The 57,671-nt window shown below is 69.7% G+C and carries 46 protein-coding genes, 1 tRNA gene and 2 pseudogenes (1 of these 49 only partly in view); 28 read left to right on the top strand and 21 right to left on the bottom strand.

Translation table 11 applies throughout. The features are described 5' to 3' along the window. Nucleotides 1-159 precede the first annotated feature (159 nt). From OG741_RS14840 to OG741_RS14830, 3 genes are all read right to left on the bottom strand, one after another. A complete protein-coding gene (locus OG741_RS14840) occupies nt 160-1,977 on the bottom strand; it encodes a glycoside hydrolase family 3 protein (RefSeq protein WP_405597893.1) in 1,818 nt (605 codons plus the stop codon). A 482-nt stretch (nt 1,978-2,459) separates the two neighbouring features. Then, nucleotides 2,460-3,248, bottom strand: a complete 789-nt coding sequence (locus tag OG741_RS14835; RefSeq protein ID WP_405597891.1) for a sugar phosphate isomerase/epimerase family protein — start codon at nt 3,246-3,248, stop codon at nt 2,460-2,462. Beyond that, complete coding sequence (locus tag OG741_RS14830) at nt 3,245-4,180, bottom strand: GNAT family N-acetyltransferase (RefSeq protein ID WP_405597889.1); 936 nt, start codon at nt 4,178-4,180, stop codon at nt 3,245-3,247. Before OG741_RS14830 ends, OG741_RS14835 begins: the two co-directional genes overlap by 4 nt. 259 nt (nt 4,181-4,439) lie before the next feature. Between OG741_RS14830 and OG741_RS14825 the strand changes: the two genes are divergently transcribed. Then, complete coding sequence (locus OG741_RS14825) at nt 4,440-6,482, top strand: TerD family protein (RefSeq protein ID WP_405605566.1); 2,043 nt, start codon at nt 4,440-4,442, stop codon at nt 6,480-6,482. A gap of 50 nt (nt 6,483-6,532) precedes the next feature. On the opposite strand, the gene OG741_RS14820 is transcribed toward OG741_RS14825, so the two are convergent. Further along, a complete protein-coding gene (locus OG741_RS14820; RefSeq protein ID WP_405597888.1) occupies nt 6,533-7,291 on the bottom strand; it encodes a GntR family transcriptional regulator in 759 nt (252 codons plus the stop codon). Between the two features lie 87 nt (nt 7,292-7,378). Here OG741_RS14820 and OG741_RS14815 point away from each other — a divergent pair, with 87 nt between their 5' ends. Further along, on the top strand, nt 7,379-7,786 hold the full coding sequence (locus OG741_RS14815) for an ATP-binding protein (RefSeq protein WP_405597886.1): 408 nt from the start codon (nt 7,379-7,381) through the stop codon (nt 7,784-7,786). A 43-nt stretch (nt 7,787-7,829) separates the two neighbouring features. Here the strand turns inward: OG741_RS14815 and OG741_RS14810 are convergent, their stop codons facing one another. Further along, nucleotides 7,830-8,894: a LacI family DNA-binding transcriptional regulator gene (locus OG741_RS14810; protein WP_405597884.1), complete on the bottom strand. Its 1,065-nt coding sequence runs from the start codon at nt 8,892-8,894 to the stop codon at nt 7,830-7,832. A 138-nt stretch (nt 8,895-9,032) separates the two neighbouring features. Here OG741_RS14810 and OG741_RS14805 point away from each other — a divergent pair, with 138 nt between their 5' ends. The 5 genes from OG741_RS14805 (at nt 9,033) to OG741_RS14785 (ending at nt 16,781) form a co-directional block, all read left to right on the top strand. Continuing rightward, entirely contained in the window at nt 9,033-10,184 is a 1,152-nt protein-coding gene (locus OG741_RS14805; RefSeq protein WP_405597882.1) for a Gfo/Idh/MocA family protein, read from the top strand. Beyond that, nucleotides 10,181-11,320: a dihydrodipicolinate synthase family protein gene (locus OG741_RS14800; protein WP_405597880.1), complete on the top strand. Its 1,140-nt coding sequence runs from the start codon at nt 10,181-10,183 to the stop codon at nt 11,318-11,320. The genes OG741_RS14805 and OG741_RS14800 overlap by 4 nt, the downstream gene beginning before the upstream one ends. A 32-nt stretch (nt 11,321-11,352) precedes the next feature. Next, entirely contained in the window at nt 11,353-12,150 is a 798-nt protein-coding gene (locus tag OG741_RS14795) for a sugar phosphate isomerase/epimerase family protein (RefSeq protein WP_405605564.1), read from the top strand. 904 nt (nt 12,151-13,054) lie between these two features. Continuing rightward, the gene (locus tag OG741_RS14790; protein ID WP_405597878.1) at nt 13,055-15,262 is read left to right on the top strand and encodes an ATP-dependent RecD-like DNA helicase; all 2,208 of its coding nucleotides are present in this window, start codon (nt 13,055-13,057) and stop codon (nt 15,260-15,262) included. Nucleotides 15,263-15,491: 229 nt separating this feature from the next. After that, a complete protein-coding gene (locus OG741_RS14785) occupies nt 15,492-16,781 on the top strand; it encodes a citrate synthase (protein WP_324978645.1) in 1,290 nt (429 codons plus the stop codon). 427 nt (nt 16,782-17,208) lie between these two features. Here OG741_RS14785 and OG741_RS14780 read toward each other — a convergent pair. The 3 genes and pseudogenes from OG741_RS14780 to OG741_RS14770 all read right to left on the bottom strand — a co-directional run. Further along, nucleotides 17,209-17,565 (bottom strand): annotated as a pseudogene (locus OG741_RS14780) (heavy metal translocating P-type ATPase); the annotation flags it as partial. Between the two features lie 18 nt (nt 17,566-17,583). Then, nucleotides 17,584-17,895, bottom strand: coding sequence for a heavy-metal-associated domain-containing protein (locus OG741_RS14775; RefSeq protein ID WP_405597875.1), 312 nt, complete (start codon nt 17,893-17,895; stop codon nt 17,584-17,586). Between the two features lie 109 nt (nt 17,896-18,004). After that, nucleotides 18,005-18,706, bottom strand: a complete 702-nt coding sequence (locus tag OG741_RS14770; protein WP_405605562.1) for a TetR family transcriptional regulator — start codon at nt 18,704-18,706, stop codon at nt 18,005-18,007. A 343-nt stretch (nt 18,707-19,049) separates the two neighbouring features. Between OG741_RS14770 and OG741_RS14765 the strand changes: the two genes are divergently transcribed. Next, a complete protein-coding gene (locus OG741_RS14765; protein ID WP_405597873.1) occupies nt 19,050-21,344 on the top strand; it encodes an MMPL family transporter in 2,295 nt (764 codons plus the stop codon). Nucleotides 21,345-21,438: 94 nt separating this feature from the next. Here the strand turns inward: OG741_RS14765 and OG741_RS14760 are convergent, their stop codons facing one another. Together OG741_RS14760 and OG741_RS14755 are read right to left on the bottom strand one after the other, a co-directional pair. Beyond that, nucleotides 21,439-21,636: an AlpA family transcriptional regulator gene (locus OG741_RS14760; protein ID WP_266476241.1), complete on the bottom strand. Its 198-nt coding sequence runs from the start codon at nt 21,634-21,636 to the stop codon at nt 21,439-21,441. Nucleotides 21,637-21,850: 214 nt separating this feature from the next. Next, a complete protein-coding gene (locus OG741_RS14755) occupies nt 21,851-22,762 on the bottom strand; it encodes a sugar phosphate isomerase/epimerase family protein (RefSeq protein WP_405597871.1) in 912 nt (303 codons plus the stop codon). A gap of 129 nt (nt 22,763-22,891) precedes the next feature. On the opposite strand from OG741_RS14755, the gene iolC reads away from it, so the two are divergent. Genes iolC through OG741_RS14725 form a run of 6 tightly spaced genes read left to right on the top strand, consistent with a single transcriptional unit; the run spans nt 22,892 to nt 29,804 of the window. Continuing rightward, nucleotides 22,892-23,947 carry a 5-dehydro-2-deoxygluconokinase gene (gene iolC, locus OG741_RS14750; protein WP_405597869.1) on the top strand — a complete coding sequence of 352 codons (1,056 nt, stop codon included), beginning with the start codon at nt 22,892-22,894 and terminating at the stop codon, nt 23,945-23,947. Then, nucleotides 23,944-24,828: a deoxyribose-phosphate aldolase gene (locus OG741_RS14745; protein WP_405597867.1), complete on the top strand. Its 885-nt coding sequence runs from the start codon at nt 23,944-23,946 to the stop codon at nt 24,826-24,828. Before iolC ends, OG741_RS14745 begins: the two co-directional genes overlap by 4 nt. Before the next feature lie 16 nt (nt 24,829-24,844). After that, nucleotides 24,845-25,735 carry a 5-deoxy-glucuronate isomerase gene (iolB, locus tag OG741_RS14740; RefSeq protein WP_405597865.1) on the top strand — a complete coding sequence of 297 codons (891 nt, stop codon included), beginning with the start codon at nt 24,845-24,847 and terminating at the stop codon, nt 25,733-25,735. After that, nucleotides 25,732-27,612, top strand: a complete 1,881-nt coding sequence (gene iolD / locus OG741_RS14735) for a 3D-(3,5/4)-trihydroxycyclohexane-1,2-dione acylhydrolase (decyclizing) (protein ID WP_405597863.1) — start codon at nt 25,732-25,734, stop codon at nt 27,610-27,612. Before iolB ends, iolD begins: the two co-directional genes overlap by 4 nt. Before the next feature lie 26 nt (nt 27,613-27,638). Further along, entirely contained in the window at nt 27,639-29,138 is a 1,500-nt protein-coding gene (locus OG741_RS14730; protein WP_405597861.1) for a CoA-acylating methylmalonate-semialdehyde dehydrogenase, read from the top strand. Between the two features lie 54 nt (nt 29,139-29,192). Further along, nucleotides 29,193-29,804, top strand: coding sequence for a DUF4291 domain-containing protein (locus OG741_RS14725; RefSeq protein WP_405597858.1), 612 nt, complete (start codon nt 29,193-29,195; stop codon nt 29,802-29,804). Here the strand turns inward: OG741_RS14725 and OG741_RS14720 are convergent. Next, on the bottom strand, nt 29,801-30,988 hold the full coding sequence (locus tag OG741_RS14720; protein WP_405597856.1) for a S8 family peptidase: 1,188 nt from the start codon (nt 30,986-30,988) through the stop codon (nt 29,801-29,803). The two genes, OG741_RS14725 and OG741_RS14720, sit on opposite strands and share 4 nt — an antisense overlap. Before the next feature lie 186 nt (nt 30,989-31,174). Next, on the bottom strand, nt 31,175-31,591 hold the full coding sequence (locus OG741_RS14715) for a GNAT family N-acetyltransferase (RefSeq protein WP_405597854.1): 417 nt from the start codon (nt 31,589-31,591) through the stop codon (nt 31,175-31,177). 133 nt (nt 31,592-31,724) lie between these two features. Between OG741_RS14715 and OG741_RS14710 the strand changes: the two genes are divergently transcribed. Together OG741_RS14710 and OG741_RS14705 are read left to right on the top strand one after the other, a co-directional pair. After that, the gene (locus OG741_RS14710; protein WP_405597851.1) at nt 31,725-34,490 is read left to right on the top strand and encodes an alpha/beta fold hydrolase; all 2,766 of its coding nucleotides are present in this window, start codon (nt 31,725-31,727) and stop codon (nt 34,488-34,490) included. Then, nucleotides 34,487-35,344, top strand: a complete 858-nt coding sequence (locus tag OG741_RS14705; protein WP_405597849.1) for an ABC transporter permease — start codon at nt 34,487-34,489, stop codon at nt 35,342-35,344. Before OG741_RS14710 ends, OG741_RS14705 begins: the two co-directional genes overlap by 4 nt. Before the next feature lie 23 nt (nt 35,345-35,367). Here OG741_RS14705 and OG741_RS14700 read toward each other — a convergent pair whose 3' ends face one another. Beyond that, nucleotides 35,368-35,967: a DNA-binding response regulator gene (locus OG741_RS14700; protein WP_405597846.1), complete on the bottom strand. Its 600-nt coding sequence runs from the start codon at nt 35,965-35,967 to the stop codon at nt 35,368-35,370. 433 nt (nt 35,968-36,400) lie between these two features. Here OG741_RS14700 and OG741_RS14695 point away from each other — a divergent pair, with 433 nt between their 5' ends. The 3 genes from OG741_RS14695 to OG741_RS14685 all read left to right on the top strand — a co-directional run bounded on the left by OG741_RS14695 (nt 36,401) and on the right by OG741_RS14685 (nt 40,042). Continuing rightward, nucleotides 36,401-37,987: a von Willebrand factor type A domain-containing protein gene (locus tag OG741_RS14695; RefSeq protein WP_405597844.1), complete on the top strand. Its 1,587-nt coding sequence runs from the start codon at nt 36,401-36,403 to the stop codon at nt 37,985-37,987. A 433-nt stretch (nt 37,988-38,420) separates the two neighbouring features. Beyond that, nucleotides 38,421-38,891 carry a DUF1772 domain-containing protein gene (locus OG741_RS14690; RefSeq protein ID WP_405597842.1) on the top strand — a complete coding sequence of 157 codons (471 nt, stop codon included), beginning with the start codon at nt 38,421-38,423 and terminating at the stop codon, nt 38,889-38,891. 173 nt (nt 38,892-39,064) lie between these two features. Continuing rightward, nucleotides 39,065-40,042 (top strand): YbhN family protein, encoded by a 978-nt coding sequence (locus tag OG741_RS14685; protein WP_405597839.1) that lies wholly within the window; start codon nt 39,065-39,067, stop codon nt 40,040-40,042. A gap of 95 nt (nt 40,043-40,137) precedes the next feature. On the opposite strand, the gene OG741_RS14680 is transcribed toward OG741_RS14685, so the two are convergent. From OG741_RS14680 to OG741_RS14665, 4 genes are all read right to left on the bottom strand, one after another. Beyond that, on the bottom strand, nt 40,138-40,458 hold the full coding sequence (locus tag OG741_RS14680; protein ID WP_405597836.1) for a GYD domain-containing protein: 321 nt from the start codon (nt 40,456-40,458) through the stop codon (nt 40,138-40,140). Nucleotides 40,459-40,590: 132 nt separating this feature from the next. Beyond that, complete coding sequence (locus OG741_RS14675) at nt 40,591-40,887, bottom strand: hypothetical protein (RefSeq protein ID WP_405597834.1); 297 nt, start codon at nt 40,885-40,887, stop codon at nt 40,591-40,593. A 97-nt stretch (nt 40,888-40,984) separates the two neighbouring features. Beyond that, nucleotides 40,985-43,018: an APC family permease gene (locus OG741_RS14670; RefSeq protein WP_405597831.1), complete on the bottom strand. Its 2,034-nt coding sequence runs from the start codon at nt 43,016-43,018 to the stop codon at nt 40,985-40,987. 521 nt (nt 43,019-43,539) lie between these two features. Then, a tRNA-Arg gene (locus OG741_RS14665) sits at nt 43,540-43,612 on the bottom strand. Nucleotides 43,613-43,919: 307 nt separating this feature from the next. Here OG741_RS14665 and OG741_RS14660 point away from each other — a divergent pair. From OG741_RS14660 to OG741_RS14645, 4 genes are all read left to right on the top strand, one after another. Then, nucleotides 43,920-45,536, top strand: a complete 1,617-nt coding sequence (locus OG741_RS14660) for a dynamin family protein (RefSeq protein WP_405597829.1) — start codon at nt 43,920-43,922, stop codon at nt 45,534-45,536. Between the two features lie 5 nt (nt 45,537-45,541). Then, entirely contained in the window at nt 45,542-47,353 is a 1,812-nt protein-coding gene (locus tag OG741_RS14655; protein ID WP_405597827.1) for a GTP-binding protein, read from the top strand. 123 nt (nt 47,354-47,476) lie between these two features. Beyond that, on the top strand, nt 47,477-47,920 hold the full coding sequence (locus OG741_RS14650) for a single-stranded DNA-binding protein (RefSeq protein ID WP_405597826.1): 444 nt from the start codon (nt 47,477-47,479) through the stop codon (nt 47,918-47,920). A 224-nt stretch (nt 47,921-48,144) separates the two neighbouring features. Beyond that, the gene (locus OG741_RS14645) at nt 48,145-49,560 is read left to right on the top strand and encodes a Cys-Gln thioester bond-forming surface protein (protein WP_405597824.1); all 1,416 of its coding nucleotides are present in this window, start codon (nt 48,145-48,147) and stop codon (nt 49,558-49,560) included. A gap of 287 nt (nt 49,561-49,847) precedes the next feature. Here OG741_RS14645 and OG741_RS14640 read toward each other — a convergent pair whose 3' ends face one another. From OG741_RS14640 to OG741_RS14630, 3 genes and pseudogenes are all read right to left on the bottom strand, one after another. Next, nucleotides 49,848-50,642 carry a hypothetical protein gene (locus OG741_RS14640; protein ID WP_405597822.1) on the bottom strand — a complete coding sequence of 265 codons (795 nt, stop codon included), beginning with the start codon at nt 50,640-50,642 and terminating at the stop codon, nt 49,848-49,850. Nucleotides 50,643-50,770: 128 nt separating this feature from the next. Continuing rightward, a pseudogene (locus OG741_RS14635) lies at nt 50,771-51,025 on the bottom strand (hypothetical protein); the annotation flags it as partial. Nucleotides 51,026-51,447: 422 nt separating this feature from the next. Beyond that, nucleotides 51,448-52,680, bottom strand: coding sequence for an ice-binding family protein (locus OG741_RS14630; protein WP_405597820.1), 1,233 nt, complete (start codon nt 52,678-52,680; stop codon nt 51,448-51,450). Nucleotides 52,681-53,472: 792 nt separating this feature from the next. Here OG741_RS14630 and OG741_RS14625 point away from each other — a divergent pair. The 4 genes from OG741_RS14625 to OG741_RS14610 all read left to right on the top strand — a co-directional run bounded on the left by OG741_RS14625 (nt 53,473) and on the right by OG741_RS14610 (nt 57,035). Next, complete coding sequence (locus OG741_RS14625) at nt 53,473-54,006, top strand: hypothetical protein (protein WP_405597818.1); 534 nt, start codon at nt 53,473-53,475, stop codon at nt 54,004-54,006. 243 nt (nt 54,007-54,249) lie between these two features. Beyond that, nucleotides 54,250-55,914 (top strand): energy-dependent translational throttle protein EttA, encoded by a 1,665-nt coding sequence (gene ettA, locus OG741_RS14620; RefSeq protein ID WP_266476271.1) that lies wholly within the window; start codon nt 54,250-54,252, stop codon nt 55,912-55,914. 9 nt (nt 55,915-55,923) lie between these two features. Next, nucleotides 55,924-56,364 carry an acyl-CoA thioesterase gene (locus OG741_RS14615; protein ID WP_405597816.1) on the top strand — a complete coding sequence of 147 codons (441 nt, stop codon included), beginning with the start codon at nt 55,924-55,926 and terminating at the stop codon, nt 56,362-56,364. Then, nucleotides 56,361-57,035, top strand: coding sequence for a hypothetical protein (locus tag OG741_RS14610; RefSeq protein WP_405597814.1), 675 nt, complete (start codon nt 56,361-56,363; stop codon nt 57,033-57,035). Before OG741_RS14615 ends, OG741_RS14610 begins: the two co-directional genes overlap by 4 nt. Nucleotides 57,036-57,054: 19 nt before the next feature. Here the strand turns inward: OG741_RS14610 and OG741_RS14605 are convergent, their stop codons facing one another. After that, on the bottom strand, nt 57,055-57,459 hold the full coding sequence (locus tag OG741_RS14605; RefSeq protein WP_405597812.1) for a globin: 405 nt from the start codon (nt 57,457-57,459) through the stop codon (nt 57,055-57,057). A 100-nt stretch (nt 57,460-57,559) separates the two neighbouring features. On the opposite strand from OG741_RS14605, the gene OG741_RS14600 reads away from it, so the two are divergent. Beyond that, nucleotides 57,560-57,671 carry the start of a methyltransferase domain-containing protein gene (locus tag OG741_RS14600; RefSeq protein WP_405597810.1) on the top strand. 908 nt of this gene lie beyond the right edge of the window, so 112 of the gene's 1,020 nt are visible here — the first part of the coding sequence; it begins with the start codon at nt 57,560-57,562; its stop codon lies off the right edge, out of view.

The following is a 57,671-nucleotide window of genomic DNA, read 5'->3' as shown; positions in this document are numbered from 1 at the left end:
CGTCCAGCGTGACCCGCCGGGGCGGGCCACGCCAGACGTGCGGGGCGATTGATGACATTTTGCGGGAGTGCGCCGGGGGTGCGTGGCACGTTTGCGTATGTCGGTCTTTCGCCCTCGGGTCCGTCTCGGGTCTTTCGCTCTCCGGTCCCTCGGTCTCCGTCAGTGGTACGACAGGCCGTGGCCGATGGGATACAGCTCTTGAAGCGGATCGTCCGCCCGCTGCACCGGCACCGGAAGGCGCCCCTCCGGGTCGGCCCGGCCCGCGATCACCCGTGCCGCCGCGCGCAGTTCGACATCGGTCCAGCAGTAAGCGGCGAGCGCCGCCCGTACGCCGGTGAGCCGGGCGATGTCGTACGGATTGCGGATCGCGACCGCGACGACGGGCACGCCGGTCGCGGCGAGCCGGGCCACCAGGGTCCGTTGCGGGCTGGTCGCCGTGACGTTGTAGGTGCCGACGATCACCGCGTCCTTGCCGCCCGCCGCCGCGACCGCCTCGTCGATCTTCGCGGTCGTTGGCGTGATCCCGGTGGACAGCGCGGTCGCGGCGAAGCCCAGTTCGGTCAGTGCCTTGGCCAGTACGGAGGTCGGCGGTCCGGTCGTCCCGGTGGGCGAGGCCGGATCGGCGCCGACCACCAGGAGATTGCGCCCACTGCGCCTGTTCAGCGGAAGCAGCCCGTCCTCGTTGACCAGCAGCGTCGTGGTCCCCTCGGCGATCCGGTCGGCCGCGGCGAGATGCGCGTGGGCGCCGACGGTGCGCTCCACTTCGCGCCGGGAGACGAACGGGTCGCGGAACAGGCCCAGTTTCTCCTTCAGGAGCAGGATGCGCAGGATCGATTCCTCGAGGCGGGCGACGGTGAGCTCGCCGCTCCTGACCGCGCTGAGGACGCCGTTCCAGGCGACGGCCAGGTCCGGCGGGTTGAGCAGCTGGTCCACACCCGCCTTCAGCGCGAGCACCGGCACCCGGCTGTCGCCGTACTTGTCGCGCACGCCCTGCATGTTGAGCGCGTCGGTGACCACCACACCGTCGTAACCCAGCTCCTCGCGCAGGATGCCGGTGAGGATGGGGCGCGAGAGCGTGGCCGGGTCGTTGCTCGGGTCCAGAGCCGGGAACTGGATGTGAGCCGTCATGATCGAGTCGATACCGGCGGCGATCGCGGCCCGGAACGGCGGGGCGTCGATCTCCTCCCACTGCTCGCGGGTGTGGGTGATGACCGGGATGCCCGTGTGACTGTCGACGGTGGTGTCGCCGTGCCCCGGGAAGTGCTTCGACGTCGCGGCGATGCCCGCGCTCTGATAGCCCTTCACCTGCGCGGCGACCAGACCCGCCACCGTGTCGGGATCGGCGCCGAAGGAGCGGACTCCGATGACGGGATTGGCGGGATTGACGTTGACGTCGGCGACCGGGGCGTAGTTCTGGCAGATGCCCATCGCGGCCAGCTCGGCCCCGGCGATCCGCGCCGCCGTACGGGCGTCGGAGCGGGACCCGCCCGCGCCCAGCGCCATCGCGCCAGGCATCAGGGTGGCGGGCCTGCCCACGCGGGCCACGATGCCGTGCTCCTGGTCGGTGGAGATCAGCAGCGGTACGGGAGTGGACTGGGCGAGTCCGGCCCGCTGGATGCCGTTGGACAGATCCGCGATCTGGTACGGATCACGGGTGTTGTGCGCCCAGGAGAAGTAGATGATGCCGCCGACGTGATACGCCGCGACCAGCTCGGCGGCGGTGCGGACGCCCATCTCCTTGAGGTTCAGCTCGATGTCGGCCTGGTCGGGGGAGGTGGCGGAGTGCCCGTACACCCGCATCACGAAGAGCTGGCCGACCTTCTCCTCCAGGCTCATCCGGGAGATGAGCCGTTTGAGGCGGTCGCGGTGGGAGGGGAGGGCGAGTGCGGGGGAGGCGCCGGCAACGGCGCCCGCCGCCACGGCGGTGGCGGCAGTCGCGGTGAGGAGGGTGCGTCTGGTGAGGCTCCGGTCGTGCATGGGGCTCCTTCCGGCCTTGCTCGACAAGGGAGTTGAAGGAAACTTCCAAGGACACACGGATAGCCCGAAAATTACTGCCAGGTCAAGGGTGTGGCAAGACAAAGAGGGCGCGGCGCGCGGAAGGTCACCGGGACGGGGGCCGCCACCGGTGCTGTCGGAGGGGGCCGCACCGGTGGCGGTGTGCTGCCGGCCGCAGGCGGCTGGAGAGGGGGTGGTCAGCGATCGCAGCCAGCAGCGAGGGCCGACACCGCACAGCGGAGACTCACCCAGCAGTACGGCCCGTTAGACGGCCTGCCTGGGCGGGGGGTTCCCGCCGCGCCGGGGTCATATTCAGCCCGTCCGGCGTTTGAGGACACGCGCGAAGCGCGTACGGGTCTGGGGCCCAGTTCGGGAAGGGGCAGGGCGCACCGCACCCCGGACCCCCGCGTCGGTGAGCCCGCTGCGCTGGGGCGCGGCGGCGCTGCTGCTCTGCGGCGTCGCGCTCACCTCACCGCCGCGAGCAGGCGTTCCAGGTGGAGCCGTCCCGACACCAGCAGTCCCGGCAGATCGGCTGCCTCCGGATGCCAGCGCTTCTCGTACTCCCAGCACAGCCACGTCTCCTCGGTGAGCGTGGCCAGACATTCCGCCAGCGGCAGTACGCCCGCGCCGAGCGGCAGTGGCGCGAGGTCGTCGGCCGATGCGACGTCCTTGACCTGGACGTAGCCGAGGAACGGGGCGAGCACGGCATGCGCCGCGACCGGGGTCTCGCCGTCGAGCCAGGGGTGCACCACGTCCCAGATCGCGCCGACGTGCTTGTGGCCGACCGTGCCCAGGATGCGCGAGACACCGGCGCCGGTGCGGTGCGAGTCGTGGGTCTCCAGCAGGATCCGTACGCCGAGTTCGGCCGCGGTCTCGGCGGCGGTCCCGAGCCGGCGTGCGGCGGTGGCCTCGGCCTCGTCCGGGTCCTGGTCGCCGGCGCCGGCAAAGACGCGTACATAGGGGGCGCCCAAGTCCTTTGCCAGCCACATCAGTTCGTCGAGCTCCTTGTACACCGGAGCGTCGTCACCGGCGGCGGCGACGCCGGTGTACCCGCACACGGTGAGAATCTCCACGCCCGCCCGCTCGAACTCCGCGACCACGGCCGCCCGCTCCCGCATGCCGGTGCCCGGATGTACCGGCTCCTCGGGATGGGCACGCAGCTCGACCCCCTGGTAGCCGGTGTCGACGGCGAGCGCGACCACGTCGGGGACCGGCATGCCCGGCACACCGAGGGTGGAGAAGGCGAACTTCACGTGACGCTTCCTTCCAGCAGGGGCAGCCGCCAGTCCTGGCCGACCAGATCGGCTCCGTACGAACGGTGCGGCTTCTCGGCGACGAGGGTGAACCCGGCCCGCTGATAGATCCGGCGGGCGCCGTCCAGTACGTCATTGGTCCACAGCACCAGTTCTCGATACCCCACTTCGCGGGCGAAATCCACGACGGTACGCACCAGCAGGTCGCCGAGTCCGTGCCCGCGCGCATCCGGCTCGACCAGCAGCAGCCGCAGCCGCGCGGTCGCCGGGGCGTCGTCCCGTACGCACATGACCGACCCCACCGGCCGCCCGTCCAGCTCGGCGATCCACACCCGCTCCAGATGGGGATCGTGGTCCTGGGCGAAGTCCGCGACGATCCGGGCGACGAGCCCCTCGAAGTCGGCGTTCCAGCCGTACTCGGCGGCGTACAGCGCACCATGGCGCTGCACGACCCACCCCAGATCCCCGGGGCCGGGCTCGCGCAGCACGGGCCCTTCCCGGTGGGCGGGCCGCCCCCGGCCGAGGATCTCGCGCACGGTCCGCATCGCCTCGACGAGCCGCGGCCGCTCGTCGGCGGGCACCTTGGCGAGCAGCGCCCCCACGGCCTCCCGCGACCGCTCGTCGAGCAGCGCGGCGGCCTCGCGCCCCCGCTCGGTGAGCGTGATCCGCTGCCGCCGCGAATCCACCTCGGACGGCGCCCGCCCGACCAGTCCGTCCCGCTCGAACTTGGCGAGGAGCCTGCTCAAGTACCCCGCGTCGAGGGAGAGCTCGGCCCGCAGATCGGCGGCGTCGGTACGGGGACTGTGGGCGAGCTCGTACAGGACGCGGGACTCGGTGAGGGTGTACGGGGTGTAGAGGTGCTTGCTGTAGTCGAGCGCGCCGATGAGGTTGGTGTAGAAGCGGTTGAAGGCGCGGATTTCCTGGATGGGCATGGGCTGCTCCGGGCTCTATCCTTGACTGAGTCAACGGTACGACGCGGTCGTAGCCCCGGCAAGAGGGCGACCCGCGCCGACGGGTAGAGCTCCATGTCCGGGAGCAGGAAGATGGTTGATTCTTCACATCACCTGCTCGCGCACCGACGGTGAGCGATACGGTACTTTTCGTAGCGCCGTGTGCGAGCTACGTCACAGATCAACATGTTGCGGCCAGCTCAGGCCTGCCCTGAGGCGGCTGTACGTCTGGGGGGACTGCATGCGCGAAATGGCCAAGGGTTCCAACGTCGGCCTCGCAGCCCTGAGCGATGACACCGGATCGGTGGTCGTCAGTCTGCGTTGGAGCAGCGCTGCGGGGGACGGCGACGCCGATGTCTCCGTATTGCTGTTGGACGGCAACGGCAAGGTGCGCAGCGATGCCGACTTCTTCTTCTACAACAACCCCGCCGCGGCCGACGGCAGCGTGCAGCTGCTGGGCAAGACACCGACCGACAGCGGCAGCGAGGACCGCATCAGTCTCGATCTGACCGCCGTGCCGGACGACGTTCACCGCATTGTGGTGGCAGCCAGCCAGTACGGCGGTTCCTGCTTCGGTGAACTCGAAGACCTGCGGGTAACGCTCGCCGATGGCAGCGGTGAGGCTCTGCTGGGCTTCTCCATCACCGACGCCGGAGTCGAGAGCGCATTTATCTTTGGTGAGCTCTACCGGCGGGGCGAGGAGTGGAAGTTCCGGGCCATCGGCCAGGGCTACGAGACCGGTCTGGCGGGTCTGGCGACGGACTTCGGTATCGATATCGATGACGAGAGCGAAGACGACGCCGTAGCGGCGGCTGCGGTGGAACAGGTACCGAAAGCCGATGAGCGGCGGCCTCCGGCAGCCCTGCCCTCGGCGGCGATCCCTGCACAGGCCGTAGATGAGGCGCGGCCGGTCGGCGTGGAGCCCACGACACAGCGCGCGCGTGGCCCTCGTACGGCGAAGAAGAAGGTCACGCTCCCCAAGGTGGCCAAGAAATCCCTCGCCGAGAACGACTCGTGGAAGCCTGCCCGGCTCTTCCCCGCACCGTCGCTCAAGAGCGACAAGGAGCGAGAGCTGCGGGCCACTTCAGTACTGCTCTCGGTGATGGCCGAAGTGCCGGAGTTGGGGCGTCGGCTCACCGCCGCGTTCGGCGCACCGGCCGGACGGATGCAGACCTTCACCGAAGTCACGCTTCCGCACGGAGACACCCCCAAGCGCCCGGACGGTGTCATCCGTGTGGAGCGCGCGGGCAAACTGTGGACCGCTCTGGTCGAGACGAAGACCAATGGGAATCCGCTCAAGCAGGATCAGGTCCAGAACTACATGGACATCGCCGCCCGTCGCGGCTACGAGGCCGTGATCACCCTCTCCAACGACGTTGCCCTGGAGGGCAGTCCGCTCGTGGACGTCAGGACCGACGGACGGCGCAAGCACAAGGTCGCTCTGTGGCACTTGTCCTGGGCCGAAGTGGCCCACCAGGCACAGATGCTGATCCGCCATGAGGGCGTCGGCAACGCCGCGCATGCGTGGCTTCTGCAGGAATTGCTCAACTATCTCCAGCACGAGAACTCCGGCTGCCACGGCTTTCAGAACATGGGTCCGGCCTGGGTGCCCGTACGAAACGGTATCGACACGGAAACCCTTTGCCAGGGCGACCTCCGGGCTGTCGAGGTCGTCGAAAGCTGGGAACGGCTCATCCGCCAGGTCTGCCTGCGCCTGGGCGGCGAACTCGGCCAGAAGGCCCTGCCGGTCCAGCGCGCCAAGCGTGGCAGTGACCCGCAGTCCCGGCGCGCCGTATTGGCAGACCGGTTGTGCGACGAAGGCCGCTTGACGGCTGAGCTGCGCATCGACGGAACGCCAGGTGTTCTCGGGATCACCGCCGATCTGAGGACGGCCAGACTTCGCACATCCATCGAGATCCCGGCTCCGGAGGGGAGTTATCCCCTCACCTCGGCCAAGCGCCTCATCCGACTGCTGGCGGATGCCCCGGCGGATCTCCACGTCGAGACCATCGTCGACAGCGGGCATGGCCCGCGAGGCACCCTGGAACGGCTGCGTCCGGAACCGGCCGACATGCTGCCCAAGGACGGCGCCCGGATGACCGGTTTCCGGCTGTCGTTGTTCAAGGGCATGGGCGCCACTCGCGGCGGTGCCGAATCCGGATTCATCCGCAGCGTCGACGAGTCCGTGGACCGGTTTTACGCAGGCGTCGTCGCTCAGTTGACCTCCCTTGAACGACGTCAGGCAAGCCGATCACGGCCTGAGGAGCCGACTGCCGTCGGCTGATCGTTCAATGGCCGGCCGAGAGCCTTCCGGTGGGCATCGTCCGGCACGCCTCAGGCGTCGAAGTCGTATTCCAGGACGTAGGCGGACGCATCCAGGACCATGTCGTTCACTTCGACGGCGCGCCCGTCCGCGGCGAGGGCCGTACGACATATCAGGACGACCGGTGTGCCCGCTGCCAGGCCGAGCCGGTCGGTTTCTTCCGCGGTGGGCATGCGGGAGCGGACTTCCTCGCGGAAGCGAACCGGCCTGGAGCCGATCTCGTCGAGCCGGGCGTAGATGCCGCCCGGTCCGGTGTCCGTACGCGTGATCGCTGTATCTGCTACAAGCTCGGCGTCGAGGTAGGAGGTGGCCAGCAGGATTGGCCTGCCGTCGAGTACGAACCTTCGTCGGCGTACGCACGCCCGCGCGCCGTCGACGAGGCCGAGGACGCGCGCGATTGCCTCGGGCGCGTCCTCCTCGGTCACCGAGATCGGATCGACGACCAGATCCCGGCCGTCGGCGTCAGCCGCCCAGACGGAGCGACCCTCGCCCCATAGCGCGGGTGAGAGCCGCTGGACGCTACGGCGTCGGACCGGCCTGAACTCCCGTACGAAGACACCGGCGCCCTTGCGTGCCTCGGCCAGCCCCTCCGACTGGAGAACGCCCAGCGCCTGCCTGGCCGTCATGCGGGCGACCTCGTAGGTGGCCATCAGGTCGTTCTCACCGGGCAGCCGATCGCCTGGACCGTACTCACCCGAATCGATGGCGGCCTTCAGCTCGGCGGCGATGCGCTGGTACTTGGGCTGTCGGCCGGCGCCCTGGCTCCCCATGGACGGTCCTCCCTGATCATCTCTAGACATCCTAGGCACCTTCCGCTGCCCATCACTCGCCACCGGTTAGGCACGGGGCGACCAGTCGTGGCTCAGCCGCAACATCGCGATGTCGGCTGGCGACTCCCGAGAAGTCTTCGCAGCGCCGGGCGGGCCCGAGCGCTGCTGCGCAAGCAGCTCTCCGTGTGGGAGGTCGGGGACGAAGCGGCCGACACCGCCGAGCTGTTGCTCTCGGAACTGGTCACCAACTCCATCCGGCACGCCCGCCCGCCGGCCGGACGCGACATCGGTGTGCGGCTCGCGCGTTCCGACGGGATGCTGCGCGTCGAAGTGGCCGATGCCAACAACCGTCGCCCAGAACCTCGTTCGGCCGGTGCCGACGATGAAGGCGGCCGAGGCCTCTTCCTCGTCATCGGCCTCGCGGAACGCTGGAGCTGCTGCCCACGACGCCACGGCATCGGCAAATCCGTCTGGGCGGAACTGAAGACGGGGTGATCCTGGCGCAGCCGGTAGCCGCACCTGCCGGAATGCCCCCGCCTCACCCCTGCCGCGGTGGCGCCGTCGACGACCGTGCCATCAGTTCCGCCGCGATCGTCGCGATGCCGCCTGGCGGTGGGGCCTCCTTGCCCATCGCCAGGCGGCCCGCCCGGGCCCCCGCCTCGTACAGCGGCAGCCGGACCGTCGTCAGCGCGGGTGCCGCGTCGATCGAGAAGGGGAGGTCGTCGAAGCCCGCGACCGAGATGTCCTCGGGGATGCGCAGGCCCTGGTCGCGCAGGGCCGCGCAGGCGCCCAGTGCCACGGTGTCGTTCGCCGCCACGACGGCGGTCAAACCGGGGTCGCGGCGCAGCAGTTCGAGGGTCGCGTCGTAGCCGGAGCGGCGGGCGTACGGGCCGTGGACCGTGAGCCGGTCCTGGTCGCCGTCGATGCCCGCCGCGGCCAGTGCCGCCCGGTGGCCCTCCAGCCGGTGCCGGGTCGTCGTGCGCTCGGTCGGCCCCGCCACGTAGCCGATCCTGCGGTGTCCGAGCGCGACCAGATGTTCGGTGAGCCGCCGCCCGCCGCCCCGGTTGTCGAAGGCGAGCGCGGCGACGATCGCCTCGCTGCCCGGCAGCGGCGGCCGGCCGCAGAGTACGACCCGCGTGCCGGCGTCCGCGAGCTTGGCCAGTTTCAGGCTCATCGCCGCGATGTGGTCCGGGTCCTCCATGGCGCCGCCGGTCAGGACGACGGCCGCGGCGCGCTGGCGCTGGAGGAGGGTGAGATAGGTGAGTTCGCGCTCGGGGGAGCCGCCGGTGTTGCAGACGACGGCCAGTTTCTCGCCGCCCGCGCGCCCCGAACCCTCCTGCCCGCCGATCTCGGTCTGGGCGGCCCCGGCCATGATCCCGAAGAAAGGGTCGGCGATGTCGTTGACGAGGATGCCCACCAGATCCGAGGTGGCCGCCGCCAGCGAGCTCGCGGGCCCATTCAGGACGTAGTCGAGCTCGTCAACCGCTCGCAGCACGCGTTCCCGCGTTGACGCCGCGACCGGGTAGTTGCCGTTGAGGACACGGGAGACGGTGGCCGGGGACACCCGGGCGCGTGCCGCCACATCCGCCAGGGTGACTGTCATCGCTTTCCTCCGCGGGAGACGAGAAGGGGCCCTTGTCCGGGCCGCTGTGGGCAGGCTAGCGTCCTACCGTGTAGAAAGCGCTTGCTACCCGCGTATCAGCGGAAAACGGCCGTAATGAGGGAAAGCGGAGGCGACTTCATGACACGCAGGACAGTGCGGATCGCCATGAACGGCGTCACGGGGCGGATGGGCTACCGCCAGCACTTGGTGCGCTCCCTCCTCGCGATCCGCGAACAGGGCGGCCTCGACCTCGGCGACGGCGACGTCCTGTGGCCAGAGCCCGTCCTCGTCGGCCGCCGCGAGCACGCCCTGCGTCAGATCGCCGAACGCCACGGCCTCGCCCATGTCTCCACCGACCTCGACGCCGTACTCGCCGACGACAGCATCGACATCTACTTCGACGCGCAAGCCACATCCGCCCGCGCCCCTGCGATCAAGCAGGCCGTAGCGGCGGGCAAGCACATCTACACAGAGAAGCCGACCGCCACCGATCTCGCGGGCGCGCTGGAACTGGCCCGTCTCGCCGACGCCGCCGGCATCAAACACGGCGTCGTCCAGGACAAGATCTTCCTGCCGGGCCTGCTGAAACTGAAGCGCCTCGTCGACGGCGGCTTCTTCGGCGAGATCCTGTCCGTACGCGGGGAGTTCGGCTACTGGGTCTTCGAGGGCGACTGGCAGGAGGCGCAGCGCCCGAGCTGGAACTACCGCGCCGAGGACGGCGGCGGCATCGTCGTCGACATGTTCCCGCACTGGGAGTACGTACTGCGCGAGCTGTTCGGCCGCGTCACCAGCGTGACGGCGCAGATCGCCACACACATCCGGCGGCGCTGGGACGAACGCGGCAAGCCGTACGCCGCGACCGCCGACGACTCCGCTTACTGCATCTTCCAGCTGGAGGGCGGTGCCGTCGCCCAGATCAACTCCTCCTGGGCGGTACGGGTGACGCGCGACGAACTCGTCGAGTTCCAGGTCGACGGCACGCACGGCTCGGCCGTCGCGGGCCTGCGCCGCTGCCGCGCCCAGCACCGTTCCGCGACCCCGAAGCCCGTCTGGAACCCGGATCTGCCCGCCGCGGAGACCTTCCGTGACCAGTGGCAGGAGGTGCCGGACAACGGGGAGTTCGAGAACGCGTTCAAGGCGCAGTGGGAGCTGTTCCTGCGCCATGTCGCGCTCGGCGAGCCGTACCACCGGGACCTGCTGGCGGGCGCGCGCGGCGTGCAGCTCGCCGAGCTCGGGCTGAAGTCGTCGGCCGAGGGCCGCCGCTTCGACGTGCCGGAGCTGTCGCTGTGACGATCAGGCTCCTGGACCGGGTGTACCAGCCCCGCACCGAGCCGCCTGTGTTCGCGGGTGGGGCCGCGCTCACCTCCCGTACGGTCTTCGCGGCGGCGCATGTCGTGGCCGACCCGTACGCCGATGTCTCGCCGGACTCGCCCGCCGCCGTCGACTGGGACGCCACGCTCGCCTTCCGGCGCCATCTGTGGTCGCACGGCCTCGGAGTCGCGGAGGCCATGGACACGGCGCAGCGCGGCATGGGTCTCGACTGGGCGGGCGCGGCCGAGCTGATCCGGCGCTCGGCGGCCGAGGCCAAGGCGGTGGGCGGCCGCATCGCCTGCGGGGTCGGCACCGACCAGCTGACCGGCCCGGCTGATCTGCGGGCCGTCCGTACGGCGTACGAGCAGCAGCTCGCACTCGTCGAGGAGACCGGCTCACAGGCGATCCTGATGGCCTCGCGGGCGCTGGCGGGCGCGGCCGGGACCCCGGACGACTATGTGGCCCTCTACACCCACCTGCTGCGCCAGGCCTCCGAGCCGGTGATCCTGCACTGGCTGGGCCCGATGTTCGACCCGGCCCTGGAGGGGTATTGGGGCTCGTCGGACCTGGACGCGGCGACGGGGACGTTTCTGGAGGTCATCGCGGCGCACCCCGACAAGGTCGACGGCATCAAGGTCTCGCTGCTCGACGCGCAGCGCGAGATCGACCTGCGACGGCGGCTGCCGGAGGGTGTCCGGTGCTACACCGGCGACGACTTCAACTACCCCGAGCTGATCGCGGGCGACGAACACGGCTTCAGCCACGCGCTGTTGGGGATCTTCGACCCGCTCGGTCCCCTGGCCGCCCATGCGGTACGGGTCCTCGACACCGGCGATGCCGTCGGCTTCCGCGCACTCCTCGACCCGACCGTCGAGCTGTCCCGGCACGTGTTCGAGCCGCCGACGCGCTTCTACAAGACGGGCGTGGTGCTGCTGGCCTGGCTGGCGGGGCACCAGTTGCACTTCACGATGGTCGGCGGCCTGCAGTCGGCGCGCTCGCTGCCGCACCTGTGCCGGGCGTACGAACTGGCCGACGGCCTTGGACTGTTCCCGGATCCCGGGCTGGCGGAACACCGTATGAAGTCCCTGCTCACGATGTACGGAGCCGACCGGTGACGACGGACTTGACGCGCCTCAGCATCAACCAGATGACGGTCGAGCAGCTGCCCCTGCCCGAACTCACCGAGGCGTGCCGCGCACTGGGCATCGGCGGGGTGGGCCTATGGCGCGCACCGGTCCAGGCGTACGGCGTCGACGCGGCCGCCAAGCTCGTACGGGACGCGGGGCTTGCGGTCACCAGCCTGTGCCGCGGCGGCTTCCTCACCGCGACCGACCCGGCGGAACGGGCCCGCGCCCTGGCCGACAACCGCACGGCGATCGAGGAGGCCGCGGCCCTCGGCACGGACACCCTGATCCTGGTATCGGGCGGCCTCCCACCGGGCAGCCGTGACCTGCCGGGGGCGCGCGAACGCATCGCGGACGCGCTCTCGGTCCTGGCCCCATACGCGGGGGAGCGGGGCGTACGCCTGGCGATCGAGCCGCTGCACCCGATGTTCGCGTCGGACCGCTGCGTGGTCTCCACCCTGACCCAGGCCCTGGACCTGGCGGAACGCTTCTCGTCGGACCAGGTGGGCGTGGCGGTGGACACGTACCACATCTGGTGGGACGACACGGCCCCGTCGGCAGTTGCCCGCGCGGGCGCGTCGGGCCGCATCCACGCCTTCCAACTGGCGGACTGGATCACCCCGTTGCCGTCAGGCGTCCTGCACGGCCGGGGCCAGCTGGGCGACGGCGCGGTGGACCTGCGCGAGTGGAGGGAACGGGTAGACGCGGCGGGGTACGGCGGGTCGATTGAAGTGGAGCTGTTCAACGAGGGGTTGTGGGCGAGGGACGGGGTGGAGGTGCTGCGGGAGACGGTGGGGCGGTACGCGGAGCACGTGGCGTAGGGGGCAGTCCTTGGGAGCTGGCGGCCCCGGGCGCGCCGTCAGGCCCGCGGCGACGGCGATGTGGCCCCGGGCGAGAGGCCGGGGGACCCGATCCCGAGCACGGCTCCGGTCGACTCCGCGGCGCGAAGATGCTGCTCGCGGCGTTCGCAGCCTCCCGCTCAGCGGTACGGAGTCGGGTCTGGGCGGGGCTTCCGGGCCCCCGCCCCCGGGCGCGAAGCTGCCGATCCGCGCGTTCTCCCGGACTCCCGCTCAGCGGTACGGAGTCGCGGCTGGGCGGGCGCTCCCAGCCTTCCGGCCCCCGGCACGAAGCTGCCGGTCGGCGAGCTCTCCCGGGCTGCCGCCCCTGGTGTGGGCTTCCGCCCCCGCGAGCACTGTCCCGGTCTGCCGCCCGGGCCGGGCCCAGCCTCCCGCCCCCGTGGCGCGCGGTGCCGCGCCGCCGAGGGCTCCCGGAACTGCGGCTCACCCCACGGCGCGTAGCTGCCGCTCCGGGGGCTGGGGGCGTCAGCCCCCACGCTCCCCGGGGTCTGGGGGCTGCCCCCAGTTTCGGGAAGGGGCGGGGTGGGGGACCAACACACCCGCACCCCGACCCACGTCCAGGGCGAAACGCAACGATCACCCCATTTAGTCGGCATTCCGAGATTCCGCAAAAATAACTGCCCGCAGTCGTGCAACCCTTTCCCCGTGACGCGAGTCGTACCTGTCATCAAGGCTCCCGGGGGGATCTGGGGGGATTCGGGGAGCCATTGATGGAGGGGGAGTTCGAGGGGCCCGGTCGGTCGACCGGGCCCCCTTGGCCTGGCCGGGCACCACCCGTCGCGGCACCTGCCAGGACGCCGCCCGCCCGCCGGGCCGGAGTTGTCCACAGGCCGCCCGCACTGTCGGACCCCGGCTGTAGCGTCGGATCATGTCCAATCTGGCAGTGCTCGAAGGGGTCCTCGAGCGGATCACGTACGCCAATGAGGAGAACGGCTACACGGTCGCCCGCGTCGACACCGGCCGCGGCGGCGGTGATCTCCTCACGGTGGTCGGCTCGCTGCTCGGCGCGCAGCCGGGCGAGTCCCTGCGTATGGAGGGCCGCTGGGGCTCCCATCCCCAGTACGGCAAGCAGTTCACGGTCGAGAACTACACCACCGTCCTCCCGGCCACCATCCAGGGCATACGCCGCTACCTCGGCTCCGGCCTGATCAAGGGCATCGGCCCGAAAATCGCCGAGCGCATCGTCGATCACTTCGGTGTCGACACCCTCGACATCATCGAGCAGGAGCCGAAGAAGCTCATCGAGGTCCCCGGACTCGGCCCGAAGCGGACGAAGTTGATCGGCGCCGCCTGGGAGGAGCAGAAGGCCATCAAGGAGGTCATGATCTTCCTTCAGGGCGTCGGCGTCTCGACCTCCATCGCGGTGCGTATCTACAAGAAGTACGAGGACGCCTCGATCTCGGTCGTGAAGAACCAGCCGTACCGCCTGGCCGCCGACGTATGGGGCATCGGCTTCCTCACGGCCGACAGGATCGCGCAGGCGGTCGGCATTCCGCACGACAGCCCTGAGCGGGTCAAGGCGGGCCTGCAGTACGCCCTGTCGCAGTCCACCGACCAGGGGCACTGCTTCCTGCCCGAGGAGCAGCTGATCGCGGACGCGGTGAAGCTGCTCCAGGTGGACACCGGCCTTGTCATCGAGTGTCTCGCCGAACTCGCGGGCGACGAGGAGGGGGTCGTCCGGGAGCAGGTCCCGGCCCCCGACGGCGGCGAGGCGCTGACCGCGGTCTATCTCGTCCCCTTCCACCGCGCCGAAATCTCGCTCGCGGCTCAGCTGAAGCGTCTGCTGCGTACCGCCGAGGACCGGATGGCGGCTTTCCATGACGTCGCGTGGGACAAGGCGCTGGCCTGGCTGGCCGAGCGGACGGGCGCCGAGCTGGCGACCGAGCAGGAGCAGGCGGTCCGTCTCGCGCTCACCAGCAAGGTGGCCGTCCTCACCGGAGGCCCGGGCTGCGGCAAGTCGTTCACGGTCCGCTCCATCGTGGAGCTGGCCCGCGCCAAGAAGGCCAAGGTCGTGCTCGCGGCCCCGACAGGGCGCGCGGCCAAGCGTCTGGCCGAGCTCACCGGAGCCGACGCCTCCACCGTGCACCGGCTGCTTGAGCTCAAGCCGGGCGGGGACGCGGCGTACGACCGGGACCGGCCCCTGGACGCGGACCTGGTGGTGGTCGACGAGGCGTCGATGCTCGATCTGCTGCTGGCCAACAAGCTGGTCAAGGCGGTAGCCCCCGGCGCGCATCTGCTGCTGGTGGGGGACGTCGACCAGCTGCCGAGCGTCGGCGCGGGCGAGGTGCTGCGCGATCTGCTCGCGGACGGCGGCCCGGTGCCCAGCGTCCGCCTCACCCGGATCTTCCGCCAGGCCCAGCAGTCAGGTGTCGTCACCAATGCCCATCGCATCAATTCCGGTGTCCAGCCCATCACTTCGGGGCTCTCGGACTTCTTTCTCTTCGTGGAGGAGGAGACGGAGGACGCGGGCAGGGTCACCGTCGATGTGGCCGCCCGCCGGATTCCTGCCAAGTTCGGCCTCGACCCACGGCGCGATGTGCAGGTCCTCGCGCCGATGCACCGCGGCCCGGCCGGCGCCGGCACGCTCAACGGGCTGCTTCAGCAGGCGATTACCCCCGCGCGGCCGGACCTCCCGGAGAAGCGCTTCGGCGGCCGGGTCTTCCGGGTCGGCGACAAGGTCACCCAGATTCGCAACAATTACGAGAAGGGCAAGAACGGCGTCTTCAACGGCACGGTCGGCGTGGTCACCTCGCTCCAACTGGACGATCAGCGGCTGACGGTGCTGACGGACGAGGACGAGGAGGTTCCGTACGACTTCGACGAGCTGGACGAGCTGGCCCACGCCTACGCCGTGACCATTCACCGCTCGCAGGGCAGTGAATACCCCGCGGTGGTGATCCCTGTCACCACAGGAGCGTGGATGATGCTGCAGCGGAACCTCCTGTACACCGCGGTCACCCGGGCGAGGAAACTCGTCGTGCTGGTCGGCTCCCGTAAAGCGATAGGACAGGCAGTGCGCACCGTTTCCGCAGGCAGACGCTTCACCGCGCTCGACCACCGGCTGACCGGCGGTTGACACGCACGGCTCGGCCGGCCGGGGGAAGTCACCCGGCCCCGAGGGGTGGGAAACACCACCCCGGTTTCCGGAACCTGGGCGAACGGGGCAAGATGAGCAGGTTGGCGGCACTGAGTGCCGCCAGTAGGCCCAATGGTCGACCCCGAGTGCACTCTCCTGAGCCAAATGGGGGATGGTAGAGACAGTCAGGGCACCTCGAAGAAGAGGCACTACGTCGGTGAGGGATGACGTGAGCGACAACTCTGTAGTACTGCGGTACGCGGACGGTGAATACACCTACCCGGTGGTCGAGAGCACCGTCGGCGACAAGGGCTTCGACATCGGGAAGCTCCGAGCCAATACCGGTCTGGTCACCCTGGACAGTGGATACGGCAATACCGCCGCCTATAAATCCGCTATCACCTACCTCGACGGCGAGCAGGGCATCCTGCGCTACCGCGGCTACCCGATCGAGCAGCTGGCCGAACGCTCCACCTTCCTCGAGGTGGCGTACCTGCTGATCAACGGCGAGCTTCCGACGGTCGACGAGCTGGCGGCCTTCAAGGGTGAGATCACCCAGCACACGCTGCTGCACGAGGACGTCAAGCGGTTCTTCGGCGGGTTCCCGCGCGACGCACACCCGATGGCGATGCTGTCCTCGGTGGTCAGCGCGCTGTCGACGTTCTACCAGGACAGCCACAACCCGTTCGACGAGAAGCAGCGTCACCTCTCCACGGTCCGGCTGCTCGCCAAGCTGCCGACGATCGCGGCGTACGCGTACAAGAAGTCGATCGGTCACCCCTTCGTCTACCCGCGCAACGACCTCGGGTACGTGGAGAACTTCCTGCGGATGACCTTCTCGGTCCCCGCGCAGGAGTACGACCTGGACCCGGTCGTGGTCTCGGCGCTCGACAAGCTGCTGATCCTGCACGCGGACCACGAGCAGAACTGTTCGACCTCCACCGTGCGTCTGGTCGGCTCCTCGCAGGCGAACATGTTCGCCTCGATCTCCGCCGGTATCAGCGCCCTGTGGGGCCCGCTGCACGGTGGCGCCAACCAGTCGGTGCTGGAGATGCTCGAGGGCATCCAGGCCAACGGCGGCGACGTGGACTCCTTCATCCGCAAGGTGAAGAACAAGGAGGACGGCGTCCGGCTGATGGGCTTCGGCCACCGCGTCTACAAGAGCTTCGACCCGCGCGCGAAGATCATCAAGGCCGCGGCGCACGATGTCCTCTCGGCGCTCGGCAAGTCCGACCAGCTGCTGGACATCGCGCTCAAGCTGGAGGAGCACGCGCTCTCCGACGACTACTTCGTCTCGCGCAACCTCTACCCGAACGTGGACTTCTACACCGGTCTCATCTACCGGGCCATGGGCTTCCCGACCGAGATGTTCACCGTGCTCTTCGCCATCGGCCGGCTCCCGGGCTGGATCGCCCAGTGGCACGAGATGATCAAGGAGCCGGGTTCCCGCATCGGCCGCCCGCGCCAGATCTACACCGGCGAGGTCCTGCGCGACTTCGTCCCGGTCGAGGCCCGCTGACACCGCGTCCGCGGCGGTCGGCGGCGGGCGGTCCTGGCAGTAGATGGAGCCGGTGACCGTACCCCGCTGAACGCGGCCGCACAGAACGCGGAAAGCGCCCCGCTGCCGATCCCCCCACGGGTCGGCGGGCGGGGCGCTTCCCATATCCCCGGAGCGGATTCCCCCCACGGGATCCGGCCGGGCGCCTGCTGGCTGCAGGAGCTCCTCACGCGGTCTGCCGGGGTACGTACGCACGGGAGGGCCGCTCAAAGCTCCCCGGGCACGTGCCCCGGCCAACGCTTGCCTGGGACGTCCCCCAAGACATCCCATGAACGTCCCCCAAGACGTTCTCGGCATCGCCAATCTAGACTCGCGAGGAGCCTTAATGGTTACCCCTCAATATCTGTGATCTAGGTCTCCTTGTGAAGGTCTTGTGACCTATTTGTAGTCACGAGAAGGAGCGCAGGCGGAGGCTGTTGGTGACCACAAATACGGACGAAAGGGCCATGGCGAATCCGGCGATCATGGGGTTGAGCAGGCCTGATGCCGCGAGGGGCAGTGCGGCGACGTTGTAGCCGAAGGCCCAGTAAAGATTCTCTTTGGTCGTTGCCGGCGTCCGGCGTGCGAGACGGATCGCGTCGGCGGCAACCCTCAGATCCCCACGTACGAGTGTCAGGTCACCGGCCTCGATCGCCGCGTCGGTGCCCTTGCCCATCGCCGGCCCCAGGTCGGCCGTGGCGAGCGCGGCCGCGTCGTTGACGCCGTCCCCGACCATCGCGACGCCCCGGCTCTCGGCCTTGCGCCGGGCGGTCGGGGGTCGTGCTCAGGCCTGGCCGACGAGCTCGTACCCGGCCTCGTCGACAGCCCCGCGTACGGCGGTCTCCTCCAGCGGGGCGTCGGAGACGACCGTCACCTGGCCGGTCGCGGCGACCGCCTTTACCGAGGTGACGCCCGGGAGTTCGGAGATCTCTTCGGTGACGGCGCCTTCGCAGTGGCCGCAGGTCATGCCGGTGACCTGGTAGACGGTGGTGACGCCACCGATCTGCACGTCGGCCGCACCGTCGTGACAGGAGCCGGTCGACGAGCAGCAGGAGCCGGTCGCCTGGGCGGTCTCGGTGTTCGTCTCGGCGGTCATGGCGTTCTCCTCTTCGAGCGTGCAACACGTACGAGTTCATGGTGGCGCCGGAGGTCCACGGGAATACCGAGGCTCCCCGACACTCGCCAGACTATACCCCTAGGGGGTATTAGTGCGAATGTGCGCCCGGCTCCGCGTCGCGCTGCTCCTCAGCCCCCTGTCCGGCCGGGCAGAACCCGACGATGGGGGCCAGGTAGCGGAACAAGACCTTCTTGATCTCGTCGATGTAGGCCTGCCGCTCCTCCCCCTCATGGGCTAGGACCAGATCGAGGCCCGCCTTGAAAATGGCGAAGATCATGGTCGCGATGAGGGAGAGCTCGGCGGGTGGGGCGTCGGGGAGGAAGCTCGCGACGATCTCCTCGATCCGCGTGAGCAGCACGGCGTGCAGAGCGTCGAACTCCTGGGTGATCTGGCCCGGTACGTCCGGGCCGTGCACCAGGACGGCGAAGGCCGGGTTCTCGTGATTGAAGGCGAAGAGCGGGTCGAGGACCGCGTCCAGCAACTGGTCGAGCGGCAGGTCCAGATTGGCGGCGGTCAGAGCCGCGCCGTGGGACTCGCGCCACCGCTCAAGGAGCCGGCCGCCAAGCTCGACGGCGATGGCCTCCTTGTTCGGGAAGAACTGGTAGAGCGTGCCGGGGGAGACGCCCGCCTCGCGGGCGATGGCGTTGGTGCTGGCCGCGGTGTAGCCGCTGGTGCAGAAGACGCTGGCCGCGGCGTCGAGGAGCTGGGCGATACGGCGCTCACCGCGGGCCTGCCGGCGGCGCGGCTTGGCGGTGGGCGGGTGCTTGGCGGTGGGCGGGTGCTCGCCGATCGCGGCGGTGGCGGGCTCGGCCGGGGCGCGACGGGCGGGCCGGGTTGCGGGCGGCTCGGCCTTGGCGTGCTTCGTCGGCGCGTGCTTGGTCGGCTCGGGCTCGGAGGTCGCGGCGCGGGTGCGCCGGGTGGTGGCGGGCTCGGCGGTCGCGGCGGGCTCCGGCGTCGTGGGCTCCGGCACGTGAAATCCCCAGCTTCCTCAAGCGGTTGACAAACGCGAGTGGTCGCTCGCATTCTTGATTAATGCGAGCGATAGCTCGTGTTTGCCAGTCTATGGCAATGGTCGACCCATGCTGCCTGCCAGGAAGCCAGCGCATGGGCCACGGTGAAGGGGACACCGCACCATGTCCGAAGTCAACAGCGCGCCTCCCCTCGGGGGATGGACCCGCTTCGTCACCGCGCGCCCCCGGCTCTCGCTGCTCGCCGCCCTCGTCCTCACCGCGCTCGCCGTATTCGCCGGCAGTTCAGTCGCCGAGCGCATGGGCAGCGGTGGCTGGGCGGACCCGTCCGCCGAGTCGACGTATGCCACCAAGGCGCTGGAGCGAGAGTTCCCCGCCTCCCAGCCGAACGTGCTGCTGCTCGTGGACAGTGGGCGGGCAAGCGTGGACGACCCAGTGGTCGCCGCCGAGGGACGGCGGCTGGCGGAGCGGCTGGCCGCCGAGAAGGACGTCACGGGCGTCGGTTCGTACTGGCAGACGGGCTCGCCCGCGCTGCGTGCCCAGGACGGTCGGCAAGCCCTGATCGCAGCCCGCATCCAGGGCGACGAGAAGGCCGCGGCCGAGGTGCTGCAGCGGATAGCGCCCGACTTCCGCGGGGCACACGGCCCGGTGGACGTCTCGATCGGCGGCCCTGTCGCCGTCCAGCACGAGATGACGACGATCATCCAGGACGACCTGCTGCGGGCCGAGATGATCGCCCTGCCGGTGACGCTGGTGCTGCTGGTGATGGTGTTCGGCAGCGCGATCGCCGCGCTGCTCCCGCTGGGAGTCGGCATCGTCGCCATCCTGGGGACCAATGCCGTACTGCGCGGCATCACCGAGTTCGCCGATGTCTCGGTCTTCGCACAGAACCTGACCACGGCCCTCGGTCTCGGACTCGCCATCGACTATGCCCTGTTCATCGTGCGCAGATTCCGCGAGGAGCTGGCCGCGGGGGCAGAGGTGCGGGAGGCGGTGGGCATCACGCTGCGCACGGCGGGGCGCACGGTTCTGTTCTCCGCGCTGACCGTGGCGGTTTCGCTGGCCGCGATGCTGGTCTTCCCGCAGTACTTCCTGCGGTCCTTCGCCTATGCCGGGATAGCGGTCGTGCTGCTGGCGGCGGGCGCCGCGCTGATCCTGCTGCCGGCCGCGCTGATGCTCCTGGGGCATCGGGTCAACGCGCTTGATCTGCGCCGCCTGTTGCGGCGGGGGCGCGGCAAGGGGGCTGCGGGTGCGGACCGGGATTCCGCTGAGACCGGTGCGGGATGGGGGCGCTTCGCGGGCCTGGTGATGCGCCGCGCCCCGCTCTTCGCCTTCGCCACCGTTGCGGGACTGGTGCTGCTCGGACTGCCCTTCCTGGGCGTGAAGTTCGGTACGCCCGACGACCGCCAACTGCCCTCGACCGCCGAATCGCATGTGGTCCAGCAGCAGATACGGGACGGCTTCCCCGGCAGCCCCGCCGGTGGCCTCGAAGTCTTCGCCGAGGACGCCGAGGACACAAAGTCCGGCACGACACCCGCCGAGTACGCCGACTACCGCGCTCGAATCGCCGCCCTGCCGGGTGTGCTGCGGGTCGACGGACCTGTCGCCGCGAACGGTTCGGCCTACTTCACGGTCCAGCCCAAGGGTGAGGCGGTCGGCCGGGAGGCCCAGCGGCTCGTGCACGAACTGCGTGATGTCCCGGCCCCGTTCGAGACCTCGGTGACGGGCAGGGCGGCGGTGCTGGAGGACTCCAAGGCGGCCATAGCGGACCGGCTGCCGCTGGCGCTGGGGATCATCGCCGTGGTCACCCTGCTCCTGGTCTTCCTGCTCACCGGCAGTGTGCTGATCCCGATCCAGGCGGTCGTGCTCAACGCCCTCAGCCTGACAGCGATGTTCGGTGCGGTCGTCTGGGTCTTCCAGGACGGCAACCTCTCCGGAGTGCTCTCGTTCACCTCCACCGGGGACATCGAGACGACGCTGCCCGTGCTGATGTTCTGCATCGCCTTCGGGCTCTCCATGGACTACGGCGTCTTCCTGCTCTCCCGTATCAAGGAGGAGTACGACCACACGGGCGACCATGAGCACGCTGTGAGGTTCGGCCTTCAGCGCACCGGCGGACTGATCACCGCGGCGGCCGTGATCTTGGCGGTCGTGATGGTGGGCATCGGCACCTCACGGGTGACCAACACCAAGATGCTCGGTCTCGGCATCGCGCTGGCCGTGCTGATGGACGCCATGGTGGTGCGCAGTCTGCTGGTCCCGTCGGTGATGAAACTGATGGGCGCCTCGACCTGGTGGGCGCCCGGGCCGCTGCGCCGCTTCCACCAGCGGTTCGGACTGAGTGAGGGCGAGATATCCCGGCCCGTGCCGCAGCCGAAGACGGACCCGGCCACGGAGCCGAAGGCGGACCCGGGACCGGAGACGGACCCCGACGCGGTGCGGGACAAGGTCGAGGCCTGAGGCCGCGAGCACGCCGGAGCCCCGCATCAGGGGGGCGGGGCTCCGGTGGTGCAGGTCCTGTCAGCGGGCCCGTTTCGGCGGGGCCCGCCGGTCCTCACTCCCGACGACCCCTGTTCCCGGGGCGATTGGCGACCCACGCACGGATCGTGTCCGCGTACCAGTAGGGCTTGCCGGTCTCCACATGGTCGGGCGGCGGGAGAAGGCCGTGCTTGCGGTACGAACGGACCGTGTCCGGCTGCACCTTGATATGCGCGGCGATCTCCTTGTACGACCAGAGTCTTCTGTCCGTCATATGTGTGGCACCTCCCTGCGTGCGCGGCAGCGGCAGCCGGGGGGCTGTCGGGGGAGCTGCGGCGCGGACGCTGGCGATCACTGAGCCTGTGCCCGTTGAACGACTGCGGGTGACGGGAGGGGTGGGCCTGTTGATCGGCTGTGACGGAAGACCCGCGTAATGGAGACATGCGTGATGAGCTGGCGACAACCGTGACAGAAGTGGTGCCTGGGCGTCAGGCACCGCACGAGCGCAGGAAACGGCGTGTCCGCCGGGCAATCGGGAAGGGTTTGTCGGGCGGGCAGGGATACATGTCCTGCTCGACGATGGCGAAGAGTTCGACGTCAAGCGCCTGGGCCGCGGCAAGTACGGGCTCCAGCGCGGGCACCCCGGCCGGCGGCTCACACATCACACCGCGGCCGACGGCCGGCCCGAACGGCACCTCGTCCGCGACCACTTCGGCGAGGATCTCCGGATCCACCTGCTTGAGATGGAGGTAACCGATCCGCTCGCCATAGGTCTCGATCAGCTTGACGCTGTCGCCGCCGCAGTAGGCGTAATGCCCGGTGTCCAGGCAGAGCGAGACGAGCGAGGGGTCGGTGGCGTCGAGGAAACGGTTGACGTTCTCCTCGCTGTCGATATGCGTGTCCGCGTGCGGATGGACGACGATCTTCAGCCCGTAGCGCTCGCGCACCTCGCGGCCCAACCGCTCTGTCTGAGTGGTCAGATCGCGCCATTGTGCGGGGGTGAGGGTCTTGTCCTCCAGCACCTGGCCGGTCTTGTCGTCGCGCCAGAAGGAGGGGATGACGACCAGATGCTCCGCGCCCATCGCCTGTGTCAGGGCCGCGATGTCCGCGACATGTGCCCAGGTCCTGTCCCAGACGGCGGGCCCGTGGTGCAGGCCGGTGAAGACAGTTCCGGCCGAGACTTTCAGGCCGCGCCGGGCGGTCTCCTCGCCGAGGCGGGCGGGGTCGCTCGGGAGATAGCCGTACGGGCCGAGCTCGATCCATTCGTAGCCGGCCTGGGCGACCTCGTCGAGGAAGCGCTGCCAGGGGACCTGCTGGGGGTCGTCGGGGAACCACACCCCCCAGGAGTCGGGGGCCGAGCCGACCCGGATGCGGTTCAGGGAGGGGACGGATGAGGTCATGCCGGCCAGCTTTCCGGCCGCCGGAGAAGGGTGTCAAGACTTCGTCCGAATGTAAGGACAAAATGTTGACAGGGCTCAGGATGGAGCACTAGACCTGGGTGCAGCCGGCGTCGAACCGAAGGGACGCGCATGCCTCAGCCGTACGACGTGATCACGATGGGACGTATCGGGGTGGACCTCTATCCGCTGCGGACCGGGGTCCCTTTGGCGCAGGTCGACACGTTCGGAAAGTTCCTCGGCGGCTCGGCCACGAATGTCGCGGTCGGGGCGGCCAGGCTCGGCCGGCGGACGGCGGTGATCACCCGCACCGGTCAGGACGCCTTCGGGGACTATCTCCACCAGGCGCTGGGGGAGTTCGGCGTCGACGACCGCTGGGTGACGCCGGTGGCCGAATACCCGACCCCGGTCACCTTCTGCGAGATCTTCCCGCCGGACGACTTTCCCCTCTACTTCTACCGGCAGCCCAAGGCCCCCGACCTCGAGATCCACGAGCACGAGCTGGACCTGGCGGCCATTCGCGAGGCGCGCGTGTTCTGGATGACCGGGACCGGTCTGTGCGCGGAGCCGAGCCGTACGGCGACGCTGGCCGCGCTCGCCCACCGGGACCGGTCCGGGACCACCGTCTTCGACCTCGACTGGCGGCCGATGTTCTGGAAGCACCCGGACGAGGCGCGGCCGTACTACGCCGAGGCGCTCGCGCACGCCACCGTCGCCGTCGGCAATCTGGAGGAGTGCGAGATCGCCACCGGCGAGAGCGAACCGTATGCCGCGGCCCGCGCGCTGATGGCCGCAGGGGTCGAACTCGCCGTGGTCAAGCAGGGGCCCAAGGGGGTCCTCGCCGTCCACCGGGACGGCACGCAGGCCGAGGTTCCGCCGGTCCCGGTCGAGGTGGTCAACGGGCTCGGCGCGGGAGACGCGTTCGGCGGGGCCCTGTGCCACGGGCTGCTGTCCGGCTGGGAGTTGGAGCGCATCATGCGGTACGCCAATGCCGCAGGAGCGATTGTCGCCGCGCGCCTCGCCTGCTCCACCGCGATGCCCTACGCCGCCGAGGTCGACCGGGTCCTCTCCGGTGACCCGGTCCCGCCGTCCCCGACCCCACCGCCGTCGCGGCCCGTGCCCGGGCCGGTCCCACCGCCCGGCGAGGCGCCCGTGCCCGGGCCGGTCCCGCCCGGAGCCCTGTCGTGAGCCCCGTCGACATCGCCGAGCTCGTCGGGATCCGCACCCGCCACCCCGAGGCCGTCGCCGAAGCCGCATCCCGGCGGCGCAGGCGGCCCCGGCTCATCGGCGAGAGCGGACGCCTGATGATCATCGCCGCCGACCATCCCGCCCGCGGAGCCCTCGCCGTCGGTGAGCGTCCACTCGCCATGGCCAACCGCCTCGACCTGCTCGAACGGCTCTGTCTGGCGCTCTCCCGCCCCGGCGTTGACGGTGTCCTCGCCACCGCCGACATACTCGACGACCTGCTCCTCCTCGGCGCACTCGACGACAAGGTCGTCATGGGCTCGATGAACCGCGGCGGCCTGGCCGGCGCCACCTTCGAGCTCGACGACCGGTTCACCGGGCACCGCCCCCAGGACCTGGACCGCCTCGGATTCGACGCGGGCAAGCTGCTGCTCCGTATCGACTACGAGGACCCGGGTTCGCTCGACACTCTGTACGCCACCGCCCGGGTCGTCGACGAGATGGCGGAGCGTCAGCTTCCCGTCTTCGTCGAGCCGTTCATCTGTCACCGGATCGACGGACAGCTCCGCAACGATCTCAGCGCCGAAGCAGTCACCCGGTCGATAGCGATCGCGTCCGGGCTTGCAGGCACTTCCGCGTACACCTGGCTGAAGGTCCCTGTCACCGACGACCCCGACGACATGGCGTCGGTGATGGAGACCTCCACCCTGCCCGCGGTCCTTCTCGGGGGAGAGATCGGCGACGACCAGCACGGCGCGTACGAGAAATGGCGTGGTGCGCTGCAACTGCCCACCGTCCAAGGACTCGTGGTGGGACGCTCGCTGCTCTATCCGGTCGACGGAGACGTCGCCGGTGCGGTCGATACGGCCGTAGGACTGCTGTAGGGGGTACGGAGAAGTCATGAGCGACCACGACGTCCAGAAGCAGTACCTGCGGGCGGGCAGTACGGCCGACGGGCCCTATGCCCTCCGGATCGATCCGGAACAGGCCGGCTGGGGATACTCCAGCCTGCGCGTACTGGAGCTGAAGCCGGGCGGTTCACACTCCCTCGTTGCCGGGGACAGTGAGTGGATCGTGCTGCCGCTCAGCGGCGGTTGCACGGTGCAGACACAAGGCGAGATCTTTGAACTGCAGGGCAGAGAAAGCGTGTTCGGCGGAGTGAGTGACTTCGCCTATGTCCCGCGAGATGCCCATGCACAGATCGCCTCCGGTGCGGGAGGCCGCTTCGCCCTGGCAGGAGCGAAGTGCGAGCGACGACTCCCCGCTCGCTACGGCCCCGCGCCGGAGGTTCCGGTCGAGCTGCGCGGCGCGGGCAGCTGCTCGCGCCAGGTCAACAACTTCGCCGCGGCCGACACCTTCGACTGCGACAAGCTGATCGCGGTCGAAGTGCTCACACCCGGCGGGAACTGGTCCTCGTACCCGCCGCACAAGCACGACGAGCACCGCCCCGGCGCGGAGTCCGAGCTCGAGGAGATCTACTACTTCGAGATCGACCACGACGGCATCGGCTACCACCGCGTCTCCCCGTCGAGGCCCGGCGGTACGGACGTGCTGGCCGAGGTCCGCACCGGCGACGCGGTTCTCATCCCCGACGGCTGGCACGGCCCGTCCATCGCCGCGCCCGGCCGCGACATGTACTACCTCAATGTCATGGCGGGCCCGGGCACCACCCGGGAGTGGCTGATCTGCGACCACCCGGACCACGGCTGGATCCGTGACACCTGGCCGGCGCAGCCCGTCGACCCCCGCCTTCCCCTGTACGAAGCCGGAACCGAAGAGGGTGCCCGATGAGCAGTACGCGCCGACTCACCGTCGCCCAGGCCCTCGTCGCCTTCCTCGCCCGCCAGTACAGCGAGCGCGACGGCCGTCGCCACCGCCTGATCAACGCCACCTGGGGCATCTTCGGCCACGGCAATGTGGCCGGACTCGGCCAGGCGCTCCTGGAGTTTGGAACAGACATGCCGTACATCCAGGGCCGCAACGAACAGGCGATGGTGCACGCCGCCGTCGGCTACGCCCGCCAGTCACGGCGCCTCTCCGCCCACGCCGTGACCACCTCCATCGGCCCCGGCGCCACCAACCTCGTCACCGGCGCGGCGCTCGCCACCATCAACCGGCTGCCCGTCCTGCTGCTGCCCGGAGACATGTTCGCGACCCGCCCCGCCGACCCGGTCCTCCAGCAGCTCGAACTCCCCTACGCGGGCGATGTGTCGGTCAATGACACCCTGCGACCGGTCTCGCGCTACTTCGACCGGGTCACCCGTCCCGAGATGCTCATTCCGGCTGCCCTGCAGGCGATGCGCGTCCTCGCCGACCCGGCCGACACGGGAGCCGTGACGCTGGCACTGCCGCAGGACGTGCAGGCCGAGGCGTACGACTGGCCGGAGGACTTCTTCGCCGAGCGCGTCTGGAAGGTGAGCCGCCCCAGGCCCGATCTGGACGCCCTCGAAGCGGCCCGCCGCGCGGTGGCATCCGCCCGCCGCCCTCTGATCGTCGCGGGCGGCGGCGTCCACCACAGCGAGGCCGAGGAAGCGCTGCGGTCCTTCGCCGGCGCCACCGGCATCCCGGTCGCCTCCACCCAGGCAGGCAAGGGGTCGCTGCCCCACGACCACCCCTGTGACGTCGGCGGAATCGGCCACACCGGCACCGCCACGGCCGACGAGCTCGCCCGTACCGCTGACCTCGTGATCGGCATCGGCACCCGCTGGTCCGACTTCACCACCGCCTCCGCGACCCTCTTCCAGAACCCCGCCGTCCGCTTCCTCAACATCAACATCACCGCCTTCGACGCCCACAAGATGGCCGGACTCTCCCTGATCTCGGACGCCCGCACCGCCCTGGACGAACTGGCCGCGGCGCTCGGCACCCGCTTCCGCGTCGAGCCCGCCTACGCGACGGAGTACGGCGACGACAAGGAGCGCTGGGAGCACCGCGTCGATGCCGCCTACGAGGCCGAGGACCCGGACACCCGCCCCACCCAGCCCCAGGTGCTCGGCGCACTCGACGCGCTGGTCACCGGCGACGACATCCTGATCAACGCGGCGGGCTCGCTCCCGGGCGACCTGCACAAGCTGTGGCGCGCCCGTTCCGCCGACCAGTACCACGTCGAGTACGGCTACTCCTGCATGGGATACGAGATCCCGGCGGCCATCGGTGTCGGCATGGCCGCGCCGGGACGACCGGTGTGGGCGCTCGTCGGCGACGGTACATATCTGATGAACCCCACCGAGATCGTCACCGCCGTACAGGAGAACGTCCCGATCAAGGTGATCATCCTGCAGAACCACGGATACGCCTCGATCGGCGGCCTGTCCGAGTCGGTCGGCGGCGAGCGTTTCGGCACCGCCTATCGCCACCGCTCCGCCGACGGTACGTACACCGGCGCCCCGCTCCCCGTCGATCTGGCCGCCAACGCCGCCTCCCTCGGGCTGCGCGTGATCCGCGCCAAGACAGTGCGTGACCTGCGCGAAGCGCTCGCCGAGGCGCGTGAGGCGGACGTCCCCACAGGTGTCTACGTCGAGACCGAAACGGCAGACACTGTGTCGGGCGCGCCACCGGCGCAGGCGTGGTGGGATGTTCCGGTGGCCGAGACCGCGACCCGCCCGTCGGCGGTCAAGGCCCGGGAGGAGTACGACCGGCAAGTCTCAGCCCGACGCCGCCATCTGTGACGCCGCCATCTGCGAAGGAGCACGAAATGAAGACCGTCAACCACTGGATCGGTGGCAAGACCGTCGAGGGCGCGTCAGGCAACTGGGGCCCGGTCACCGACCCGGCGACCGGCGCCGTCACCACCCAGGTCGCCCTCGCCTCGGCGGAGGAGGTCGACGCCGCCGTCAGCGCGGCGAAGGAGGCGTACGCCACCTGGGGCACGTCATCGCTCGCCCAGCGCACCTCCATCCTCTTCCGCTACCGCGCCCTGCTCGACGCGCACCGCGACGACATCGCCGCGCTGATCACCGCCGAGCACGGCAAGGTCCACTCCGACGCGCTCGGCGAGGTCGCCCGCGGTCTGGAGATCGTGGAACTCGCCTGCGGCATCACCACCCAGCTCAAGGGCGAACTGTCCACCCAGGTCTCCAACCGGGTCGACGTCTCCGCGATCCGCCAGTCGCTCGGTGTCGTCGCCGGCATCACGCCGTTCAACTTCCCGGCGATGGTCCCGATGTGGATGTTCCCGCTGGCGATCGCCTGCGGAAACACCTTCGTACTGAAGCCCAGCGAGAAGGACCCCTCGCCCGCGAACTTCCTCGCGGAGCTGGCCGCCGAGGCGGGCCTGCCCGACGGCGTGCTCAATGTCGTCCACGGCGACAAGGTCGCGGTCGACGCGCTGCTCACGCACCCGGACGTCGCCGCGGTCTCCTTCGTCGGCTCCACCCCGATCGCCCGCTACATCCACGCCACCGCATCCGCCAACGGCAAGCGCGTCCAGGCGCTCGGCGGCGCGAAGAACCACATGCTGGTCCTGCCCGACGCGGACCTGGACACGGCCGCGGACGCGGCGGTCTCGGCGGCGTACGGTTCCGCGGGCGAGCGCTGCATGGCGATCTCCGCGGTCGTGGCGATCAGCTCCATCGCCGACGAGCTGGTGGACAAGATCCGCGAGCGCGCCGAGAAGATCAAGATCGGCCCCGGCAACGACCCCGTGTCCGAGATGGGCCCCCTGATCACCAAAGCCCACCGCGACAAGGTCGCCACCTATGTCACGGGCGCGGCGGCCCAGGGCGCGGAGGTCGTACTCGACGGCACCGGCTACACGGTCGACGGCTTCGAGGACGGCCACTGGATCGGCCTGTCGCTGCTCGACAAGGTCTCCACGGACTCCGACGCGTACCGCGACGAGATCTTCGGCCCGGTGCTGTGCGTGCTGCGCGCGGACACCTACGAGGAGGGCCTGGCCCTCATCAACGCCTCCCCGTACGGCAACGGCACGGCCATCTTCACCCGCGACGGCGGCGCCGCACGCCGCTTCCAGCTGGAGGTCGAGGCGGGCATGGTCGGCGTGAACGTGCCGATCCCGGTCCCGGTGGGCTACCACTCCTTCGGTGGCTGGAAGGACTCGCTCTTCGGCGACCACCACATCTACGGCAACGACGGCGTGCACTTCTACACCCGCGGCAAGGTCGTCACCACCCGCTGGCCGGACCCGTCGGAGGGCCACATCGGCGTGGACCTGGGCTTCCCCCGTAACCACTGACGGCCGTCCCATAATTCGGTGGTCCGGCCGCCGCGGCCGGACCACCCTGGGTCCATGCAAGAACCGCAGCGCCGTATCCGAGCGCTCCACACCGAATCCACGGTCACCGTCTACCAGGCGTACCCTCCGACCATCGGCCTCCCGGCCGCCCGCGACGGACGCTTTCCCGCAGCCTGGAAGCGGGACCGGATGACCTGGATCAAGCCCTCGTTCCTCTGGATGATGTACCGCTGCGGCTGGGGCGCCAAGGAGGGGCAGGAGACGGTCCTCGCCGTCGAGATCAGCCGCGACGGCTTCGAGTGGGCGCTGCGCAACGCCTGTCTCTCGCACTACGACAAAGATGTGCACCCCGACCAGGCAGCCTGGAAGCGGGAGTTGAAGCGTGCGCCCGCCCGGGTCCAGTGGGACCCCGAGCGCGATCTGCGTCTGAATGCGCTGCCGTACCGCTCGCTCCAGCTCGGTCTGGCGGGCGATGCCTCACGGCTGTACGCCGACGAGTGGACTGTCTCGATCAGGGATGTGACCCCGCTCGCGCACCGGATCCACGCCCTCGTACGAGACGGTGAACTGGACGCCGCGGGCAGGCTTATGCCCGAGGAGCGCCCGTACCCGGCCGGGCAGGAGCTCCTCGGGCAGTTGACCGGTCAGAAGAGCCGGCTCGGCTAGAACAGCGAGTACAGCAGCCTGTTCGGGGAACCGGTCCGTGGGTCCTGGACCTTGCCCGTCGTCGCGCCGTTCACGATCGCGTCCCTGACCTGCGCCGGGGTCGCCGTCGCGTGCGTCGCCAGATACAGCGCCGCGACGCCCGCCGTGTGCGGCGTCGCCATCGACGTGCCCGAGATCGTGTTCGTGGCCGTGTTGCTGTCCTTCCACGACGACGTGATGTTCACGCCCGGTGCGAACAGGTCAAGGCACGTCCCGTAGTTGGAGAACGACGCCCTCCGGTCCGTGTTGTCCGTCGCGCCGACCGTGATCGCCTCGGGGACTCGGGCAGGCGAGTAGTTGCACGCGTTCGCGGGAAGGCCCAGGAAATTGCCGTTGCCCGCCGCGATCGCATAATTGACGCCCGAGGCGATGGACTTCTTCACCGCGTTGTCCAGCGAGGTGTTCACCCCGCCGCCCAGGCTCATGTTGGCCACGGCCGGCTTCTTCGCGTTGGCGGTCACCCAGTCGATGCCCGCGATGACCCCGGCCGTCGTCCCGGAGCCCTGGCAGTCCAGGACGCGTACGGCGACGAGCTTGACGGCCTTGGCCACGCCGTACGTCTTGCCGCCGACCGTGCCTGCCACATGCGTGCCGTGGCCGTTGCAGTCCTGGCCGTTCTGGCCGCCGCCCACGGTGTCCGTGCCGACGCTCGCGCGGCCGCCGAACTCGGTGTGGGAGGTGCGGATCCCGGTGTCGATGATGTACGCGTTCACGTTCGACGCGGTGGTCTTGTAGGTGTACGACTTCGACAGCGGCAAGCCGCGCTGGTCGATACGGTCGATGCCCCAGGTCGGGTTGGCCTGGGTGTCGTTGAGGCGGACCGTGGCGTTCTGCTCGACGTACGCCACGCGCGGATCGGCGGCGAGCTTTGCCGCCTTGTCGCCGGACATGGTCGCGGAGAAGCCCTGGAGGACGCTGCGGTAGGTGAGTTTCGGTGTGACGCCCAGATCGGCGGCGCGGGTCGAGCCGTCCTTCAGGGCGACAATCCAGCTGTTCTGTATGGCAGTTGCAGTGGGAGCGAGACGAAGATCGCCGAGGGGCGCGCTCTGCGCGGTGGGGGAGGCGGCGAACTGGAGACCGGCGGCAAGGGCGAATACGGGTATCAGCGCCCCGAAGCGTCGGGCAGTGGCTCTCATCTCGTGCACCTACCTTTCGTTGACCGATGACGGACAAGTACGGGCGTGCATGGTGCCAGGAGCTGCATATGCGCTGACCAGGGTCTCGTGACGTGACCTGCGACACAAGACAGCTTCGCCACTTGACGCATGACGGATCCACACATTGTGAACACCCATAGGGTCACAAATCGCCGCTCGGGCCACCGGCGTTCACTACCGGGACGGGAATTCCCAGGTGAGCATCGCGAACACCCCGTCGTCTTTCGCGCCCGCCGAGCGGTATGTCGCCAGCGCCGCGTCATTGTCCGTGTCCACGCCGACCCAGAGGTCGTAGCAGCCGCGCTCGCGCGCCACCTGACGCAGCGCCTCGACCAGGGCCCGTCCGATGCCGCGCCTGCGATACGGCTCGTCCACTGACAGCTCGTACAGACACATCTCGGTCCCCTTGTCGGGGTGGAGCATCTCGATGCCCGAGACCATTCCGGCCGGAGCCCCGTCGACATAGGCGATCAGCATCAGATGCCCTGGCGCCGCCAGGAAACGCTCCGCCCACTCCGCCCGCGCCGGCCCGTCATAGAGATGCTCGGCCGCGACGAGCTCGGCCACCGTGGTCGCGCGCCGGATGTCCATACGGCTCCCTTCGGGGCGGCGGTGCATACCGCGTCTGGTGTACGAGGACCGTACTGCGTACTACTCGAGGAGGCTCAGCAGTTCCGCCTGGCGGCAGCCGAGAGAGCACAGGGATCCGCTTAGGGTTTCAAGCATGCAGATCCGACTTCCCGGGCCGCGTGGCCGATGGCTCGCAGGCGTCGCCGCCATCGCCGTTCTCGCCGGCGCGGGCACCTGGACCGCGGTCGCCGACGACGGCGCACCGACCGTGCAGCGTGAGGACCGGGTGCAGGAGATGCCCGGGGCGAAGATCGACACCTCCTACTTCACGACGGGCGGCAAGGAGCGCCGTCCCGCCGTGCTCCTCGGCCACGGTTTCGGCGGCAGCAAGGACGACGTACGAGCCCAGGCCGAGAAGCTGGCCCGCGACGGATACGCCGTGCTGACCTGGTCCGCCCGCGGCTTCGGCACATCCACCGGGCAGATCGGGCTCAACGACCCCGACTTCGAGGTCAAGGACGTCTCGCGGCTCGTCGACTGGCTGGCGAAACGGCCCGAAGTGCAGCTGGACGCGAAGGGTGACCCGCGCGTCGGCGTCGCCGGTGCCTCCTACGGCGGAGCCATCTCGCTGCTCGCGGCCGGATACGACAAGCGCGTCGACGCCATCGCCCCCGCCATCACCTACTGGAACCTCTCCGACGCGCTCTTCCCGGACGGCGTCTTCAAGAAGCTCTGGGCCGGGATCTTCTTCTCCACCGGCTCGCTGGGCGCGCCGCGTACCTCCGAAGACCGGCCCGCCGATGCGCCCGCCGACGCACCTGCCGGGGACACGCCCCAGGGCGGTGCCGGGCCTCAGGGCGCAGCCGGAGCCGCCACCCCCGCGGGCCCCGCCGACCCGGGCGGCTGCGGACGCTTCCAGCCCGCGTTGTGCGCGATGTACGAACGCGTCGCCGTTGCCGGAAAGCCCGACGCCGCCGCCGAGCAACTTCTTGAGCGCCGCAGCCCCTCCGCCGTCGGCGAGCACATCAAGGTGCCCACGCTGATCGTGCAGGGCCAGTCCGACTCCCTCTTCCCGCTCGCGCATGCCGACGCCATGGCCAAACGGATCAGCGCCAACGGCGCGCCCGTCTCCGTCGACTGGATCGTCGGCGGCCACGACGGCGGCGACCGGGAGGCCGGCCGGATCGAGTCCCGGATCAGCAACTGGTTCGACCGCTACCTGAAGCAGGACAAGGGCACCGACACCGGACCCGCCTTCCGCGTCAGCCGCACCGGAGGCATCGACTCCACCGACGGCCAGGCGCTGCTGCGCGGCGCGACCGGCGACCGCTACCCGGGGCTCACGAACGGTGCACAGCCCATCGCGCTCGCCGGCCGTGAGCAGAGCTTCTCCAACCCGGCCGGCGCCACCCCGCCCGCCATCTCCGCGGTCCCCGGCCTCGGCGGCGGCCTCGGTCAACTCTCCTCCCTCGGTCTCGGACTCTCCCTCGACTTCCCCGGCCAGTTCGCACGCTTCGACTCAGCGCCCCTCCAGCAGTCCCTGCGGATCACCGGCTCGCCGACCGTCCGCGTCAAGGTCACCTCCTCCAACGGCGAAGCGGTTCTGTTCGGCAAGGTCTACGACGTCGGGCCCGACGGCCGTGAACAGGTGCTGCCCTCCCAGCTCGTCGCCCCCGTCCGCGTCGAGAACGCCAAGCAGGGCACGGACGTCGCACTGACCCTGCCCGCCGTGGACCATCAGGTCGACGCCGGACACCGGCTGCGGCTGGTCCTCTCCGCGACCGACCTCGGCTATGCGTCCCCGGCCGCCCCCGCCACGTACACCGTCGCGCTCGGCGCAGGCGGCACCCTGGCCGTGCCCACCGCACCCGCCGTGAAGACCCAGGCCGCAGGACTTCCCTGGTGGACCTGGGCGCTCCCGGCCACGGGCGCACTGATCGCGGCGGCGCTGCTGCTCACCGCCCGGCGCCGGGTCCTCGCCCCCGCGCCCGACCCCGAGCTGGCCGAAGTGCCGCTGGAGATCACTGGCTTGACCAAGCGGTACGCCAAGTCCGCCGAGCGGTATGCCGTACGGGAGCTGTCCTTCCGCGTCGAGAAGGGCCAGGTCCTCGGCCTGCTCGGCCCCAACGGCGCGGGCAAGACCACCACCCTGCGCATGCTGATGGGTCTCATCCGGCCCGACGAGGGCGAGATCCGCGTCTTCGGCCATGCCATCCGCCCGGGTGCGCCCGTTCTCTCCCGGGTCGGCGCGTTCGTCGAGGGCGCTGGCTTCCTGCCGCATCTCTCGGGCCGCGACAACCTGGAGCTCTACTGGCAGGCCACCGGCCGCCCCGCCGGCGATGCGCATATCGAGGAGGCCCTGGAGATCGCGGGTCTCGGCGACGCCCTCGCCCGCGCCGTACGCACCTACTCGCAGGGAATGCGGCAGCGCCTCGCCATCGCCCAGGCCATGCTCGGCATGCCGGATCTGCTGATTCTCGACGAGCCGACGAATGGACTCGACCCGCCCCAGATCCGCGAGATGCGGGACGTGATGATCCGGTACGCGGCCGCGGGCCGCACGGTGATCGTCTCCAGTCACCTCCTCTCCGAGGTCGAACAGTCCTGCACCCATCTCGTGGTCATGGACCGTGGCCGGCTGGTGCAGGCAGGACCGGTCGCGGAGATCACCGGCGAGAGCGACACCCTGCTCGTCACCACCGCCGAGGAGGTCGCGGAGCCGGTGGTCGAGAAGATCGCCGCGCTGCCGGGAATCGGCTCGGCGTCCCGTACGGACGAAGGACTGCTCGTACGCCTCGACGGGGCCACGGCCACGGGCATGATCGCCGAACTCGTCCGTCTGGATGTGCCGTTGACGGGCGTCGGTCCGCACCGCCGCCTGGAGGATGCCTTCCTCACCCTGATCGGAGGTACCGCATGAGCACGCTGGTCGAGTCGGCCCCGGGCTACCGGGGGCGCCACACCCTGCCGCTGCGTGTCGAGGCCGTACGGCAGCTGAAGCGCAGGCGGACACTGGTCATGGGCGGGGTGCTGGCCGCGCTGCCCCTCATTCTGATCGCCGCCTTCGCGATCGGCGGCACCCCGGACGGCGGGGACAGCGGCCGGGTGACCCTGATGGACACGGCCACAGCGTCCGGGGCGAACTTCGCGGCCACCTGTCTGTTCGTCTCGGCGGGCTTCCTGCTGGTGGTGCCGGTGGCGCTGTTCTGCGGCGACACCGTGGCGTCGGAGGCCAGCTGGTCGTCCCTGCGCTATCTGCTCGCCGCCCCCGTGCCGCGCACCCGGCTGCTGTGGTCCAAGCTGGCGGTGGCGCTCGGCTTCAGCGCGGCGGCGATGGTCCTGCTGCCACTGGTGGCTCTGGCGACGGGCACCATGGCCTACGGCTGGGGGCCGCTGGAGCTGCCCACGGGCGGCTCCCTGGACACCGGCGACACGCTGCCGCGTCTGGGACTGGTCGTGGCGTTCATCTTTGTCTCCCAACTGGTAACGGCCGGGCTTGCGTTCTGGCTGTCCACCAAAACCGATGCCCCACTGGGTGCGGTCGGCGGCGCGGTGGGTCTGACGATCATCGGCAATGTGCTGGACGCGGTCACGGCGCTCGGGTCATGGCGTGATGTGCTGCCCGCGCACTGGCAGTTCGCGTGGATCGATGCGCTCCAGCCACAGCTGGAGTGGAACGGCATGGTGAAGGGCGCGGCGGTCTCGGTGACGTATGCGCTGGTGCTGTTCGCGCTCGCCTTCCGGAACTTCTCCCGCAAGGACATTGTGTCCTGAGCGGTCTCCGTCGAGTCGCATCGCTACAGCCAGCCCCGACGAGCCGCTTCCGCTCCCGCCCGGAAGCGGCTCGTCGTGCCGAGAGCGGCGAGCAGTTCACCGACGCGGCGGCTGTACGTGCGCCCCGACATGCCGAGCCGGGCCGCGGCCGCATCGTCCGTGAGCCCGGTCAGCATGGCGTGGAGCACGGACCGCAGATGAGCCGGCACAGGGTCGACCGTATGTCGGGTCGGATCGTCACCCGTGTCCCACCAGGTGCGGTGTGTGCGGACCAGGGTCTGGACGACAACGGGATCGCGGATCAAGAGCACGCCGTTGTAGTGCAGTTCCAGATCGAGCGGGACGGCAGCGACCGTGCGGTCCGCGACGACCATCTTAAACGGAATGGAGTCCGTCACCCTGACCGCGCCGGGGCAGCGCAACGGCTCCCGCATATGAGTCAGCCCCTGCCGGGGTGCGATACGCCGGACCGCCGCGGTCTGCCCGGTGGCCGAACGCACGCAGGCGTCGGCGAATTCGAGAAACCGCTCCGGAATGCCCTGGCCCAGCGCACCTGCCGGGTCGTCGAAGCTGAGGAGCTCACGGCGTGCAGAGCGGACCAGCCCGGTCAGGGCCGCTCTCACCTGCGCCACTCCTTGAACAGGCTGCCCAGGCGCGTCGCGCAGAACAGATCGTGAAACCTCTGGACCGAGCACGGAGCCCGGAACCACCCCCACTGTCATCGCAGATCATCCCCCGCCATCCACGCAGACATACGGTCCGTCCCCTTCGGATTCGTATGCCACTCCATGTACGCACACGAATGCACATGGTGACAAGCGCCTGGTCGGGGACTGGCGAGTCCTTGCCAGTCCCTTCGTTTCCGAGCGGTGGCGGGTCACGATGGAGGCAGGAGAGATGAGTGCGAGCAGTGGAGCCACTGAGGGAGTTGCCCTTCCCGGGCGGGGCAACTCCCGCCCGCCGTTGCCGCATTGAGATCCATCCGCAACTCCTTCGACTGCTCCCTGGAGCCGTCTCGGACGTCACATTCACAAGTGACGATCCAGGGGAGCCCAGATGAAGCTCAGCACACGGACGTACAGGGGAGCGGCGGCCGCGATACTGGCCGGCGGCATGCTGCTGACCGCGGGCTGCGGGGCGGGCGGCCAGGCCGACCGGTCCTCTCACAGCGGCGAGCAGCGGGCGAACGACGGCTCGAAGCCCGCACCCGTGCCGATCGCGCCGGACGGCGGAGGAGGCGCACCCGCGGAGGGGGTTGACGGCGGGTCGGAAGGACGGCAAAAGGACGACGCGCTCGAGGATTCAAAGCCCGCGGCCGACTATCTGTCGACCTTCGCGCTCGACGTCGACACCGCCTCGTACGGCTATGCCCGTCGCACACTCGCCGACGGACAGCGGCCGCAGCCCGGTGACATCAGGCCCGAAGAGTTCGTCAACAGCTTCCGGCAGGACTATCCGCAGCCGAAGGGCGACGGCTTCTCGGTGACGGTCGACGGCGCGCGGCCCCGTGGCGCCGAGGGCGAAGTGGACGGGGAGGACTGGTCGCTGGTGCGCGTGGGGCTCTCGACCCGCCCCTCCGACCGCGCGGGCGAACGGCCGCCCGCTGCCCTCACGTTCGTCATCGACATCTCCGGCTCCATGGCCGAGCCGGGCCGCCTCGACCTCGTCCAGGAATCGCTGGGCATCCTCACCGACGAACTGCGCGACGACGACTCGATCGCCGTCGTCACCTTCAGCGACGAGGCCGAGACCCGGCTGCCGATGACCCGGCTCAAGAGCAGCCGCGAGCGGATCCACTCGGTGATCGACGGTTTGGAGCCGACCGACTCCACCAATGTCGAGGCGGGCGTGCGGACCGGCTACGACGAGGCGGTCGAGGGCCGTCGCCGCGGAGCCACCAATCGCGTCGTGCTCCTATCCGACGCCCTCGCCAACACGGGCGAGACCGACGCCGACGCGATCCTCGACCGCATCGACGACGCGCGTCGGGAGTACGGCATCACGCTCTTCGGCGTGGGCGTCGGCAGTGAGTACGGCGACGAGCTGATGGAGCGGCTCGCCGACAAGGGCGACGGTCACACCACGTACGTCTCCACCAGCCAGCAGGCCAGGAAGGTCTTCGTCGACCAGCTGCCCACCCATGTCGAGCTGCGCGCACGGGACGCCAAGGCGCAGGTCGCCTTCGACCCGAAGACCGTCAAGCAGTTCCGGCTCATCGGCTACGAGAACCGCGCGGTCGCGGACGAGGACTTCCGCAACGACCGTGTGGACGGCGGCGAGGTCGGCCCGGGCCACACGGTGACGGCACTGTATGCGGTACGGCTGCGGGAGGGCGCGAGCGGTCACGTCGCGACGGCGACCGTCCGCTGGCTCGACCCACGGACACGCGCGCCGCACGAGCAGACGGGCTCCGTCGAGATGGACGCGATCGACGGCGCACTGTGGGACGGAGCCTCCAAGAGGCTCCAGGTCACGGCAGTCGCGGCGTACTTCGCCGAATCGCTGAGGGGCGGCTCGATGCCGGGCGCGCCGGGTCTGGGCGAACTGGCCGAGCGGGCAGGGACGCTGGCGAAGTCGACGGAGGACGGCGCGGTGCGGCAGCTGGCGGAGGCGATCAGGCAGGCGCAGAGGCTGCGGGATTGAGACGAGGATGAGACGGCGCGGCGCTCGGGCTGTGCCGTGGTCAGGGCGGGGCGGTCGGGCTGCGCCCTGACGACGGCCCGGCGGTCGGGCTGCGTCGGGTCCCGGGTGCTGGGCGCGCTGCCGGGCTGGTGGGTTCGGGGTGCGGCCCGGCGGAGCCGCCGGCCAGGAGGGTCGAGGTCGGCCCCGCCCGGCAGGTGGGCCCCGCTCCAGCCTGGAGTCCCGGCCAGGCGGGGCCCCAGCTACAGCCCGGCCGAGCGGAGTCGCCTGTCTGTCGCCAGTCACCTGTCGCCTCGGGCAGGAGGCGGACGGTGTGGTCGTGCCGCCCCGCACTGCTGTCCAGCCCCGTGCATGCCGGCTCCAGCCCGACGATCCCGCGCGCGGCTCCGCCGTAATGGTGCCGTGTCGGACGAGGCGGAGGGACATGATGTGGGCCATGGCCACCCTTCTGCTCGCCCTCGCCATCATCTCCACCGGTCTGTACGCGGGGTTCATGCTGACCTTCCGGACCGGGGTCATGCCCGCTCTCGCCCGGCTGTCCGACGACCAGTTCCTCACCGCCATGCGCCGGATCAACGAGGTCGTACCGCGCCCGCTCTTCCTCCTCATCTTCTTCGGGATCATCGCCTTCCCGGCCGCGGCCCTCGCCGTCCCCGTCGACGGGCGTACGGACACCCAGCGTTGGCTGATCGTCGCGGGCCTGGTGTGCGCGGTCCTCAATCACCTCGTCACCGTCGTCGGCAACATCCCGCTGAACAACGCCCTCGCGACGTCGGAGAACGACCCCTCGGCCGGACCCGACAGCGAGGTCCGCGCGGCCTTCGAGCCCCGCTGGAACGTCCTCCACCTGATCCGCACGCTGTTCACGATCGCGTCGTTCGCCCTGCTGGTCAGTGCCGCGCTGTAGCGACGTGACAGCAGCGGTGCCCCCAGAGGCCACCGACGTATCCGCTGGATGTCGGGTTCGCGACACCGGAATGTCGCGGGAGAAGGGCAGGTTCCCGGGCAGCCCTCCCGTCTCGTACCGCGATCGCGCCGCGAGGCGGGCCCCATGGAAGAAGGACGGCCGAGAACGTGGCCATGCCCGAGACCCTCCCCCTGCAACGGCACCCGCTGAACCGTCTGCGGCAGCTGCCCGTCCGCCGGATCCTCTGCTTCGTCCCGTTCGTCCTGGTTGCCGTCTGGGCGGTCGGCAACTGGCCCCTCGTGGCCTCCGGCGTCAGCCGCCTCGGCGGCGCCGACATCAGCTGGCTGCTCATGGGCGGCGTCGTCACCGGACTGTGCTGGGTGGCGGCGTCCTGCGTACGCCAGGGAACCGTGGTGGAACGGCTCCCCACCGGGCGCCTGCTCGCCTCGCAGTTCGCCGCCGGAGCCGCCAACCACTTGCTCCCGGCCGGACTTGGGGCGCATGTGGTCACCCTGCGCTTCCTTCGGGGCTGCGGCATTCCGCTGGACCGTTCGACGGCAGCGCTCGCCCTCTACAGCCTGGTCGAGGCGGTCGCCAGGATCGGACTGCTCCTCGGGCTGGTGCTCGCCTTCCCCGACGCGCTGCGGCTCGACGAGCTCGTTCCGCCCGGGAGTACTGTCCCGACGACGCTCCTCGTCGCGGTCGTCGTGATCGGAGCGGCGGTGATCGTGCTGCTCTCGATACCGCGGCTGCGCCGCTTCCTCGCCGGATTCCTGCGCACCGCGCTGACCGACGCACGCGCCCTGCACAAGCGGCCTTCCCGGGCACTGGCCCTGTGGGGCGGCGCACTGGCCTTCCCGCTGCTGCAGGCAGGCGTGCTGGTCTGTGTCGCCCTCGCCCTTGAACTGCCGGTCTCGTGGCACTACATCGTGATCGCCTATCTGGCGGCGAGCATCGTGGCCGGTTTCATCCCGGCTCCGGGCGGCATCGGCTCGGTCGAGCCCGCCCTGGCCGTCGCACTCGTCACGGTCGGCGCGCCGCTCGTGGTCGCCACCGCGACGGTTCTCGGCTTCCGCTTCCTCACCGTATGGATGCCGCTGCTGCCGGGCGTGGCAGTGCTGGCCGCACTGGTGCGGTGGCGCGTGCTCTGAGCCGTACGGACAGGGCCTACGGCGGTGCGTGCCATCAGGGCGCAGGAAACTCAGCTCCTGCCGCCCGATACGGGTCGCCGCAACGGTCGCGTGCGTCAGGCACCGGGTGCGCGGTAGTCCACCTTCTTGCGGGCGGCTTCGTCGATCTCGTCGGCCGTCAGCAGGACGACGGTGTTCGTGCGAACGCCACCGGCCGCCGAGGTGACCAGGCCCATGGCCGCGGCGGAGGCGTTGCTCGGCAGGTCCGCGATGACGTAGACGTCATCCTTGCCGAACGCCCAGTACATGGATTCGATCTGGCCTCCCAGGCCCTGAACCATGCGTTCGACGACCTCGCGGCGCGACGCGGCACCTTCCTTGAGCATGCCCTTCAGGCCGTCCACGGTCAGCGTGACTCTGAAAAGGTATTTCGACATCGGTCTCCGCCTTCGGCATTGTCCCGATCCTTGCCCTTTACCTGAATTCTCCTCCGCCTCGCGTCCCCCGTCGCGGCGAAGGCCGGCCCGGTGCCAGAGCCGCGACCGGGATTCCGCAGATAGGCGCGCCGGCTACCGCGCGGGGACGGCGAGTTCACGCCCGCGGTAGAAGCCTTCCCGCTCCTCGACGACGTACGGGGACATGGCCTCGTGCCGCCGTGTCTCCGCCTCGGAGGCCCGCCAGGAGTCGCATGCCTCCTTGGTGTCCCAGAACGACACCCCGGTGATCTCCAGGCCGTCCTCGCTCCAGTACGCGTAGGCGTAGCGCAGAGCCTGCGGATACGGGTCCGGGCGCCAGGCCCCTTCGAACTCCTCCAGCGCGCCGGGCTTGATGCGGCGCGTCGTCACCCAGACGAATAGCTCCTTCATCGCAGCCTCCTCCGGAACGCCGCGTTCGGCCTGACGGCGTCCTCTCCCAACCACCGTAGGTCGGCGCTGCCGCTTGCGCCTCCTCTCCGCGGGCCGGCTAGTGAGGTGTGCTGACGTCGTCGCTCTTGGGCGCCGTCGTGGGTTCTCCGCGGCGTACGGAGCCGGGGGCGCGGGCGGCCGGGTGATCGGCGCGGACGGAGGAGGACAGCTGCCAGGGGACGCTGGTCACCATCACGCCGGGGGTGAACAGCAGGCGGCTCTTGAGCCACAGCGCGGACTGGTTGTGCAGCAGGTTCTCCCACCAGTGGCCGACCACGTACTCGGGGATGAAGACCGCGACCACGTCGCGCGGGCTCTCGCGCCGTATCGAGCGCACGTACTCCACAACCGACTTGGTGATCTCGCGGTAGGGGGAGTCGAGAACCTTGAGCGGGATCTCGATGCCGTAGTCCTCCCACTGCCGTTGGAGCGCGGTGGAGGCGTCGCGGTCGACCGCGACGGTAAGGGCTTCCAGCCGGTCGGGCCTGAAGGCGCGTGCGTAGGCCAGCGCCCGCAGGGTCGGTTTGTGGATGGTGGACACAAGCACGATGGCCAGCACCCGGGAAGGCCGGACCATCTCGCTGCGCGGGTCGGTGACCGCGAGTTCGGCCGCGACGGAGTCGTAGTGGCGGCGGATGCCGCGCATCATCACGAACAGCACGATCGCCGCCAGCACCGCCAGCCACGCGCCCTGGGTGAACTTGGTGGCCAGCACGATGACCAGAACAAGACACGTGACGACCGCGCCGGTGGCGTTGATCACCCGCGCGACCTGATGGCGGCGACGGGTTGCCTGATCGGGCTCGGTACGCAGCTCGCGGTTCCAGTGCCGGACCATGCCCGTCTGGGACAGCGTGAAGGAGGTGAACACGCCCAGGATGTAGAGGTGGATGAGGCTGGTGACATTGGCCTTGTAGCCCCACAGCAGCAGTCCGGCCACGATCGCCAGGGCCAGGATGCCGTTGGAGAACGCGAGCCGGTCGCCGCGGTTGTGCAACTGGCGTGGCAGATAGCGGTGCTGGGCGAGAATCGAGGCGAGCAGCGGGAAGCCGTTGAAGGCGGTATTCGCGGCGAGGATCAGGACCAGGGCGGTGGCGGCCTGGATGAAGTAGAAGCCGACGCTGTTCTCGCCGCCGAAGACGGAGGCGGCCAGCTGCGCGATGACCGTGCGCTGCGTGTAGCCCTCGCAGTCGGTGAGCCCCGTCAGCCGGCAGGAGTCGTCGGTGATGTGCACCTTGGCCACGATGGCGAGCGTGGTGACGCCGACGAACATCGTGATGGCGATGATGCCCATCGCGGCCATGGTGGTCGCGGCGTTCTGGGACTTGGGCTTTCGGAAGGCGGGCACGCCGTTGGAGATCGCCTCCACGCCGGTCAGTGCCGTACAGCCGCTGGAGAACGCGCGCAGGACCAGCATCACCAGCGCGAGGCCGGCCAGGTCCGCGTCCCCGGGCTCCGGCTTGATGCCGTAGGCGGCGCTTTCGGCCACCGGCGCGTCACCCATCAGATAGCGGAACAGGCCAGTGCCGACCATGATCAGTACGCCGCCGATGAACAGGTACGTCGGGGCGGCGAACAGTTGGCCGGACTCGCGTACCCCGCGCAGGTTCATCGCGGTCAGCAGGGCGACGAAGATCAGCGCCATCAGCACCCGCTCGTCGGCCAGTTCGGGCACCGCCGAGATGATGTTGTCGACGCCGGAGGCGACCGATACGGCCACCGTCATCACGTAGTCGACCAGCAGCGAGGAGGCGACCACCAGGCCGGCCGACGGGCCGAGGTTCGTCGAGGCCACCTCGTACGAACCGCCGCCGCTCGGATAGGCGTGCACCACCTGGCGGTAGGACAGCACCACCACGGTCATCAGTGCCACCACCGCGCCCGCGATCCAGGGCGTGAAATGCAGATACGCCAGGCCGCCCAGCGTGAGGACCAGCAGGATCTCCTGGGTGGCGTACGCCACCGAGGACAGCGGGTCGGAGGCGAAGATCGGCAGAGCGAGGCGCTTGGGCAGCAGCGTCTCGCCCAGCTCCTCGCTGCGCCTTGCCCGGCCGATCACTAGCCGCTTGAGTATCCCGGTCACGTTGAGCACGGCGCGAGCGTAAGCCGCCCCACCGGCCGGAATGCACTGTCAGAGGGGTCTGAGGGGCATCAAGAACTCGTTAGGATTCGCCGAGGCTTCGTACAAATGGCGCAATTTCGCCAATGGGGGTGGCCGGCCGACGCGTCAGAGCCTGCAGCGGCAGCCGTCTTCGAAACGGCTGCGCGCCTCAAGCCGGCCATCATCCGGCGCACGGGGGGGCCACGGCGGACGTACGCCGACCGCCGCCGATCTCGTCCAACTCCCGCTGTGCCGAGAGGAGAACCAGGAGGCGCTGCGCCTTTACCCGCCCGTATTCATCCGCGACGACGCGGGCCAGGGGCCGCTCACGTGAGCATGATGCCTACCGCGGACTCCACCAGGAACACCATGCCCCGACGTCCTGAGCGCGAACGAGCCGGGCGCCCGGCGGGATCCAGCCGGTTTGCCCAACCGCTGGGCGCCCTCGCCAGACTTCCCTGACCTGCAAAAAAGCCCCCCACGAGGGAGGGCCGTACATCGATCGGGAAGAGCGCCCCCGGCAGGACTCGAACCTGCGGCCAAGCGCTTAGAAGGCGCCTGCTCTATCCACTGAGCTACGGGGGCCGAATGGTGGCCTCGGTGGCCTGGAGCCCGCGTCGGGTGTTCCGTGACCTTGCCGGGGACAAGGATAGGGCTCCGATCGCCTTGACCCCGTTGCTTCACCTGCGTGGCACGATGTGGAGGTTCGGTGAAGCGAACCGATAATCGCAGGCAGGTGCGATTCACGCACCGCTTTTAGCGCCTCGCGTCTCGGGTGTTGTGCACTCGTTATGCCTGCGCCCCACTCGCCCCATGTGTCCCGTCTGTCCGACCGGCGCGCAGGGAGGGCTATACGCTTCAAAAAGCCACTTAAATTGGGCATTCTTCGCATGTGGTGACCTTGGATGCACGGCCTCAGCTGATCGACGCACTCTCCGCCCTCCGCGACCGTGTCGCCGCCGTGCGTCTCCCTCTTCCCCTTCCTGGCGCCCCGCGCGCTCGGCAGACGCGTACCGAACTGCTCGCACAGCTCGACGACTATCTCGTGCCCCGGCTCAAGGAGCCCGAAGCGCCGCTTCTCGCCGTCGTCGGGGGATCCACCGGGGCCGGGAAGTCGACCCTCGTCAACTCCCTTGTGGGGCGGCGGGTCAGCGAGGCCGGGGTGCTGCGGCCCACCACCCGTACGCCGGTGCTCGTATGCCATCCCGATGACCACCACTGGTTCGCGGGAATGCGGGTCCTGCCGCACCTCACCCGCGTATGGCTGCCCCAGCAGGACGAGACCGAAGGGGAACAGGACGGTGCCCGCGAGGCGGCCGACGCGCAGAACTCCCTGCGGATCGAGTCCGCTGCCGGCCTCCCCCGCGGGCTCGCACTGCTCGACGCGCCCGACATCGACTCGCTCGTCGTCGAGAACCGGCTGCTGGCAGCCGAGTTGATCTGCGCCGCCGATGTGTGGGTGATGGTGACGACGGCCTCGCGGTACGCGGACGCGGTCCCCTGGCATCTGCTGCGTACCGCCAAGGAGTACGACGCCACGCTGGTCACCGTGCTCGACCGGGTGCCCCACCAGGTCGTCGCGGAGGTCTCGCGCCAGTACGCCGCCCTGCTGACCAAGGCCGGTCTCGGCGAGGTGCCGCGGTTCACGATCCCGGAGCTGCCCGAGTCGGCGGGCGGCGGCAACGGGCTGCTGCCCACCTCCGCCATCGCCCCCCTCTTCGCCTGGCTGGCCCACCGGGCGCAGGATCCGGCGGCCCGCCAGCAGGCCCTGGCACGTACCGCATCGGGCGTGATCGATTCGCTCAACGCCCGGATGCCGGAGCTCGCGGCCGCGGTGGCGGGGCAGTACGCCGCGGCCGTACGGCTCACCGGCGCGGTCGAGGACGCGTACGACAAGGAGCGCGAGCGGGTACGCGGACAGCTCCGGAGCGGTGCGGTGCTCGCGGGCGACGCGCGGACGCGCTGGCGGGGCTTTCCGCGCGACAGCTCCGCGGGCGAGCTGCTGGATGCGCTGGTCGGCAGCCTGTCCGCTCTGCTGCAGTGCGCCGTCGCCGCCGCCGACGAACGCGTCCAGGACGCCTGGCGGCGCGAGCCCGCTGCCGAGGCTGTCCTCGCTCGGGCTGGGCGGCCGGACCTGGAGTCGGCGGAACGGATCGGGATCGCCGTGCGCCGCTGGCGGCGGGAGCTGGAGGAGCTCGCCGACGAAGAGGTGCGCCGGCTGGAGCTGAATCTCCCGCCCGACGCGGAAACCGTGGCCGCACTGATCGCGGCCGCACTGCTCGGCGGCAGGCGCGCACGCGGAGCGGGGGAGCGGCTTGCCGAACGGATCGGAGCCAAGGGCGCGCTGCGACTGCGCGACAAGGGCGGCGAGCTCATGGCGACGTACATCGACGGCGTACTGCACGGCGAACGCGACCTCCGGCTGGCACCCCTGGACGCACTCGAAGTGACCCCCGAGCCGCAGGCCGAACTGATCGCCGCGCTGTCCGTACTGCAGAAGGAGAGGTGACGGCGTTGACCGCCATCACTGACGACGAGAACGAGGCCGCGGACCGCTGGGACGACGGGCTGATCGCCCGGCGCGCGGGCGGCCGCGACGACAGCGCGCCGTGCGATGAGGAGACAAGGGAGGGGACCGAGGAGGAGGTGGGTGAGGAACACGTCCCGATCGGCGGGGCGTACGTCGGGCCGCTTCGGGTACGCCTCGACGCCCTGCGCGAACTCATCGGCCTGTCACGGACCCGGCTGGACGGGCAGACACTCGCCGAGGCGGGACGTGTCCTCGACGAGGCGGCCGCCCGCCAGCGGCTCTCCTCGCGGCACACCGTCGTCGCCATCGCGGGCGCCACAGGCAGTGGCAAGTCGACGCTCTTCAACGCCCTGGCCCAGGTGCCGATCTCGGAGACCGGACTGCGCAGGCCCACCACCACAGGACCGATCGCCTGCACCTGGTCGGAGGGTGCCGCCGGACTGCTCGACCGGCTCGCCATCCCGCCCCGGCTGCGGCGCAGACCCCTCGCGGGCGGCGCCGAGGAGCTGTCCGGACTGGTCCTCGTCGACCTGCCCGACCACGACTCGGCACTGGTCCGCCACCGGGAGCAGGTGGACCGGGTGCTGGCACTGGTGGACGCTGTGATCTGGGTCGTCGACCCGGAGAAGTACGCGGACGCAGCCCTTCACGAGCGGTATCTGCGGCCGCTCGCCGGGCATGCGGAGATCACCTTCGTGGTGCTCAACCAGGTGGACCGGCTGCCGGGCGAGGCCGCCGACCAGGTGCTCGACGATCTGCGCCGCCTCCTGGACGAGGACGGCATGGCGCTCGGCGAACACGGCGAACCCGGCGCAACTGTGCTCCCGCTCTCCGCGCTGACCGGGGAAGGCGTCGAGGAACTGCGGGAGATGATCGGGACGTTCGTACAGGAGCGCACTGCCCCGGCGCGACGCCTGTCCGCCGATGTGGAGGCCGCCGCGGCCAAGCTGCGTGCGGTGTACGTGGCCGACGGCAGGACCGGACTGAGCGAACGCTCTCGCGAGGACTTCGCCGCCCGGCTCGCCGAGGCGATCGGTGCGAAGGCGGCCGGTGAGACGGCGGAGCGCGAGTGGCGCAGGAACGCCGGGCGGGCGTGCGGGACGCCCTGGCTGCGGCTGTGGCGCTGGTACGAGGCCACGCGCACGCCTGGCAGCGGGGCGCCGGAGGCCGCGGAGCCGGTGGAGGAGGAGCTCACGGCGCGCCAACGGGTCGAACAGGCAGTGCGTACGGTCGCGGACGAGGCGGCCGCCGGGCTGCCCGCGCCCTGGGCGCAGGCGGTGCGCGAGGCGGCGGTGCGCGGGGCCGAAGGGCTGCCCGAGGCGCTGGACGAGCTGGCGACGCGGGAGGCGGCGGCGACGAGTGGACGCCCCCTGCGGCCGAAGTGGTGGCCGGCCGCGGTACTGGCACAGGCGTCGATGACGCTGCTTCAGATCTACGGCGGGCTCTGGCTGGTGGGCCAGATCATCGGCGTCCTGGAGCCGGGGCTGCTGACACCGGCGATGCTGATGCTCGCCGGGATCGTGGGCGGGCCGTTGGTGGAGTGGGCGTGCGGGGCGGCCGTACGGGGGCCGGCGCGGCGGTACGGACAGGACGCCGAGCGGCGGCTGCGGGAGGCGGCGGCCGGGTGCGGGCGGGCGAGGGTGCTCGACCCGATCGCGGGGGAGCTCATGCGCTACCGCGAGGTGCGGGAGCAGTACTCGACGGTGTCGTCGGGGAAGGCGGGGGCTGCCGTTGCGGTTCCGGGAGGCGGTTCCGGGGCCCGGCCTGGGGGCGGGTCCGTATGGCTTCAGCGATGACTGGGGCGAGGGGGGTGACGGGGTTTTCCACAGAGGCGCTCTCGTCCACAGCCGTCAGCGGGTTCTCCCCGTCCGGTCCAGCATGGAGATCAGTCAGCACAACCGGACGGGGAGGTGGCTGTCGTGAACGACACGATGGTGACGGTGGTGGGCAATGTCGCCACGAATGTGGAGTACCGGGAATCGGTGGCAGGAGGCATGGCGCGATTCCGATTCGCTGTGACACCGAGGCGATGGGACAAGCAGAGCGGAAGCTGGACGGACGGGCACACCAGCTTCTACACGGTCTTCGCCTGGCGGTCGCTCGCCATAAATCTGGCCGGGTCGGTCTCCGTGGGGGAACCGCTTCTTGTCCATGGGCGGTTGAAGGTGCGCGAGGAGGAGCGGGACGGGCAGCGCAGGACATCGGTGGAGATCGACGCGGTGGCGGTGGGCCACGATCTGACGCGCGGGACCTCGGCATTCCGGCGCGTGATGAAGGCGGAACCACATCTGACGGCCCGTCCGGCGGAGCGCGCCGGCGAGCGATCCGAGGAGGTCGGGGCGGCGCCGGTAGCCGTGCCCTGACCAGGAGTTGTAGAGATTTGTCGATTCTGGAACGGGGATTCGGCGATGGCGGCAGAGACGGCGATAACGATTCCGAGTCGGAATGGTTGTCTGACGGTATGACGGGGGACTGGGGTGCGCGGCATCCATAGGATTTCGGCGTACCACGGGGCACTTGAGTCTGCAGGCGAGGCACTCCCCCCACGCGTCACACGCGAATAGGGCCTCGCCCGGAGGGGAATTCTGTGTTTGCTGTGTTCTCTGCGTCGGTCGGACGCAGGCGGAGCGCTGCTCGTCGTCTTACCGCCGCGGCCTTGCTGTCGGGCCTCGTCGCGACCGGCTCCCTGGCCGCCGCGGGCCCGGCCGCCGCCGAGGACGACGTCCAGCACCAGGGTGGCGCGGTTGCCACTCTCGACGGGCTGAAGACCTTTGACCGGGCCGTGCTCCGCACGAACGGCAAGAAGCACGAAATCCCCGCCGGGGTCTTCGAGATGACCGTCGACGGCGGCGGCCGCCTGAAGACGTACTGCATCGACATCCACAACCCGACCCAGGACCAGGCGAAGTACCTCGAGACCCCCTGGAACCAGACGTCGCTGGGCACCAACAAGGACGCGGGCAGGATCCGGTGGATCCTGCAGCACTCCTACCCCCAGGTCGACGACCTGGCGGCGCTGGCCAAGTCGGCGGGCACCGGGCCGCTCTCCGAGAGGACCGCGGCGGCCGGCACCCAGGTGGCCATCTGGCGCTACTCGGACGGCGCGGACGTCGACGCGCTCGACCCCGCCGCGGAGAAGCTCGCGGACTGGCTGGAGGCCAAGGCTCAGAACGTGGCGGAGCCGAAGGCCTCGCTCAGCCTGGAGCCGAACGCCGTCTCCGGCAAGGCGGGCGGACGGCTCGGCCCCATCACCGTCCGCACCGATGCCGGGCAGGTCGCCCTGACCCCGCCGGCCGACGCGGCAGCCAGCGGCATCAAGATCACCGACGTGGCCGGGAAGCCCCTCACCGCCGTCGTCAACGGCGCCCAGCTCTACTTCGACGTGCCGGCCGGTGCCGTCGACGGCTCGGCGACGCTGACGGCGCAGGCCACCACCTCCGTGCCGGTGGGCCGTGCCTTCGCGGGCGCGACCAAGAGCCAGACCCAGATCCTGGCCGGCTCCAGCGAGTCCACGGTCTCCGCGACCGCGACGGCGACCTGGGCGAAGGCGGGCGCGATTCCGGCGCTGTCGGCGAAGAAGAACTGTGCCAAGGGCGGCGTGGACATCAGCGCGGCCAACAAGGGCGACGCCCCGTTCAGCTTCGAGCTGATGGGCTTCAAGCACACGATCCCGGCCGGGGCGTCCAGGACGGTCACCATCCCGGTCGCCGAGGACCAGGCGTACGACTTCACCATCACCGGGCCCGAAGGCTTCAGCAAGACCTTCAAGGGCGTGCTGGACTGCAAGACCACCGGCGCCTCGGGCCCCGAGGACACTCCCTCGTCCCAGCCCAGCCCGGCCTCGGCCGGTGGTACCTCCAGTGGCCTTGAGGGCGACCTCGCCGCGACGGGCAGCTCCAACGCCACCCCGATGATCGCGGGGATAGCGATCGGGCTGGTCGTGATCGGCGGCGGCGCGGTCTTCTTCCTCCGGAAGAAGAAGGAGACAACCACCGAGGAGTGAGCGCTCCCTCGCGCAACGTGACACTGCGCACGAGACGGCCCCGGCACGCCTGTGCGCGCACCGGGGCCGTTTTCGTCAGTGCCGGTCCTGTGCCGGACTGGTGCCGGTGGGCCGGACCGGAGCAGGGGCCCCGACCTACCGGTTTCCATCGAGGGATGGACGTACGGCAAGATGGGGTGTTACTTGCCGATCGTGAACGCGAAATGGCCCCTCACCAGCGGTTTTCCCGTCGGGGAGGGGCTGTCTCATGCTGCCTGGGCCGTCTCTGGGCCGTGAGGAGTGCGGACCTAGGGCTTCTCCTTATAGGGGCAGTTCCACGTCGCCGTCCGCGTAACGCGGTACCTATCAACCGGCAGCGCTCCCTCGACGGGTGCCGTGAGAGATGTGCCAGTCTCAGTCCTCAGGTTGCGCAACGCGCTGTCTGCGGCTTCGGGGAGCAGGAAGACGTAGAGCCAGTAGTCCGTACCGGCATCGCGCTTGCCCAGCCCGACGCCGAAGTTCGGGGTTTGCCACGACATTTCGCCGTCAGCCTGGTTGACGCGCTGCAAGTTATTGAGAGCGCCCATATCTGCGGATCCGCCGACATCGGGCAGGTTTGCCACCCAGAGCCCGTAGCCGTCGGGGATGCGGCCATCACCCGAAACCGTGATGCAGCTATGGACGTCAGAGTCTCGTGAGGGCTGCTGAATTCCTCGCTTGAGTTGCGCAACAGTCTCCGTCAACTTTGCTTCAGTTGAAGAATTCTTGTTGGACTGTTCGGTACCCCCATCGCCCTTTTGTTCGGCCCTGCGATCTTCTTGGAAACTACCAACCGGTGGGCCACCGGGCCAAGCAAGTACGGCTCCGAGCAGAGTGACGAGGACGCAACTGATCAGGAGGAGTCTGCGAGCGAGCGCTGCCCGGTCGACAGTCGCGAACTTCCATGCCAGGCCGGTGGCGGTCACCCCCACGAGGCCAACTGCTGTAAATCGTACGCCGTCCGGCAAGTTTGCTAGTGGCGCTGCAATCGCCGCGACGATTGAGGCTGCGTTTACGGCGATGCCGGAAATCAGCAACACTCGGTCGTTTGATGGTGTTGTCATGATCTCTGTATAGCCCGCGGAACTCCGCTTAATGTACTTTCGTGTGCTTCTGTTATCCATGTTACGGAATCAATACATGCCGCTTTCGTTTGTGTCGGTAATGCATCCAGCAATGATCGCTTCAGTTCTTATCTGCATATCTCGTCACGTCGAGCTAGGACGCTTGTTCTGATGCGGTTGTGTGCGCGTCCCGCATCTGCGTACAGGGCGCCGATGGCCGCTCGTGTCCGGGTCTCGCTGCTCGGCATGAGGTGCGTGTACACCCGAAGGGTGAACCCCGGATCGCCGTGCCCGAGGTGCAGACTCAGGGCCTTGATGCTCTCCCCGGCGTCCAGCAGTACCGAGGCGTAGAAGTGCCGCAGTGCGTGCATCCCGTGCTCGCGTCAGGGCGCCGCGCAAGCGCGGCGCGCGCCGCAGCCCCCGGCTGCGGGCTATCCACTGTCTTCGCCCGGCTGCCCCCAGCCGGGCGGCGGCGCACCGAGCGCGGACGCCAACCGTCAGAGAACGGCCGGCACGGGGCTGGGGCGGTCGGCTCCACGGCTTTACGCAGCCACCATGGGGCGAGCCTCGAAGATCGGGGCCCACATCGGGCTATTGCGGGCAGGTCCAGAGACTGCCCGAGTCGCGGCAAGCTTACGGGCCCCGATCTCTCGCCCCATGGCAGCTCCTGCCCAAAGCCGCTACACCGCCCGCGCGTTCCGCCTAACCTGTGGACGACAGCGCCCCCGTCCACGGGCGAACTTGTCCGTGGACGGGGGCGGACAGCAGTGATGTCCACTACCGGTTGGTTCCTTGGGCTGCCTTGCTACCCGTCGTAACCGTCTGATCGCGCGCCGGCCGCCCGCCTCTTGATGACGACCATGGCCACGCCGCCCGCGATGAGCAGCGCTGCCCCGATGCTCGCCAATGGAGCGAAGAGGTCGTTCGAGCCGGTGTTCGCCAGATGATGGGGGCGCTTCGTGGCGTGGGGACCTGTCGTCTCGTGCGGTCCGGTGTCGTGCGGCGCGCCCGGTTTGTGATGGCCGTTGTGCGGACGGCCCGTAGTTCCGGGCGGGCCGGTAGGTCCGGTGGGACCAGTCGGACCGGGTACTCCGGGCGCGCCGCTAGGTCCGGCGGGGCCGCTAGGTCCGGCGGGGCCGCTCGGTCCGGCGGGGCCACTGGGTCCAGCAGAGCCGCTCGGTCCGGCGGGTCCACTGGGTCCAGCAGAGCCGCTCGGTCCGGCGGGGCCGCTGGGTCCGGCGGGGCCGCTGGGTCCACTAGGCCCGGGCGGTCCTGACGGTCCGACGATGCAGCTCGGCCTGGTGATCACGTTGGAGTCGAGCGTCACCGAGCCGTTCCGCGCGAGTAGCCGGCCCTCGATCCTGGCGCTGGTGGTCGCCGTGATCGAGGTCAGCGCCATGATCGTGCCCTCGAAGAACGAACCTGTCCCCAGGGTGGCCGATTCGGCGGTCTGCCAGAAGACGTTGCACGGCTGAGCGCCGTTGATGAGCGAGACGGTGCTGGCGGAACTGGTGATCAGCGTGGACGCGAGCTGGAAGATGAAGACCGCGTTGGGATCACCCTGGGCGTCGAGCGTAAGCGTCCCGCTGAGGCCGATCGGGCCCGTGGCGTTGTAGACGCCCGGGGGCAGGGTCTGACCCACGAGGTCTCCTGCAATGCTCGCGTCCGGGGCCTGCCCCGCTGCGTTGTTGTACGCGGTGGTCAGGTCGAGCTGCGCCTGGGCCGCGGCCGCATCGCCCGCGTGGGTCGCGCCGCTCACGATTCCGGGTGGGAAGCCCACGATCGCGCTTCCCGGGCTGACGCCCAGATCCCCTTGGAGGACACTTGGGCCGGTGTTGGTAACGGTCTGGCCGCCCAGCACCGCGTAGCTGTCGGCGGTTCCCAGGCCCGGTGCGGTAGCCGCGCGTGCGCTGGTCGCCATCGCCAGGAGTGCGGCCGAACAGAGCAGGACCAGCCCGAGAACGAACGCGATCGTCGCCGTCAGTCGTTGACGCTGCGGCCTTCGGAAATCGGTGGTACAGGCACTATTGATTGCCATGCACATTGCCTTCCGCTTACTCGGTGTCGTCGCGAACCCAGGCGTGCGAACGCAGCGTTGCGCTTCGAGGGTGCATTCGCCGATCAGTTCGAAGACGACATGGGGGACGAACGGCCACGGAAATCCACGAAGGCAGGTGAGGATGCGGCCGTCCTCGGTGCAAGGACATGGACCAGGCACGCGACCCGGTCCGGCTCAGCACTCACCATGAGATCACCCGGTAACACCGCTTCTTGGGAGGCGAACGGGTGGTTTTGCCGGTGAGCGTTGGCGACCCCCACTCGCGTGGGTGTGTCATGCGGGTTGGTGCGCGGCGAAGCTTGCGGAATCCGCCCTGCATTTTGAGTGTCCATGTCGCAATGTGCGCTGGCACCCGAGCGAACTTACAAGACAGGTGTCGGTGCGACGGCGCGCGTGCCAGATCCGTGCCAGATCGAGCGGTCAACCACGGTCAATCGAGGCGCGTCAAGGTGCAGACGGCCGCAGACAGGACGAGCGCCGTTGCTCCACGGTTGACCAGCAAACACGTGTCCGCGAGCGGCGCCAGGCTTACAAGGCAGTCATCACCGGGGGCTCGTCGCGTCCGGGAAGCGTGCGTAGTCGCTCTTCTGCCTGATGTGGCCGGATCGCTCCCTTGTGAGTGCTTCGTGTGCCTGTCACACAGTTGATAGGCGGACGAGCGGGGGAGGGCGACGCTGCATGGCTGCGTCAGATGGGAATGGGGACAGGCTTCCGGGCTGGGCGGTGAAGCGGTTTGGGCAGCGGGCCGGCAGGCTCGCTGAGGCGATTCCGGTGCAACTGGCCAAGGCGCACGCGAAGGCTCACGCCACGCACCTCACGGCGGGGCTAAAGAAGCGGAGTCCCTACGGTGTCACTCTCGCGGAGGCCGTGCGCGAGTACCTGGCGGACATGGCGCGCGAGCTGGGCGAGCCCGTGCGGGAAGTGCGTGGGTACGAGTACGCCGTAGTCAATGATCATGCGCTCTTCCCCTTCAAATACGCAGACAGGCCGAGGCCCCTCGATCGTGCTCGGTTGCCCGCAAAGGCTTCTTCCACGCGACGCCGGATGTTCTGGGCGCACGGGCCGGAGCCGCGGGATGCACTGTTCGATCTCGACGACGACCTGACAACGGAGGAGTACCTGGAGCTGCACGAAGCGTTCGAGGAACTGGGGGCCTCGACGAAGCTGGTCTGCGTGTTCTTCACGGCCGACGTCGAGAGCGGCATCCATGTCATCCATTGGGGACAAGCCCACCTCGAACCGGACCGGACCTTCACCTGGCTCTGCAACGAACAGCTCCCTGTCGCTCCCCAGCCACTGATGTGACGGCCCCCGTGCGGGGCGCTACCAGCCCGACCTGCCACGGCTGGGACCCTCCCCGGGCCGTCCCGGGGCCGTGCGAGGCCGCTCGACAGCGACCGGCGCCGACAATCAGTGACAGATCAGCCACGGCCGCGGTCAACGAACGTCCAGGTCGCGGGCACCCTGAGGTACTGGTTTCCTTCGCGGGGTAGCGGTCAGGCAAGATGGGGTGTATCTGCCCACCCTCTTCTTGCCGGACGGTTTCTCTTGGCTGAGTACATCTACACGATGCGCAAGACGCGCAAGGCGCACGGCGACAAGGTCATCCTCGATGACGTGACGCTGAGCTTCCTGCCCGGTGCGAAGATCGGTGTGGTCGGCCCCAACGGCGCCGGTAAGTCCACCGTGCTGAAGATCATGGCCGGTCTGGAGCAGCCCTCCAACGGTGACGCGTTCCTCTCGCCCGGCTACACCGTCGGCATCCTGCTGCAGGAGCCGCCGCTGGACGAGTCCAAGACGGTTCTGGAGAACGTCGAGGACGGCGTTGCCGCGATCAAGGGCAAGCTCGACCGGTTCAACGAGATCGCCGAGCAGATGGCGACCGAGTACACCGACGCGCTGATGGAAGAGATGGGCAAGCTCCAGGAGGAGCTCGACCACGCCAACGCCTGGGACCTCGACGCCCAGCTCGAGCAGGCCATGGACGCGCTCGGCTGCCCGCCCGGGGACTGGCCCGTCACCACCCTCTCCGGTGGTGAGAAGCGCCGCGTCGCCCTGTGCAAGCTGCTGCTCGAAGCCCCCGACCTGCTGCTCCTCGACGAGCCCACCAACCACCTGGACGCCGAGTCCGTGCAGTGGCTGGAGGCGCACCTCGCCAAGTACCCCGGCACCGTCGTCGCCATCACCCACGACCGGTACTTCCTCGACAACGTCGCCGAGTGGATCCTCGAGCTCGACCGCGGCCGCGCCCACCCCTACGAGGGCAACTACTCCACCTACCTGGAGAACAAGGCCTCCCGCCTCAAGGTCGAGGGCGCCAAGGACGCGAAGCGCCAGAAGCGTCTGAAGGAAGAGCTCGAGTGGGTCCGCTCCAACGCGAAGGGGCGGCAGGCCAAGTCCAAGGCCCGTCTGGCCCGTTACGAGGAGATGGCAGCCGAGGCCGACAAGATGCGGAAGCTGGACTTCGAGGAGATCCAGATCCCGCCGGGCCCGCGTCTGGGCTCCGTCGTCGTCGAGGTCGAGAACCTCACCAAGGCTTTCGGCGACAAGGTCCTGATCGACGACCTGAGCTTCACCCTGCCGCGTAACGGCATCGTCGGCGTCATCGGCCCCAACGGCGCCGGCAAGACCACACTCTTCAAGATGATCCAGGGTCTGGAAGAGGCCGACTCCGGTGTGATCAAGGTCGGCGAGACCGTCAAGATCTCCTACGTCGACCAGAGCCGCGCCAACATCGACCCCAAGAAGACCCTGTGGGCCGTTGTCTCCGACGAGCTCGACTACATCAACGTCGGCCAGGTCGAGATGCCGTCCCGCGCCTATGTCTCGGCGTTCGGCTTCAAGGGCCCGGACCAGCAGAAGCCGGCCGGTGTCCTGTCCGGCGGTGAGCGCAACCGCCTCAACCTGGCGCTGACCCTCAAACAGGGCGGCAACCTGCTGCTCCTCGACGAGCCCACCAACGACCTCGACGTCGAGACGCTCTCCTCCCTGGAGAACGCCCTGCTCGAGTTCCCCGGTGCGGCCGTGGTCGTCTCCCACGACCGCTGGTTCCTCGACCGCGTCGCCACGCACATCCTGGCGTACGAGGGCGACTCCAAGTGGTTCTGGTTCGAGGGCAACTTCGATTCGTACGAGAAGAACAAGGTCGAGCGCCTCGGCCCGGACGCGGCCCGTCCGCACCGTGCCACCTACAAGAAGCTCACCCGGGGCTGAGGTTCACCTATGGCCCGGCACATCTACCGCTGCCCCCTCCGCTGGTCGGACATGGACGCCTTCGGGCATGTCAACAACGTCGTCTTCCTCCGGTATCTGGAGGAAGCGCGTATCGACTTCATGTTCCGGCTGGCGCCGGGGGACGGGTCGCCGTCGTTCTCCGGCGGGTCCGTCGTGGCCCGCCACGAGATCGAGTACAAGCGACCGCTGGTCCACCGGCACGAGCCGGTGATCATCGAGTCGTGGGTGACGAAGATAGGTGCGGCGTCGCTGACCATCGCTTACGAGGTCAAGGACGCGGAGGGCCCTTCGCAGGTCTATGTGCGGGCCTCGACCGTCGTCGTGCCCTACGACCTCGCCGCCGAGCGTCCGCGCCGGATCAGCACGGAGGAGAAGTCCTTCCTCCTCAAGTACCTGGACGACGCGGGCGAGGGTGCTCTCGCCGCATGAGCGTGCCCGTGCAGAGTCTGCACTTCGCCGACGCGAGGGAGGCGGAGGATCTCGCCGCCTTCCTCGCCCGGCTGATCCACTACGACCGCGCCGCCGCCGTCCGCCTTCAGGCCGGTGGTGGCGCGCTCGCCGTTTTCGGGCGCCCGCCCTCCTTCGAGGTGCTCGCGATCCGTACGGCACGACTCGACGACCCCGTCGAGCTGGATGTCACCGTCTCGGCGGGGGAGCTTCTGGAGTCCCTGGGCGGTGAGGGCGGCGCGGAGTTCACCGTCCCCGCGCCCGTCACCGGGCCGCCGTGGGCGGGGGTGCTGCCTCCGCGCGGCGGCTGGCAGGAGCTCGCCGGACTACCCGAAGTGACCGCGATGCGCGGAGCCGTCGCCGCCGCGGTCGCCGAATTCCGCACCCGCGACGAGCAGTTGCCCGCCGCGCGCCGCACCCGCGCCGAACGGGACCGGATCGGCCGCGACATCTGGTCGCGCACCGTCGGCACCACCGGGCTGCCCCTGCGTGCCGTGCACGCCGCCCAGTCGCTCGGCTTTCTGCGCCCGGGAGTTCCGGTCGCCCTGCTGTCCACGGGGGCCTGGCTCAGGCTGCGTACGCCCTTCGGGTCGATCGTCGTACGCACCAATGGCCTCGGCGGACTGACGGTCACGCCCACCCGCCACGGCTGACACCCGCTGCTGCGCTCCGCTAGTCGGCCGCGTTCACCATCGAGGCCGCGGCATAGGTGAGGTAGTCCCACAGCTGCCGCTGGTGCGCCTCGGAGAGCCCGAGCTCGTCCACGGCCGTACGCATGTGCTTCAGCCAGGCGTCGTGTGCGGCCCGGTCGACGGTGAAGGGCGCGTGCCGCATCCGCAGCCGCGGGTGGCCGCGGTTGTCGCTGTAGGTGCGGGGCCCGCCCCAGTACTGGATCAGGAACAGCGTGAGCCGCTCCTCGGCCGGACCCAGATCCTCCTCCGGGTACATCGGCCGCAGCAGCGGGTCCTCGGCAACGCCCTCGTAGAAACGGTGGACGAGACGCCGGAAGGTCTCCTCGCCACCGATCTGCTCGTAGAACGTCTGCTCCTCAAGGGTGCCGCGCGGAATCTCAGTCACCCCTCCATGGTCTCAGACGCACCGGCCGAGGACGCAGGCCCTAGGACCCGTCCACGATCGGGTGCTCGCCTCGGCGGCGGCCGCGCAGGAGAGTGGAGGCATGGGTACGGAGCTTGAACGGTTCGCCGAGCCCGCGGCCGAGGCACGGCGCTCGATGGTACGGACGATCATGGCCGACGGAGGGCTGACCGATCCGGCCTGGCGGGCGGCGT

The sequence above is a fragment of the Streptomyces sp. NBC_01410 genome (assembly GCF_045040195.1).
Classification (GTDB): Bacteria; Actinomycetota; Actinomycetes; order Streptomycetales; family Streptomycetaceae; genus Streptomyces.
The sequence above is the reverse complement of the archived record's forward strand: the minus strand, read 5'-3'. Positions and strand labels throughout refer to the sequence as shown.

What these genes read in the sequence shown, in the direction of transcription:
- OG741_RS14840 (WP_405597893.1), bottom strand. Translation starts at nt 1,977, where the DNA reads ATGCACGACCGGAGCCTCACCAGACGCACCCTCCTCACCGCGACTGCC.
- OG741_RS14830 (WP_405597889.1), bottom strand. Translation starts at nt 4,180, where the DNA reads ATGCCCATCCAGGAAATCCGCGCCTTCAACCGCTTCTACACCAACCTC.
- OG741_RS14825 (WP_405605566.1), top strand. Translation starts at nt 4,440, where the DNA reads ATGCGCGAAATGGCCAAGGGTTCCAACGTCGGCCTCGCAGCCCTGAGC.
- OG741_RS14820 (WP_405597888.1), bottom strand. Translation starts at nt 7,291, where the DNA reads ATGGGGAGCCAGGGCGCCGGCCGACAGCCCAAGTACCAGCGCATCGCC.
- OG741_RS14810 (WP_405597884.1), bottom strand. Translation starts at nt 8,894, where the DNA reads ATGACAGTCACCCTGGCGGATGTGGCGGCACGCGCCCGGGTGTCCCCG.
- OG741_RS14805 (WP_405597882.1), top strand. Translation starts at nt 9,033, where the DNA reads ATGACACGCAGGACAGTGCGGATCGCCATGAACGGCGTCACGGGGCGG.
- OG741_RS14795 (WP_405605564.1), top strand. Translation starts at nt 11,353, where the DNA reads ATGACGGTCGAGCAGCTGCCCCTGCCCGAACTCACCGAGGCGTGCCGC.
- OG741_RS14790 (WP_405597878.1), top strand. Translation starts at nt 13,055, where the DNA reads ATGTCCAATCTGGCAGTGCTCGAAGGGGTCCTCGAGCGGATCACGTAC.
- OG741_RS14775 (WP_405597875.1), bottom strand. Translation starts at nt 17,895, where the DNA reads ATGACCGCCGAGACGAACACCGAGACCGCCCAGGCGACCGGCTCCTGC.
- OG741_RS14765 (WP_405597873.1), top strand. Translation starts at nt 19,050, where the DNA reads ATGTCCGAAGTCAACAGCGCGCCTCCCCTCGGGGGATGGACCCGCTTC.
- OG741_RS14760 (WP_266476241.1), bottom strand. Translation starts at nt 21,636, where the DNA reads ATGACGGACAGAAGACTCTGGTCGTACAAGGAGATCGCCGCGCATATC.
- OG741_RS14755 (WP_405597871.1), bottom strand. Translation starts at nt 22,762, where the DNA reads ATGACCTCATCCGTCCCCTCCCTGAACCGCATCCGGGTCGGCTCGGCC.
- iolC (WP_405597869.1), top strand. Translation starts at nt 22,892, where the DNA reads ATGCCTCAGCCGTACGACGTGATCACGATGGGACGTATCGGGGTGGAC.
- iolB (WP_405597865.1), top strand. Translation starts at nt 24,845, where the DNA reads ATGAGCGACCACGACGTCCAGAAGCAGTACCTGCGGGCGGGCAGTACG.
- iolD (WP_405597863.1), top strand. Translation starts at nt 25,732, where the DNA reads ATGAGCAGTACGCGCCGACTCACCGTCGCCCAGGCCCTCGTCGCCTTC.
- OG741_RS14730 (WP_405597861.1), top strand. Translation starts at nt 27,639, where the DNA reads ATGAAGACCGTCAACCACTGGATCGGTGGCAAGACCGTCGAGGGCGCG.
- OG741_RS14725 (WP_405597858.1), top strand. Translation starts at nt 29,193, where the DNA reads ATGCAAGAACCGCAGCGCCGTATCCGAGCGCTCCACACCGAATCCACG.
- OG741_RS14715 (WP_405597854.1), bottom strand. Translation starts at nt 31,591, where the DNA reads ATGGACATCCGGCGCGCGACCACGGTGGCCGAGCTCGTCGCGGCCGAG.
- OG741_RS14710 (WP_405597851.1), top strand. Translation starts at nt 31,725, where the DNA reads ATGCAGATCCGACTTCCCGGGCCGCGTGGCCGATGGCTCGCAGGCGTC.
- OG741_RS14705 (WP_405597849.1), top strand. Translation starts at nt 34,487, where the DNA reads ATGAGCACGCTGGTCGAGTCGGCCCCGGGCTACCGGGGGCGCCACACC.
- OG741_RS14695 (WP_405597844.1), top strand. Translation starts at nt 36,401, where the DNA reads ATGAAGCTCAGCACACGGACGTACAGGGGAGCGGCGGCCGCGATACTG.
- OG741_RS14690 (WP_405597842.1), top strand. Translation starts at nt 38,421, where the DNA reads ATGGCCACCCTTCTGCTCGCCCTCGCCATCATCTCCACCGGTCTGTAC.
- OG741_RS14685 (WP_405597839.1), top strand. Translation starts at nt 39,065, where the DNA reads ATGCCCGAGACCCTCCCCCTGCAACGGCACCCGCTGAACCGTCTGCGG.
- OG741_RS14680 (WP_405597836.1), bottom strand. Translation starts at nt 40,458, where the DNA reads ATGTCGAAATACCTTTTCAGAGTCACGCTGACCGTGGACGGCCTGAAG.
- OG741_RS14675 (WP_405597834.1), bottom strand. Translation starts at nt 40,887, where the DNA reads ATGAAGGAGCTATTCGTCTGGGTGACGACGCGCCGCATCAAGCCCGGC.
- OG741_RS14640 (WP_405597822.1), bottom strand. Translation starts at nt 50,642, where the DNA reads ATGACAACACCATCAAACGACCGAGTGTTGCTGATTTCCGGCATCGCC.
- OG741_RS14630 (WP_405597820.1), bottom strand. Translation starts at nt 52,680, where the DNA reads ATGGCAATCAATAGTGCCTGTACCACCGATTTCCGAAGGCCGCAGCGT.
- OG741_RS14615 (WP_405597816.1), top strand. Translation starts at nt 55,924, where the DNA reads ATGGCCCGGCACATCTACCGCTGCCCCCTCCGCTGGTCGGACATGGAC.
- OG741_RS14610 (WP_405597814.1), top strand. Translation starts at nt 56,361, where the DNA reads ATGAGCGTGCCCGTGCAGAGTCTGCACTTCGCCGACGCGAGGGAGGCG.